Consider the following 50,494-nt stretch of genomic DNA (forward strand, 5'->3'; position numbering starts at 1 on the left):
CTGTGAAGCCCGCCGAGTACGGCGTCACCTACAGCTATGACAACAGCGTTCCTGGTGAGGTCATGGCCACCCTGCCCACCAACAGCTACACCTACTCCGTCGGCCAGAAGGTCACGACGGCGGCAAAGCCTGAGGACGTCACGGTTGGCGATTACATCTGGAAGTTCCAGACCTGGCAGCTAAACGGCGTCGATGTTGCCCCCAACACCCAGGTCGGGATGGTCCAGGGCGGCCTGACCTTCACCGGCATCTGGACCCGTGAGGCCATGAAGCCCGCCGAGTACACTGTCACCTTCGACGCCAACGGCGGCTCTGTGTCCCCGGCAAGCGCCATCACCGGCACAGACGGCAGACTGTCCGATCTGCCTACTCCGACCCGCAGCGGCAGCTACTCCTTTGACGGCTGGTACACCGCGGTAAGCGGCGGCGAGAAGGTAACGACCTCCACCGTCTTTACTGAGAACAGCACCATTTACGCTCACTGGACCCGCACTGGCGGCGGTTCTTCCGGCGGCTCCCACAGCGGCGGCTCTACATCCTACGCTATTACTGTGGCCGATGCCGAAAACGGCAGTGCGACCGCAAGCCGCAAGAGCGCCAGCAAGGGAACCACCATCACCGTAACCGCCACCCCCGATAAGGGCTATGAACTGGACACTTTGAAAGTCACCGACAAGAACGGCGACAAGGTGAAGCTCACCGAAAAGAACGGTAAATATACCTTCACCATGCCCGCTTCCGCTGTGACCGTCAAAGCCACCTTCACAAAGACCGCGGAGAATCCCTTCACCGATGTCAACGACGATGCCTACTACAAAGACGCTGTGATTTGGGCGGTGGAGAACGGTATCACGAAGGGCATCTCCGGCACCATGTTCAGCCCCGACGCAGCCTGTACCCGTGCCCAGGCTGTGACCTTCCTGTGGAGAGCCGCAGGCAGCCCCTCCCCCAAGAGCGGCGCCATGCCCTTCGGGGATGTTGCCGCGGACGCCTACTATCACGACGCGGTATTGTGGGCCGTGGAGAACGGCATTACCAAGGGCACCAGCGACACCACCTTTAGTCCCGATAGCAAGTGTACCCGTGCGCAGATCGTCACCTTCCTGTGGCGTGCCCAGAAGTCTCCCGCTGTGGCCTCTGTAAATGTTTTTACCGATGTGGCGGCAGACGCCTACTATGCGGACGCTGTGAACTGGGCCGTGGCAAATGGGATCACCAGCGGGACCAGCGCCGCTACGTTCAGTCCCAATGCGGATTGCACCCGCGCACAGATCGTCACCTTCCTCTATCGGAGTCATAACGGCTGAGAGCAGCGAATCCGAATGGCGCACTTTTCTGCAGGGGCAGGCCCTGTATCGTGCGCTCTGCGAAGCGAACAGCCCGGACTAATGAAGTCCGGGCTGTTTTGCGTCGCGTTGCTCCGCACAAGGGGCTGCACCCCTTGCACCGCTTGCGCATCTATCCCCGAGAACTTTGCAGCGGAAACAATCTGCTTTCAGCAGGCAGCTACCGCCGCAAGGTCGGAAAAATCCCATACCGTCAGCCAGGCCGTCTACTGAGAAGTAGACGGCCCTTTTCCTATCCTATCCATCCATTCTATCTGTCAGGAGGTATGCACCATGTACGAAACGGAAGTCGAGAAGCGAAAAGCCGAGAAGATCTTCGCCCTGCCCGACGTGAAAGGCCTGCTCACGGAGGCCGTCAACGAACACAACTTTAATCCGTCTTGGGTGTACCGTCCTGGTTGAGCACCAGGGAGAAGATGGCCTCGTCCACCACCCGGAAGTGTTCCCGCATCATCCGCACCGCCTCCGGCCCGTTCCGGTCCACCAGTGCGAGCACGATGCCCTGGTGGGCATCCAGCAGTCGTTTGCCCAGATCCTCGTTGGACATAATGCGCCGGTGCATGTCGTCGATAAAGCTGTCGATGGTCTCCGCCAGAGCGCGGAGGATCACCACGATGAGCCGGTTGCCCGATGCCTCTCCGATGATGCCGTGGAGTTCCTTGTCCAGCGCCACGCTCTGCTCCATTCCGGCCCCCCGCATCTCCCAGGCGATCTGCTCCAGCCGGGAAAGCTGCGCCTGGGTGATGCGCTCGGCAGCCAGCAGGATGGCCTGACTCTCCAGGCCCTGCCGCAGCTCGCTGATCTGCCGGTAATCGGTCTCGTTGAGCATCATCATCATCCGGGTGGACTCGGCCAGGTTTTTCTCCAGATTGCAGGATACGAAATTTCCCGCTCCCTGGGTACTGGAGATGAAGCCCATCAGGCTCAGGGTCCGCATGGCCTCCCGCACGGAATTGCGCCCCACGCCCAGCAGCTCGGCCAGTTCCCTCTCCGGCGGGAGCTTCTCTCCCCGCTTCAGATCTCCCTTCAGAATCTCCCCCTGGATATAGTCGATCACCTTTTCATAGGCCTTTCCCTGGCCCACACTGTCTCTCATGGCACCGATTCAGCTCTTTCCTTATCATTTCTCTGTGTGTGCCGGGCGGCTGTCACATGGTCTTATGGCGACCGTCCGTTCCCCTGCCTGTGCATTTCGCCTATGTGTCTCATACTCCGGCCTCTATTTTTAATGATTATAGCATACCCCTTTGACATTTGGAAGGGATTTCTCTGCCCAAAATTTTCAAGGAAGCGACAAGACTCCTTTCCCTTCCAGTTCCGTCAGGAAAATCCGAAAGAGCCCCCATCCACATGGAGAATCTGTCCAGTCATAAAAGCGGAATCCGGAGCGGCCAGGAACACATAGGCCTCGGCCAGCTCAAAGGGCTGGCCGGCCCGGCCCATGGGTGTGGCATCGGTGCCGGAGCCAAAGGTCTCCAGCTCCTCCGCCGGTCGGGAGGCTGGCTGGAGCGGCGTCCACACCGGCCCCGGAGCCACGGCGTTCACCCGGATGCCCTCTCCCGCCAAAGCCCTGGCCAGAGAGCGGGTCAGGGAGACCACGGCCCCCTTGGTCGCGCTGTAGTCGATGAGCCGCTCTGCCCCCTGATAGGCGGTAATCGAGGTGGTAGTGATGATGGCGCTCCCCCGCTCCATCCCAGGCAGAGCGGCCTGGATCAGATAGAAATAGGACAGGATATTGGTCTGGAAGGTGTCGGAAAGCTGGTCGGCTCCGATGTCCAGGATGCTCGGCTGAACATACTGGACGGCGTGGTTGCACACCAGGATATCCAGCCGCTCAAACCGGTCCATCACCCGCCCCACCGTCCGGGCGCACTCGCTCTCCATCCGCAGATCCGCCGGCAGCACCAGGCTGCCCCGGCCCTGAGCTTCCACCCGGCGGCGGGTCTCGGCGGCGTCCTTGTGCTCGTTGAGGTAGGAAATGGCCACGTCGGCCCCTTCCCGGGCAAAGGCCAGCGCCACCGCCCGGCCGATGCCGCTGTCTCCGCCGGTAATGAGGGCCGCTTTCCCCGCCAGTCTGCCGCTGCCCCGCACCGCCGGATTCTCCGCAAGGGGCGGCGGGTCCATGAGATATTCCAGGCCGGGCTGGCGCTCCTGATGCTGGGGCGGAAAGGTCAGCCCCACCTGTTCACACTCTCTGCGGTAACCTCTGTAAGGGTACGCTGGATACATAGGCTCGTGTCGCTCCCTCCTGCTGTCATATCCTATCCTATGCGGGAAGGTTCTGGCGGTTCCGGTCGCATTCTGTCGTCCCGGCGCATAAGATATCCTGTGGAACGGGGAATCCGGTCCCCTATCCACCCATCAATGGAGGGATGCATCATGTGCTGTAACAATTCTAACTGGGGCTGCGGATGCGGATGTAGGTGCGGCTGTGGGTGCCGCTGCAGATGCGGGTGTAGATGCTGCTGCGACCGCGACTGCGACCGCGACTGCGACTGCGACTGTGACCGCGACTGCGACCGCGACCGCGACTGTGACCGCGACCGCGACCGCGACCGTGACCGCGACCGCGACCGTGACCGTGACCGTGACCGCGACCGTGACCGTGACCGTGACCGCGACCGCGATCGCGATCGCGACTGTGACTGGAACCGCAACCGGAATCGGAACCGCGACTGCGATACTTCCGATTTCGGCTGGGACCCGGCCTGGCTCTGTGAGGTCTGCCGGAACTCCGCCGCCGTCACGGCTGAGTCCGCCGCAGCCAGCGCCCAACGCACCTGCTGGGGCTGACGCCCCCGCCGCCCTTCCGGGCGGCGTACCTACCCTCCCGATGGAAAACAAGCCCCGGCGTCCTTTTGGGGATGTCGGGGCTCTTTTCCGTTTTGTACGATCCGCTCAGGAAAGCAGGATGCGGTCGTTGTCCAGGCCCTTGCCCACACCCGCCCGGAAGCGCTCCAGCAGGTCCTCCACCGTGAGGCCCGCCCGCTCCCTTCCGCCAATGTCTAAGACGATGCGCCCGCCGTCCATCATCAGGGTGCGGTTGCCCAGCTCCAGGGCGTTTTTCATGTTGTGGGTAATCATCAGGCAGGTGAGGCGCTCCCCCTCCACGATTTCCCGGGTGAGCCTGAGCACCTTCTCCGCCGTTCCCGGGTCCAGGGCGGCGGTGTGCTCGTCCAGCAGCAGCAGCTTGGGCGGCACCATGGTGGCCATCAGCAGGGTCAGCGCCTGCCTCTGGCCGCCGGAGAGCAATCCCACCGGCTGGCGCATCCGGTCCTCCAGCCCCATACCCAGCCGGGCGAGCTGTTCCCGGAACAGGGCCTTGTCGGCCTTGGACACCCGGCTGAAAAAGGAGCTCTGGTGCTTGGCGGTGCGCAGGTAGGCCAGAGCCAGATTCTCCTCGATGGTCATGTGGGGGGCGGTGCCCCGCATGGGGTCCTGGAACAGCCGGCCGATCCGGCGGCTGCGGCGGTAGGCCGGCTGATAGGTGATGTCCGCCCCGTCCAGGGTGATGCTGCCCGCGTCGATGAGGAAATCCCCGGCCACGGCGTTGAACAGGGTGGATTTCCCCGCCCCGTTGGAGCCCACGATGGTGACGAAATCCCCCGGCTCCAGCCGGAGGTCCACCCCCTCCAGGGCGGTTTTCTCGTTGACGGTGCCGGGATTGAAGGTCTTTGAGACCTGCTTCAGCTCCAGCATGTCACGCGCCCCCCTTTCCCGCGGCCGCCCGGCGGCGGCACTGGAAGCCCCACCACTGCTTCAGGGACGGGGCGGCGATGGCCAGCGCCACCACAATGGCGGTAACCAGCTTGAGGCAGTCGATGGGGATGGGGGAGCGCAGCACCAGGGCGTAGACGAAGCGGTAGAGGACGCTGCCCGCGATGACGGCCAGCGCCCCCCGGCGCATAGAGCCCCGGCCCACCACAGTCTCCCCGATGATGAGGCAGGCCAGGCCGATGACCACGATGCCGGTGCCGCCGTTGATGTCGGCGCTCTTCTGGGCCTGGCCCACCACCGCGCCGGACAGGGCGGTGAGGGAGTTGGAGATGCACAGGCCCACGGTGACGGTAAAGGTGGGGTTGATGGAGGAGGCCCGCACCATATCCCGGTTGTCGCCGGTGGCCCGGATGCTGAGGCCCAGCCGGGTCCCCAGAAAGCTCACCAGCAGGGCGCCCATAAGCAGGGTGATCCCTGCGGCCAGGACGGTCTCATACCAGTCCCCGCCCAGGCCGGTGGCCCGGAACAGGGAAAACACCGTCTCCTGCTTGAGCAGGCTGACGTTGGATTTCCACCCCATAGCCATCAGGTTGACGGTATAGAGCCCGGTATTGGTAACGATGCCCGCCAGGATGGGAGGCACCCCCAGCTTGGTCTGGAGAAAAGCGGTGACGAACCCGGCGCAGGCGCCCGCGGCCATGGCGGCGGGGACGGCCAGCATAGGATGGCCCGCGGCGGCCAGCGAGACCGACACGGCGGCCCCCAGGACGAAGGCTCCGTCGGTAGTCAGGTCGGCGATGTCCAGCACCCGGTAGCTGAGGAAGAGGGCCATGGCCACCAGCGCATACAGAAATCCCAGTTCCAGGGCGGTCTGGGCGATATAGAACACGGCAATCTGCCCCTTTCACGCGCCGACGCCCCCGGCTAGAGCCGGGGGGCGGCGTTTCCATGGTTCGGTTTTTATTCGGCGGTGGTGGTGACCTCCACCAGGTCGCCCATGTCGGCAAACACGGAGTAGTCGGCGCCCAGGGCGGCGGCGGTCTCGGTGTTGACGGTGATGATGCCGCCGGAGACCTTGTAGAAGTCCTCCAGGCCGTCCATGCCCGCGCTGAGGGCCTGCTCCACCAGATCGGCGGTCTGCGCTCCCAGGTCGGTGTAGTTGACGCCGCAGGTGGCGAAGGCGCCGTTACGGACGAAGGAGTCGGCCCCGGTGTAGTGGGGGATGCCGGCGGCGGCCAGGTCCTCGTAGATGGCCAGCTCGGCAGCCATGACCACGTTGTCGGTGGGGGTGAAGACGGCGTCCACCCCGTCGGCGATGAGGGAGCTGGCGGCGGCGATGACCTCGTCATTGGTGTTGGCGGTGGCCTCCACATAGGCGATGCCCTTGCCGTCCAGATAGGTCTTGGCCTCGGCGATGGGGGTGGCGGAATTGGTCTCGGACTTGGAGTAGAGCAGGCCCACCTTGGCGGTATCCGGGTTCTGGGCCAGCATCATATCCAGGATAAATTCGGTGTTCAGGGCGTCGCTGGTGCCGGTGAGGTAGTCGATGCCGGTCAGGTCGTTGTAGGCCGGATCGCTGACGGCGGCGAAGATGACGGGGATCTTGCTGTCCTCGGCGGCCACCACCATGACCTGGGCAGCCAGGGTGCCGATGGGGACAATGGCGCTGTACCCGTCCGCCACGATCTGGGACCCAATCTGGGTCAGGGTACTCTGGTCGTTCTGGCCGCTGAACACCTGATAGGTGATCTCCGCGCCCTTCTCGGCGGCGATCTCGTCCAGCCGGCCGGTGATGGCGTTGGCGATCTCATCCATAGAGGCGTGGTCGAGCTGCTTCACCACCGCCACTTTGTAGCCCTCCCCCGCGGCCGGGGCGCTCCCCGCGGGCGCGGAGGCGGAGGGCGAGGGGCTGGAGGCGGTCCCTCCGGAGCAGGCGGCCAGGGACAGGGTCAGGGCAACGGCGGCGGTCAGAGACAGCAACTTCTTCAGATTCAGCTTCTTCATGGTGTTTTTCTCCTTTTTTGAGTATTGGGCGGCAGATGGAGCCAGCAAAAGAAAAACGGCTTTTGTCCCCCTATGGGACAAAAGCCGTTCCAGCTTCTGCGATACCACCCAAATTGACGCCTGCGCGTCCACTCGCTTCACGCACCATCATGCGTGCCCGATGGATAACGGGTGGGGACCCGTCGGCATCTACTGGAGTCCTGCGGACCCGTTCAAGCCGCCCTCCGAAGTCCATTCACCGGTTCCCGCACGCCCCGCTTCCACCGTCCGGAGCTCGCTAAAGATTGGGACTGGCCGGTTACTTCTCTTCGTCACTGGTTTGGATGATTTACTTGTGGGTTATTATACGCAGGACGGGGCGGGTTGTCAACCCTTTTTTTCGAGGGTCTTTTTTCGCAGGAATTCAAACCTGGTCTCCGAGCAGACCACCGCCAGGAAGATCAGCACAAAGCCCAGGACCATGACGGCGTTGAGGTTCTCTTCTCCCACCAGGATGGAGCACAGTACGCCGAAGGGGGCCTCCAGACTGAGGAGCACCGCCGCCGTGGCAGGAGCCGTGTACTTCTGCCCGATGTTCTGGAACAGCAGGGCTCCACAGGAGGAAAAGACCACCAGATAGACCATGGCGAATACCGCGCCGCCGGACAGTCCAGCGGGGAAGGGCTCCCGAAAGACCAGGGCTCCGATCCAGGACCAGGCGGCAAACACCGCGAACTGGAGCACCGTGATGAGGAAGATGTCCCGGCCTTCGGCAAACTTGTTCACCGCCACGATGTGGGCGGCGAAGAAGAATCCGCCCGCCAGGGTAAGCATGTCCCCCAGATTGACGGCCAGCCCGCCGGAGCCCTTGGTGGTCAGCGCCACCATACCGATGCCCGCGATGCAGATAAAGGCGGCCAGAATGTTCCACTTGTCCGGCCGCCGCCCGGCGATGAGCCAGTATAAAAAAGGCACGATGACACAATATACCGCCGTCAGGAACGCGTTTTTGCCCGAGGTGGTACGGTCCAGGCCGAAGGTCTGGAAGGCATAGGCCAAAAACAAAAATGTACCGATGATGAGTCCGCTTTTCAGATAGTTCCGGTCCATCGCCCGCCAGGATTTCCAGCAGGCCAGGCCCAGCAGGACGGCCGCCGCCGTGAATCGGAAGGCCAGCAGGTAGAAGGGGGTGAAGCTGTCCAGCGAATGCTTCATCACCACGAAGGAGCTGCCCCAGATCACGGGAGCCAGGATCAGCATGGGCTTTGCCAGCTTTTTCAGCAGAGTCTCGTTCATCGTTGTATTGTCTCCTTCAACGTGGTAAGATACAAAAGCGGGGAGGTGGAACCGTGGGAAAACTGAGCCGGGACTTTTATGACCGTGACACCGTGCAGACCGCCCGGGCGCTTTTGGGCAAATATCTGGTGCGGCGCTGGCACGGTCTCTGGCTGGCTGGGCGCATCACCGAGACCGAGGCCTACGTGGGGGCGGTGGACAAGGCCTGCCACGCCTACGGCGGGCGGCGGACTCCCCGGACCGAGACCCTCTATGCCCCGCCCGGCACCGCCTATATCTACCTCATCTACGGTATGTACCACTGCCTCAATTTCGTCACCGAGCCCGCCGGCACCCCCAGCGCCGTGCTGCTCCGGGGCCTGGAGGCGGCGGAGGGCGCGGAGTTTTTGGCGCGCAACCGCTTCGGCAAGGCCCTGGCGGAGCTGACCCCCTATCAGAAAAAGAATTTCCTCAACGGCCCCGGCAAAGTATGCCGGGCCCTGGACCTGACCCGGGCCCAGAACGGCCTGGACCTCACCGGGGACGAGCTGTTTTTGTGGGACGCCGGAGAGGCCCCTCCGGCGGACATCCATGTGGGCAAGCGCATCGGCATCGACTATGCCGAGGAGGCCGTGGACTTTCCGTGGCGGTTTTATTTGTAGCAGAAGGACGTGAATCGTTTGCTTTTATTCGATCTGGACGGCACCCTCATCGACTCCAACGGCATCTGGGTGGAGGTGGACCTGGCCTTTCTGGGCCGCCACGGCCTGACCCCCACCGACGAGTACGCCTACACCGTGGGCCACTCCATCTTTCCCGTGGCGGCCCAGTACACCAGGGATTACTACCATATGGACCTCTCCACCCAGGAAATCATGGACGAGTGGCTGTCCATGGCGGCGGACGCCTACGCCAGGGTGCCCCTCAAGCCCGGGGCGGGGGAATTTTTGGCCCGATGCCGGGACCGGGGGGAGCGGATGGCCCTGGTCACCGCCTGCGTGCCGGAGCTGTGCCGCTCGGCGCTGGCTCACCACGGCCTGGCCGACTGGTTCGAGGCCATCGTCTTCGCCCAGGACCTGGGCATGGAGAAGCGGGACCCCAGAGTATTCACGCTGACCGCCCAGCGGCTGGGGGTGGCCCCCGCCGACTGCACCCTCTATGAGGACGCCCCCGCTAACTGCGCCGCCGCCAAGGGCGTGGGCATGACGGTGGTGGGGGTATACGACCCCTTCTATGAGAATTATCAGGACCAGGTGCGGGAAAACAGCCACCGATACCTCCGGAGCTTCACTGAACTGCTGATGTGACGGAGACTGTCGAACCAGTGGCTGCGCCACTGGTTCGACAGTCTCCGTCGGGCGGCCAAAGGCCGCCCGTTTTTCATTCCGCCCTGGACATGTGCTGGGCGGCGGATTTGAGCATCAGCCGCTTGGTGCCACCCTTGTCGAAGGCGATCTCCACCAGGGCGTCGCCCCCCATGGGGGTCACGTTGAGGATCATGCCGGTGCCGAAGGCCCTGTGGACCACCGCGTCCCCCTTCTGGAAGGAGGGCAGGCTTGCGGGTGCTTTTGTCTCCGGCCGTCCCAGGCCGCCCCGCGGGGCGGACGGCGATCTCCGGGGAGAGCCGGCCCCCCCGGGAACCCGCGGCGCGCCGTAGGCGCTCGGCCGGTCCGCAGACGGGCTCCGCGTGCTTGGGGCGGTCCACCGCCCGGCCGCGTCGTCGTCCGGGGCGGACCAATAGCTGCGGCCGCTTGCCTGCACATACTCAGCGGGGATCTCCCCTACGAAGCGGGAGGGCCGGTTGGCGCTGGTGCGGCCGAAGAGCATGCGCTGGCTGGCGCAGGTGAGATGGAGCCGCTCCTTGGCGCGGGTCATGGCCACGTAGCACAGCCGCCGCTCCTCCTCCATCTCCTCGGTCTCGCCGATAGCCCGAATGCCAGGGAAGATCCCCTCCTCCACGCCGACCACAAAGACCACGGGGAATTCCAGCCCCTTGGCGGCGTGCATGGTCATCATCACCACGCAGTCCTCGTTGGGATCGTGGTTGTCCAGATCGGTATACAGGGCAATGGTGTCCAGGAAGCCCGCCAGGGTGGGCTCCCCCTCCGCATCCTCTATGTAGCTGTTAATGGAGGTCAAAAGCTCCCGCACGTTTTCCAGCCGGGTCCGGTCCTCCACCGTGTCCTTGGCCTCCAGCATGACGGCATAGCCGGTCCTGCTCACCACCTCCTCGTAGAAGTCAGGCAGGGGCAGCTCCACCGCCTGGCGGCGCAGACCGCTCATCAGATCGGCAAACTGAGCCAGCCGGGCGGCGGCCTTCTGGAGCTCGGGGTAGGCCCGGGCGTTCCGGATGACCTCCCACACCGGGCGGTGCTCCGCCGCCGCGATGGCCTGGGCCCGCTGGACGGTGGCGGGCCCGATCCCCCGGGGCGGGTTGTTGAGGATGCGCACCAGCCGCAGGTCGTCGGCGGGGTTGTTCACCGCGCACAGGTAGGCCAGCATGTCCTTGACCTCCGCCCGGTCGAAGAACCGGGTGCCGCCGATGATGCGGTAGGGCACGCCGTTGCGCTTGAAGGCCTGCTCAATCTGGTTGGACTGGGCGTTCATCCGGTAGAGCACTGCGTGGTCCTTCCAGCGGCGGCCCTGGGCGAAATCCCCCAGGATCTGGGCCGCCACGTACTGGGCCTCGTCGCTCTCGTTCATGGCGGTGTAGACCTGGACCTTGTCGCCGGCGGCGTGGTCGGTCCACAGCTCCTTGCCCTTGCGGCCCTGGTTGTTGCGGATCACCGCGTTGGAGGCCCCCAGGATGTTCTGGGTGGAGCGGTAGTTCTGCTCCAGCCGGATGACCCGGGCCCCCTGATACTGGTGCTCAAAGGAGAGGATGTTCTCGATGGTGGCCCCCCGGAAGCGGTAGATGGACTGGTCGTCGTCGCCCACCACGCAGATGTTCTCCCATTTCCCCGCCAGCAGGGCGGCCAACTGGTACTGGAGGTTGTTGGTGTCCTGATACTCGTCGATGAGCACATAGCGGAACTTGTTCTGGTAGTAGCCGCGCACGTCCTCAAAGTCCCGCAGCAGACGCACCGTGTCCAGGATCAGGTCGTCGAAATCCAGGGCGTTGGCCTCCCGGAGGCGGCGCTCATACTCCACGTAGACCTTGGCGATCTTGGTCAGGCGGAAATCCCCCGCCTTTTCGCACTGGGCCAGGTACTCCGGTCCGGAGAGCATGGAATCCTTGGCCCGGGAGATGGCGGAGAGCACCGACCGGGCGGGAAAGGCCTTATCGTCGATGCGCTGGTCCTTCAGCACATCCTTGACCACCCGCTCGGAGTCGGCGGAGTCGTAGATGGTGAAGGAGCGGTCGAAGCCCAGCTTCTCGATGTCCCGGCGCAGAATCTTCACGCAGGCGGAGTGGAAGGTGGAGGCCCACACGTCGTTGGCGGTGGGGCCCAGCATCCGCTCCAACCGCTCCTTCAACTCCCCGGCCGCCTTGTTTGTGAAGGTGATGGCGATGATGGACCAGGGCATGGCGGGCTCCAGCTTACACAGCCTTTCCGCCTCCGGTTTGCCGTCGGGGAGAGGGTGGGCGGCATAGGCCTCCAGAAAGGCCAGGTCGTCCTCGGTCACCCAGCCGGGCACCTCGTCCGAGTCCGAGCCCCGGCCGTATTTCATCAGATTGGCGACGCGGTGGATGAGCACGGTGGTCTTGCCGCTGCCCGCTCCGGCCAGCAGCAGCAGGGGGCCTTCCGTGGCCAGGGCGGCTCTGCGCTGCTCCGGGTTCAGGGTGGGAAAGTCCAGCCCGATGACCGCCCGGCGCGCCCTGCAAAACCGCAGCTCCTGTTCTTGATTCAGCATGTTCTCACCAGGTCCTTTTCTCATGTGACAATAGTAGTTATTGTATAATAAAACCGCCGGCTGGTCAAGGACCCCGGGCTACGCCCGCTCCTGCATCAGGATTCCTCCTTTCCTCCCAGTATACCACTTTACAGGGCCGGGGTATCCTGATAAAATGGTCTGGACTCCATCCCAAGGAGGAATGCTCCATGATTCCGATGCGCGCCCGGGACTACGGCCTGACGGTGGGCTCGCTGCCCACTGGCCCCCGGAACAAAATCACCGACGTGCCCGGCGTACTGGTGGGTCACTGCACGGTGGACACCTCCGACCACAAGACCGGGGTGACGGTGGTGCTCCCCGGGTCCCAGAACCCCTTTACTCACAAGCTGCCCGCCGCCGTGTGCCAGTACAACGGCTTCGGCAAGACCACCGGCCTGATGCAACTGTCCGAGCTGGGGACGCTGGAGACCCCCATTGCTCTGACCAACACCCTCAACGTGGGGCTGGTCCACGACGCCATCGTGGAATATATGCTCCAGCGGTGCCAGGCGGAGGGGGTGGAGCTGCACTCAGTGAACCCCGTGGTGGGGGAGTGCAACGACGCCACCCTCAACCGCATTGCGGAGCGCTGCGTGGGTCGGGAGCAGGTCTTCGCCGCCCTGGCTGCCGCCGCCCCGGATTTTGACGAGGGGGATGTAGGCGCGGGCAAGGGCACCATCTGCCATGGTCTCAAGGGAGGCATCGGCTCCGCCTCCCGGGTGCTGGAATACGACGGGCGGATCTATACGATGGGCCTTCTGGTCCAGTCCAATCACGGTGTGCTGTCCGACCTGACGGTCTGTGGGCGCCGTATCGGCCCCGCGCTGGCCCAAAGGCTGGAGACCCGCAAGGCCGACCAGGGCTCCATCCTGGCGGTGTTGGCTACCGACCTGCCCCTGGACGCCCGGCAACTGGGCCGGGTGGCCCAGCGCATCAGCGTGGGCCTGGCCCGGATGGGCTCCTACGTCGGCCACGGCAGCGGCGAGGTCTTTCTCGCCTTCTCTACCGCCAACCCCTTCCAGGTTCAGGCGGAGAACGCCGTGCGTCCGGTCTCCGCCTTCCACGAGGAAAAGCTGGACGGGCCCTTCCGGGCGGCGGCGGAGTGCGCTGAGGAGGCCGTACTCAACTCCCTGCTCACCGCCCGGACGGTGGTGGGCTGGCAGGGCCACAGGGCCGTGGCCCTCACCGATCTCTGGAGGCCGTAGGGCTCCTAAAAAGAAGTATTTGGAGGCAGACATGAGGCAAGGACAAAGGTATTCTAACAGCAAGTTCAACAGCTCCATCGGCGTCATCCTGGCGGCGGTGGGTTCCGCCGTGGGCATGGGCAACATCTGGCTCTTCCCCTATCGGGTGGGTCAATACGGCGGCGGGGCCTTTCTGGTTCCCTATTTTCTCTTTGTGGCCCTGTTTTCCTATGTAGGTCTCTCCGGCGAGTTTGCCCTGGGGCGACTCACCGGCTGCGGTACCCGCGGCGCCTTTGACTACGCCCTCCAGACCCGGGGCAGACGGGGCGGGAGCCTGATCGGCATCCTCCCCGTCCTGGGCGTGCTGGGCATCGCCATCGGCTACTCCGTGGTGGTGGGCTGGGTGCTCAACTACACCGTGGGCTCCCTCACCGGGGCAGTGCTGACCACCGATGCGGCGGACTACTTCGGAACGCTGGCCGTCTCCTTCGGCTCCGTCCCCTGGCACCTCATCGCCGTGACCGCCACGGCGGTCATCCTCATCCTGGGGGTATCCGCCGGCATCGAGAAGATCAGCAAATTCATGATGCCGGTCTTTTTCCTGCTCTTTCTGATCATCGCCGTGCGGGTGGCCTTTCTTCCCGGCGCCGCGGCAGGCTACCGCTACCTGCTGGCCCCCGACTGGAGCTTCCTCCGGAAGCCCGAGACCTGGGTCATGGCCATGGGACAGGCCTTCTTCTCCCTGTCCATCAACGGGGCTGGGATGCTCATCTACGGCAGCTACATGAAAAAGTCCGAGGACATTGTCCACCACTCGGTGATGACCGCCCTGCTGGACACGCTGGCCGCCCTGCTGGCGGGCTTCGCCATCCTTCCGGCGGTCTTTTCCTTCGGCATCGCCCCCAACTCGGGGCCCGCCCTTATGTTCATCACCCTCCCCCGGGTCTTTCAGCAGATGCCCGGCGGCCGGGTGCTGGCGGTGCTCTTCTTCCTCTCGGTCCTCTTCGCCGGCATCACCTCCCTCATCAACATGCTGGAGGCGGTGAGCGACTGTCTGGGCCAGGGGCTGGGGCTGCCCCGCACTCTGTCCACCCTTCTGGTGGGAGCGGTGGTCTTTGGGGTGGGCCTCTTCCTGGAGGCTCTGCCCGACATGGGGGCCTGGATGGACCTGATCACCATCTATATCGCCCCCTTCGGGGCCGTGCTGGGTGCGGTGTTCATCTACTGGGTGCTGGGGCTGGGCCCCCTGCGGCAGGAGCTCATGCTGGGCCGGGAACGGCCTTTGTGGAGGGGATTCGGCCTTCTGGCCCACCTCTACGTGGTGCTCACCGCCGCCGTATGGGTGCTGGGCATCGTATACGGCGGGATCGGATAAAACAGCAGCGCGGACCGCTCCTGCGGTCCGCGCTGTTGTTACCACCGGCCGGTCCACTCCTTGAACTCGTCCCACAGCTCCATGGCCTTGAACTTGACCACATAGCCCTCGGTTTCGCCGGTAATGAGGGCGACCTCCGACCGGGTGAACCCGCCGGTGCAGGCAGTCTCCTCCACCGTCTCGGTCACCGAGCCCAGGCACAGGGGCGGGAACACCACGCACCACCAGTTGCGGCCCTCCCCCTCCCCGATGACGATGCGCAGGGCGGTGTAGCTCCCGGCGGGCAGGGAAAAATCGGTGTACGTCTTGGTGGGGAACCAGACGTTGGGCTCCAGGGAGGCGGACACCGGATAGTCGTACCCGGCCTCCCGGACCACCTGGGCTCCGGCCTCGGCCAGCGCGGGCAGATACTCCGTCAGCTCCGCCGCCGCCTCCTCCACCGTCTGCCCCGCCTGAAAATACCCGGCGGCCTCCTCCAGGATGCGGTCCCGGACCCGGAGCTTCAGGGCCTGGTCGGCCTCCGTGTCCGAGTTGGCGATCACATGCAGCCGGATCACCTTGTCCGACAGGGCGGCCTGCTCCCGATCCAGCCACACCCCCGCCAGGAGGGCCGCGGCCACTACCACCAGAAGGGCCAGCTCCCACCGGCGCAGGCGGCCCCGTTCTCTCAGCATTGCGGTATCCATAAAAAATCACCTTCCACTATGTAATTGCCTACATTGTGGACGGTGATGTTTTATTTTATACCGTTTCCGTCAAAAAAGTGTCCCGATAGGTCTCCCCGAGCTCCCGCCGGGCCCGCTCAGCTCCGGCAGCGCAGTCGAAGAGTCCGAATACCGTGGGGCCGGTGCCGCTCATACCCGCCCCCAGGGCACCATGGCCCACCAGAAGCTGCCGGATGGCGGCCACCTCAGCCCGCAGCCGGGGGGGGAGCACGTCCTCAAAGACGTTGTAGACCCGCCGGGCCACCCCGCCCAGGTCTCCGGCCTCCAGGGCGGCGAGCATCCCGTCGGTGTCCGGGTGGTGGCGCAGGCGCACGCTGTCGATCTGCCGGAAGAGCTCCGGGGTGGAGATGGAAAAGTTCGGCTTACACACTACCACCGTACAGCGGGGCAGCGGGGCCAGCGGCGTGAGGACCTCCCCCCGTCCCTCCGCCAGGGCGGTGCCGCCCAACACGCAGTAGGGCACGTCGGAGCCCACCGCCTCCCCCACCCGGGCCAGCTCCGGAAGAGACAGGCCCGCCCCGGTGCAGTCGTTGAGGGCCCGGAGGACGGCGGCGGCGTCGGAGCTGCCGCCTCCCATCCCGGCGCAGACCGGGATGTGCTTTTCCAGGGAAATATGCGCGCCGCCCAGGTCCCGGCCGGTGGCCTCCTGGAACCGCAGCAGAGCGGAGGCCGCCAGGTTCTTCTCGCCCGTGGGGAGAAAGCCCAGATTGGCGGAGGCTCGCACCCCGTCCCCCGTCCCCGTCTCCAGGGTAATGACGTCGGCCAGGGCCACCGAGGTCATCACCATGCGCAGGTCGTGGTAGCCGTCGCTCCGCCGCCCCAGCACGTCCAGGGTCAGATTCAGTTTGGCATGGGCCAGGGCAGTCAGGATGGGCATGGCGCGTTTCCCCCTCGTTTTATGCTATGTAGCGGGATTCAGCGGATCTTCCGCCCCTCCAGATAGAACCGCTTGTCCTGGGCCTCGCCCATGGAGAAGGTCTTGCGGGGGAGCACCCCGTCGTGGATGACGGTGGGGAAGAGCTCCTCCTTGGCCATGGCGGGCAGCAGGAAGCCCAGATTGCCCGGCCGGGCGGCCAGCTCCCGCACCACGTCGGCCCCGTGGATGTAGTCGAGGCGGCCGGGGTGGCTCTCCAGCCAGCCGTCCAGGAAGGCCTGGAGGGTGCCCACCGGGAGCTGGTGGGCCGGCTGGGGCACGGTGACTGCCCCGGAGCCCCCCTCCCACACATAGCGCAGGACGTGGCCCTCCCCCGTGCCGGCGTAAGCGCCGGGGAAGGCGGCGGTCAGGTCGGCCAGCAGGGCCCCGGGGTCCACGCCGAAGAGCACCCGGTGGATGGGCTCAAACTCCAGGGAGTCGTCGTGGAGGTTGACCAGCTCTACCAGGGCATACCGGGCGGGCAGGGCGGCCCGCCGGTCCTCCGGGACCAGGGTCTTCTGCCGCTCATAGCAGGCCTTGGCGGTGGCCAGAGAGTGATTGCCGTCCCCCATGGCGTAGAGCATGACGGGCTTATCCTTCGTGCCGTAGCGGGCGTGGAAGGCGGCGGGGTCGGACAGGGCCCGCAGGGCGGCGGCCACCGCCCCCTGCTCCGCCTCCCCCAGCAGCCAGCCCCGCAGGTGGCCGGAATGCTCCATCAGCTCGAAGTCGTAGACCGGCTCCAGCCGGTCCCGGAGGGCGGTCAGAGGCTCGATGACGGTCCGGCCCGGATCGTCGGCGAGGACCATGGCGTGGGGCAGCTCGATGGGGGCGTTCTTCCGTACCGCCACCCGGGGTGGGATGCGGCTGAGCACCGTACCCTCGGTGGCCCGGATCAGGGTGTCGGCCCCCGGCTCGTAGTCGTACTGCTCTAAGTCCACCATGCCCACCACGCCCCGGCGGACCCGGCCGCTCTCCAGCGTACGCTCCACATAGATCATGGCGTGCTCCAGGGTGCGGAAGCGCCCCTCCCGAAGATAGCGGCTCATGGTGTTGTTGATGTCCAGAATGTCGGTCTCCACGCTGGGGCCCTCCAGGGAGCTCTCCGGCAGGATCAGATGAAGGGCGGAGGGAGCGTTGCCCACGAAAAATTCCACCCGCTGCCAATACTCCGGCTGAGAGGTGTATTGGTCACAGGCCACCACCGCCCACTTGGTCAGGTCGCAGTCCCGGGGCAAAAGGATGTCGGCCGGGTAAAAGCCCAGGCCCTGGAATCGCTCGTCCATATGGTTTTCCCCCTCTCGCGTCTCTTCTCAGTCCAGAACGGCCTTGATGGCGGCCAGCAGGTCGCTGAATTCCTCATAGGCGGGCAGCTCCGGGTGGTCGGCCCTGATCTTGTCCGTGCTCTTGAACAGGAAGCCCGCCTTGCTGGCCTGGATCATACCCAGGTCGTTGTAGCTGTCCCCGCTGGCGATGGTCTCGTAGCCGATGGACTGCAGCGCCTTCACCGTGGTCAGCTTGGACTGCGCGCAGCGCATCCGAAAGCCGGTGATCTCCCCGCCGGGGGCCACCTCCAGGGTGTTGCAGAAGAGGGTGGGCCAGCCCAGCTTTTCCATCAGGGGCTTGGCAAACTGCTCGAAGGTGTCGCTGAGGATGATGACCTGGGTGAGGGTGCGAAGCTCGTCCAGGAACGCCTTGGCCCCGGGCAGGGGGTCGATTTTGGCGATGGTGGCCTGAATCTCTTTCAGGCCCAGGCCGTGCTCCTTCAGGATGGCCAGCCGGTACTGCATCAGCTTGTTGTAGTCCGGCTCGTCCCGGGTGGTGCGCTTCAGCTCCGGGATGCCGCTGGCCTCGGCAAAGGCGATCCAGATCTCCGGCACCAGCACGCCTTCCATATCCAGACATACGAGATTCATGGTGGTTGCTCCTCTCCTACTTCTTTTTCAGGTTGGCCAGGAAATGCTCCATCCGGGTCAGCGCCTCGGACAGATCCTTCATGGAGGTGGCGTAGCAGCAGCGCACAAAGCCCTCGCCGCTGGGTCCGAAGGCGTTTCCGGCGATGACCGCCACCTTCTCTTCCATCAGGAACCGCTCGCAGAACTCCTCCGAGCTCAGGCCGGTGGGGCGGATGTCCGGGAAGACGTAAAAGGCTCCCCTGGGCTCAAAGCAGGGCAGGCCGATGCGGCGCAGGCCCTCCACTAAGTACCGGCGGCGGCCGTCGTACTCGTCGCGCATCTTCTCAATGTCGTGGTCGCCGTTGCGCATGGCCTCAATGGCGGCGTACTGGCTGGTGGTGGGAGCCGACATGATGCCAAACTGGTGGAGCTTGAGCATCTGCTTGACGATGGGGGCGGGGCCGCAGACGTAGCCCATGCGCCAGCCGGTCATGGCGTGGCTCTTGGAAAAGCCGTTGACCACAAGGGTACGCTCGTACATATCGGGGAGATTGGCCAGGGAGACATGGTGCTGGCCATAGGTCAGCTCGGCGTAGATCTCGTCGGAGACGACCATGATGTCGGTGCCCCGCAGGACCTGGGCAATGGCCTCCAGGTCCTCCCGGTCCATGATGCCGCCGGTGGGGTTGCAGGGGAAGGGCAGCACCAGGGCCTTGGTCCGGGGCGTAATGGCGGACCGGAGCTGGTCGGGGGTCAGCCGGAACTCATCCTCCGCCTTGGTCTCCACAAAGACCGGGGTGCCGCCCGCCATGCTGGTCAGCGGGCCGTAGCACACGAAGGAGGGCACGGGGATGATGACCTCGTCCCCGGGGTTGATGAGGCAGCGCAGAGCCAGATCAATGGCCTCGCTGCCGCCCACGGTGACAATGATCTGGCTGGCAAAGTCATAGTGCAGGCGGAAGCGCCGCTCCTGATAGGCGGCGATCTCCCGGCGCAGCTCGGCCATGCCGGCGTTGGAGGTGTACTTGGTGAACCCTTTTTCCAGGGAGTAGATGCCCGCGTCCCGGATGTGCCAGGGGGTGACGAAATCGGGCTCGCCCACCCCCAGGGAGATGGCGTCCTTCATCTCCTCCAAGATGTCGAAAAATTTCCGGATGCCGGAGGGCTGGACCTGCTGGATTCGGCTGGACATGATCCCGTCGTAATTCATACGAAGATCCACTCCCTCTCCTGCTCCTGCCGCTTCTCAAAGATGAGATGCTTTTCCTTATATTTCTTCAGGATAAAGTGGGTGGCGGTGGCGGTGACGCCCTCCAGGGGGGCCAGACGCTGGCCCACAAACTGGGCCACCTCCTTCAGGGTGCGGCCGGAGATGATGACCGTCAGGTCAAACGCGCCGGACATCAGATAGACGCTCTCCACCTCGTCATACTGGTAGATGCGCTCGGCCACCCGGTCGAAGCCCTCGTTGCGCTGGGGGGTCACCTTCACCTCGATGAGGGCCGTGACCGACTCCTCCTGGGTGCGGTCCCAGTCTACAATGGCCTTGTAGCCCAGGACGATCTTTTCCTCTTCGTACCGCTTGATTGCCGCCTTTACGTCCTCCAGAGGCATATCGGCCATGGATGCCAACTGCTCCTGGGTGTAGGTGCAGTCCTCCTCCAAGAGCTTGAGCAATTTGTTGTTGTCGGTCATACAGCTTTCCTCCCGTCTCGGGACGCCTTCCGTCCCAGGGACGGGGGCCCTTTCCCGCAAAATGTGGTTAGTCAGATATTATACACGCTTTGGGGCCAATCGGCAAGTGGTCAAATGAAGATCCAGCCTTCCATTTGCAAGCTGTGGGGAATCGCCCGTCAAAACCGCCCCTTGACTTTTATTTTATTTAATGCTATATTAATTTTATTAAAATCAAAATCAAACAAGGAGGTATAAAATGTCAATCTCCGTCATACCGGAGTGGATGGCCGAGCTGGACGAGGAAGACGTGTCCTTCATCCGGAATTTCCTGCTGTGCTCCGGGTCCCTCAAGGAGGTGGCAGGCCGGTACAGGGTGAGCTATCCCACCGTCCGCCTGCGGCTGGACCGGCTGATCCAGAAGATCAAACTGGGGGAGGATCAGGCCGCCGATCCCTATGTGGCTCTCATCAAGCGGCTGGCCGTCAACGACAAGGTGGATTTCGAGGCCGCCAAGCTCCTGATCCAGGAATACAAACGACAAAAGGAGGACCCATAAATGCGATTTGCCACGGTTCTAATCCCGGTCATGCTTCTGCTCTGCCTCATTCTCCCCACCGGCCTGCTGGCCGTTCTGGAGTATTTCCTGGCCAAGCTGGAGAGCCCCTGGCCCGGTCGGGCGTTGCCCATCCTCTCGTTCCTCAGCTCCCTGTGCGTCTCCGCCGTGCTGCTGTTCAACACGGCCGACCTCACAGCGCTGCCGGTCATTCTGGTCCCCCTGCTGGCGCTGGCCGTCCTCAATCTCCCCACTCTGGTCTTCTGCGCCGTTTACCGCAGCACCCGGCGCAAATACGTGGAACAGAGGGGCGTGGACCGGATGAATATTCAGGATCTCTGAGGATGCATATGCAAAAAAGCGGACCGCCTGAGGCGGTCCGCTGAGCCTGTCGCAAAAGTGGCGAGCCACGTTTGCGACACTCTCTTCCCCGGTTTTACCGGAATTTGACGGCGGTGCCGTAGGCGATGACCTCGGCCGCCCCCTGCATCACGGCGGCGGAGGCGTAGCGCATACAGACCACCGCGTCGGCCCCCATGGCCTCCGCCTCCTCCACCATCCGCTTGGTGGCCAGGGCCCGGGCCTCGTTCATCATCTCGGTATAGGCCTTCAGCTCTCCGCCCACCAGGGTCTTGAAGCCCTGCGTGATGTCCTTGCCGATGTTTTTGGACTGGATGGTGCTTCCCCGGACCAGGCCCAGGGTCTCCAGCTCCCGGCCGGAGATCTGTTCAGTAGTTGTCAAGATCATCCTCTTCACCGCTCCTTATTTCTTTGATGCGCTCACACAGCACGTATATGGTGACTCCCAGCAGCGCCAGGGGGATTACGGCGCCCAACAGCTTGATCCACAGCGGGATGGCAGGCACCAGGAAAATCAGCACCGCATAGCCCAGCAGCCAAAGACCCACCAGCACGGAGATCACGATGGGCGCCGCCAGCTTTCCCTTCTTCATGGTACGGCCTCCATTCCATGCCTCATTATTTAGATTTTTGTCTAAATGAATTATACCCGGTTCCGCGCCCCTTGTCAAGCCAAATTGGGGGAAAACCGCCTGAAAAAGCGGGGGATTTTCCCTTGACAACCGTGCTCAAGGCTGATATACTATCTCAGTAAAATAAAGAAGGAACGGGTACCACCGTCCTCACCCCCAGCGTATGGCGAAGGGGTCAACATGGGCATACTGAGATCCGCCGGCTAACGGCGTGGTTTTGGCGTGTTTTTGCAGCGGGTACCCTTCCGGGTGTCCGCGTTTTTCATTTTATATCGCGAACCACGAATGGGAGGTGCTTTCGTATCAGCAACATGAGTCATCAGATCAACGACGAGATTCGGGACCGCGAGGTCCGTCTGATTTCCGCCACCGGCGAGCAGTTGGGCATCCTGTCCACCCGCGAGGCCCTGGAACGGGCCGCTGAAGCGGACCTGGACCTGGTGAAAATCTCGCCCACGGCCAATCCCCCGGTCTGCAAGCTGATGGACTACGGCAAGTACAAGTTCGAGCAGCAGAAGCGGGAGAAGGAAGCCAGAAAAAATCAGCGCGTCGTAGAGATCAAAGAGGTGCGCATGTCCCCGGGCATCGACGTGAACGATTTCAACGTCAAGCTCCGGAACGCTCAAAAATTCCTGTCCGAGGGCGACCGGGTCAAGGTCACCGTCCGTTTCCGCGGCCGCGAGATGGCCCACACCGACATCGGCAGAAAGCTCCTGCTCAAGTTTGCGGAGGACTGCGCCGAGATGGCCACCATGGACAAGGAGCCCAAGCAGGAAGGCCGCCACATGAACATGTTCCTGTCTCCGAAGGTCTCCAAGGACGTCAAAAAGTAACTGAAAGGGAGTCAAACCGATATGGCTAAGATCAAGCTCAAAACCCACAGCGGGGCGAAAAAGAGATTCAACCTGACCAAGAGCGGCAAGGTGAAGCGCGCCCACGCCTTCAAGTCCCACCTCCTCAACGGTCACGGCAAGGATACCAAGCGCAAGCGCGGTCTCCGCGCCGGCGCTTACGCGGATAAGACCAACGAGTCCGCCATCAAGCGCATGATCCCCTATAAATAAGAATCATTTACCATAACATAGGAGGCTAATCGACAATGGCTAGAGTCAAAGGCGCGATGATGACGCGCAAGAGAAGAAATAAGATCCTGAAGCTGGCGAAGGGCTATTGGGGCGCCAAGAGCAAGCACTTCAAGATGGCCAACGAGCAGGTCATGAAGTCCCTGAAGTACGCCTACACCGGCCGCCGCCTGAAGAAGCGTGACTTCCGTTCCCTGTGGATCACCCGTATCTCCGCCGCCTGCAAGATGAACGGCATGAACTACTCTACCTTTATGAACGGACTGAAGAAGGCCGGTGTGGAGATCAACCGTAAAATGCTGGCTGAGCTGGCCGTCAACGACAAGGCCGCTTTCACCGCCCTGACCGAGATGGCCAAGGCCAAGCTGGCATAAATCCCTTCGATCAAAAGCGCCCCGCTCTGTGAGCGGGGCGCTTTTTGAATGGAAAAAGGGCGTGATCCCCGCATGCTGCCGCATATTTGTTTTTCATGGAACATTATAGCAAATTGCCCCGGTGGATGAAACTGTTTTCAGACGCTCCCGGGATACGGCTCCATCCGCCCCACATGGGTGTCGTAAAGCCGGGCCAGGATCTTCAGGTGGTGCTCTTCATCCGCGATGATGCGCCGCAGATTCTCCTGGATGTTGGGGTCGGCGATCCAGCGGAGCTGGGCCTTGTACTTTCGGATGGCCGCCTTCTCCACCTTCACCGCCCCGCGGATCAATGGACCCAGCCGCTGGACATACTGGCTGTACCCCGGCGACCACCAGCTCTTGCGTCCCCCCTGTCCGCTGCCCCATAGCCGGGGGTCCTCCCCCATCTGACGGGCCAGCGTACCGAAAATCTCCAGATGGCGCATCTCCACCGCGCCAATTCCGCGAAAGGCATCCGCCACCTCGGGCAGCTCCGCCGTCACCAAGTGGTCGTATACATACACAGCCACTGCCGACATCTCTGAGTTGCTACCCCCCACATTATCCAGCATAGCTTCGGCATACCGCCGGTTCTTGCCTACCGCCTGTACTGGCGGATAGGGCTCCGGCACACAGTACTCGTCCGCGCTGTATCCATATCCCTCCATGACCATCCTCCTTTTATTTGGTCTCCTCCCTCCATTCCTATGAATTCTCCGGCACGTCCCATACGTGTTCTTCCCTCTGCGCCGTCTTAAATCTAATATTAAAAATTATATTTCATTGTTTTTTATATTGATATTTGGCAAGAGATGGTGGTATACTAAGTCCATCAAGCTTGGATGCAGGTGATTCTTATGGACGAACGCATGGAATATCAGCGCTGCCGCTTTGACCTCCCCCGCCCCAAGGCCCGGCGGCTGCGCGAGGAGAAGGGAAGGGACCCCTATGACGGGCTGCGCCCCTGGTCGGCCGTCACCCACGGCGCCGGCGTGGGCCTGGGCATTCTGGGAGCTGTCCTCCTGCTGCTGCGGACAGTGCAGACCGGTGCGGCCTGGCGGCTGGTCCCCTTTGCCGTCTATGCCGCCAGTATGATCGGCCTCTACACCGCCAGCACCCTTTACCACTGCCTGAATACCGACGTGAAAGGCCGTATTGCCCTGCGGAAGTACGACCACATCTCCATCTACTTTCTCATTGCGGGCAGCTATACCCCCATCTGCCTCATCGCCCTGCCCCCCGCCTGGGGCCGGACCATGACCGCCATTGTCTGGGCGCTGGCCGCAGCCGGCACCGTCATGGCGCTGCTGTGGATCAACGCCCCCCGGTGGGTCACCTCCGGCATTTACATCTTCATGGGCTGGATGGCGGTGTTCATGCTGCCCGCCCTGCTGAAGTATCTGCCCTCCGCCGGCTTTTTCTGGCTGTTTCTGGGCGGCGGCCTCTACACCGTCGGCGGCGTGCTCTACGCCGTCAAGTGGCCCGGACGGAACAACCCCCGCTTCGGCTGTCACGAGATCTTCCACGTCTTTATCCTGCTGGGCAGCATCGCCCACTTCTTCCTCATGTACCGTGTGATCGTTTACCTTTAACACATCAGGAGGATTGTCTTATGGATTCCTATCAACTGACCTGCTGCTCCACTGCAGACCTGAGCGCGGACTACTTTCAGGAGAAATGCATTCCCTACGTCCCCTTCCATGTGCAGATGGACGGGAAGGAGTACCCCGACGACCTGGGGCAGAGCCTTCCCTTTCCCACCTTTTACGCCCGCATCGCCGCAGGGGCCACCCCCACCACCTCCCAGGTGAATGTGGAGGAGTTCAAGGCCTTTTTCACACCTTTTCTGGAGGCCGGGCAGGACATCCTGCATCTGTCGCTATCCAGTGGGCTGTCCGGGGCCTGGCAGTCCGCCTGCATTGCCCGGGATGAACTGGAGGCCCGCTTCCCGGAGCGGCGCATCCGCGTGGTGGACAGCCTGGGGGCCTCCTCGGGCTACGGGCTGCTGCTGGACGCCGCCTGGGAGCGCCGGAAGGCCGGGGCCGGCCTGGATCAGCTGGCCGACTGGCTGGAGGCCCACAAGCTGGAGGTACATCACTGGTTCTTCTCCACCGACCTGACCAGCTATAAGCGGGGCGGCCGCATCTCTCCCACAGCGGCGGCGGTGGGGACTCTGCTGGGCATCTGCCCTCTGCTGAACATGGACCATCTGGGCCGCCTGCTCCCCCGGGAAAAGGTCCGCAGCAAGAGCCGGGTCATCCAGCGCATGGTCCAGAAGATGGCTGAGCACGCCCAAGGCGGCGCAGCCTACTGCGGCAAGTGCTTCCTGTGCCACTCGGCCTGTCCGGAGGACGCTCGGGCGGTAGCCGACCTGGTGGAGGCCCGCTTCCCCAGTCTGGACGGGCGGGTGGTCATCAACAGCGTAGGCACGGTGATCGGCGCCCATACCGGCCCAGGCACCGTGGCTCTCTTCTTCTGGGGTGATAAGCGGACGGATTGACGCGGCAAGCCCCCGGGAGCAATTATGTGCTCCCGGGGGCTTGTTTCATAAGTACCTGCGGGCCGCCGGGCCGCAGGGCAGGATAGGACTTCTCCTTCCGGCACAAGCGGCGGCAGTCCGCGCTCACTCCTCCGGCTCTGCGGCGGACTCTTCCGGGGGCAGCTCTCCCTTTGTACCCACGCAGCGGTTGATGGGGGTTCCCAAGTTGTGGAACTTCTCCTCATAGTCGGTCATCACCCCACAGATACCGTTTTCGTGCAGGTCCCGGGTGACCTCGCCCAGGGCATAGCCCGCCCGTGGGAACTGGAACAGCGACCATTCGAACAGCCCGCTGTTGTCCGTCTTGAAGTGGATCTGCCCCCCGTCGGAGAGCACCTGGCGGTAGAGCCGCAGGAAATTTTCGTGGGTCAGCCGCCGCTTGGCATGGCGGTTGGTGGGCCAGGGGTCGCAGAAATTGAGGTAGATGCGCTCCACCTCGCCGGGGGCAAAAAACTCCGTCAGCCGGGCCACGTCGGCGTCGATGAAAAAGACATTGTTCAATCCGGCGGCCTTGGCCCGCTCCATGGCGATGACCATGGCGTCCGGCACCCGCTCCACCGCCACGAAAAGGACATCCGGCTCCGCCGCCGCCGTCTCGCAGGTGAAGCGGCCCTTGCCGCAGCCCAGCTCCAGGCGCAGTTCACAGCCGGGCGTCCCCTTCTCCCGCCAGCGGCCCCGCCACTGCTGGGGATCGGTCACCAGATAGTCCGCACAGCGCTCCATCCGGGGAATCAGATTGGGCTTTTTCCGCATACGCATCGCGTGGTCTCCTCTCTCTGCTCGTCGTATATCCGGCAGTCAGTGTACCACATTTTTTCTCAGAAGTCGAATCTTTTTCTTGTGCTTTTCCCCCGGCCGTACTACGATAGAGTGGTCCCGATACTTCGAAGTCAGGAGGATTTACCATGAAATACGAAATCATCGGTGAGCCCATGCCCGTGGTGGTCTGCGAGCTGGCCCCCGGCGAGACCATGATCACAGAGAAGGGCTCCATGTGCTGGATGAGCCCCAACCTGGAGATGAGGACCAACGCCGGCGGCGGCCTCGGCAGGGCCTTTGGCCGGATGTTCTCCGGCGAGTCCATGTTCCAGAACACCTACACTGCCCAGGGCGGCCCCTGCCGGATTGCCTTCGCCTCCAGCTTTCCCGGCTCCATCCGGGCGGTGGAGATCGACCCCGCCCGCCCCATCGTGGTCCAGAAGTCCGGCTTCCTGGCCTCCGAGGCCGGGGTAGAGCTGTCCGTCTTTTTTCAAAAGAAGGCGGGCGCGGGCTTCTTCGGCGGCGAGGGCTTCATCCTGCAAAAGCTCTCGGGTCGGGGCACGGCCTTCCTGGAGGTGGACGGCTACGCCGTGGAATACAACCTGGCTCCCGGCGAGCAGATGGTGGTGGATACCGGCAATCTGGCCATGTGCGACGCCACCTGCTCCATTGATATCCAGGCCGTCAGGGGCGTGAAAAACGTCCTGTTCGGCGGAGAGGGGCTGTTCCATACCATCGTCACCGGGCCGGGCCGGATCGTGCTCCAGACCATGCCGGTCAGTGGCTTTGCCGCGGCGCTGGCCCCCTTCTTCCCCACCGGCAGCAACTGAGCCTGCACGCAATGCGCCCCGCCGGAGCCGGCGGGGCGCTCTTCTCATTCCGCTTCCGTGCGGCGGAACTTCCGGGGCTCCTGTCCCCGGGCCACCCGGGTCAGGCCGTGGATGTGCCGGGAGAGCATCATCAGCGTCAGCGTCAGCACCAGCATTCCGGCCTCGGCACCGCCCAGCCAGAAGGCAGGCAGCACCGCCGCCGCCGGGATGACCAGGGCCCCCACAGGCAGATACCCGGTACTGAGCACCACTGCCAGCCCCAGAATGCAGCTCACGGTCCCCCACAGCGGGAAGGCCAGTACCAGGGCGGCGCAGGTCACTGTCACCCCTTTGCCGCCGTGGAAGCCGCTCCAGAAGGGGAAATTATGGCCCAGGGCCGCGCCCAGTCCGGCGTATAGGACGGCCAGGCGGCCCAGATCAGGAGCCAGCAGCAGACGGCACAGGGCGCAGGCCAGGGCGGTCTTGAGTAGGTCGCCCGCCAGCACCAGGGCCCCCGCCCCCTTTCCCAGCGCACCGGCAATGTTAGCCATGCCTGGATTCCCGCTCCCCAGCGTCCGGGCGCCCCGACCGGTCTTCCATCGGGCCACCACCTCGGCGGTGAGCAGACAGCCGCAGACATACCCTGCGGCCAGGCAGATCAGACGTTCCATCTTCCAGAAGCTCCCTTCTCCCATTCTGAGGGTAGTATATCCCATCTCCCCGGAAAATCCACCTCTTTTTGTAAAATCCGTTGCCTCTCCCCCTGCAAAATGCTATAGTAATGTCTACGGAATAAACCGCCAAGCGGTTTATTCGTGCGGCCACTGCCGAAACCCAAATCAAAAAGAGGTCATCTGCCATGCACAATGAACTGACGCAAAAGGATATCCGCCTCATGCGGGAGGAGCTGGACTACCGCCGCATCCAGCTCCGGCCCAAGCTGCTGGAGGCCGTCAAGGAGGCCCGCGGCTTCGGCGATCTGAGCGAGAACTTTGAGTACAAGGCCGCCAAGCAGGAGAAGAACCGCAACGAAAGCCGGATCCGCTTTCTGGAGAACATGATCCGCACCGCGGTGGTCATCTCCGACCGGGCGGATGCCGACACGGTGGGGCTCTACGACCGGGTGACGGTCTATCTGGAGGACGAGGGCGACGAGGAGACCTATCAGGTCGTCACCACCATGCGGCAGGACGCACTCCACGGCCTGATCAGCAAGGAGTCCCCTCTGGGCAAGGCCCTGCTGGGCAGGCGGGTGGGCGAGCGCTTCCACATTCAGGTCAATGACCGCTACGGTTACGACGCAGTGGTCCGGGCCATCCAAAAGGGGCAGGACGACGGGTCCGTGCCCCTCAGCAGCTTCTGACCATCCGTCCCACGCCAAAACAAAAAAGGGATGCCGCTTGATCAAGCGGCATCCCTTTTTGCGTGCCGTCGTCCGGCGCTGGTCACAGTCCCAGCATCTGGCGGGCTCTTTTTGCTATTTTCGCCCTGAGTGGCTTACATATTCCATCCTCAAAATAACGAAAAAGACACGCAAAATGTCATGGATAAATGAGGCTTCGGTAGTTTGTATGGGTAGCATATTGAGAAATTGAATCTCTGATTCAGAGAGGTGCATAACACCTCTTGATTACCTCAATGCATTGGGGTACAAGGCTGTCAAGGGCGGCGGAGATGGGGCACAGCCGGTGCCTTTATGGCCTTGCGTCCCAATGCTACAAGCGTCATCCAGGAAATCCGTTTCAGAACAGCAAATAAGAACAGGAAAGCCTTGATATTGTTAGCCTTTCAGCAGTTTTCTTGCCCACACAAACTATCGAAAAGCCTTTAATCGCGGGTAAAATTACGTCTTTCAAGGTTCTTTAATTACGTTTTGTGTGTCTCGTTACAGCCGGATAGCCGTACCGCCATCTCAGTTTCAGCATATCCACAAAGTTCATACCGTTCCACCCCGCCACCAGGGACAATGGCAGAAAAATGGTGGTAACGATGGCGAGGGTCTTCATAATTCGGTTCTGTCGGATGTCGATCTCAGCCTGGAACAGCTCCCGTACCTGCAGAACGTATTCCCGCAGCGTCCGGGCGGCCTCATCCCTCAGACGGCCGCTCTGCTTTTCCACCATCCGAAACATTCGTAGCTCATTTTCGCAAAAATACCCGTTCTCATCCTCCAGCAGCGCGCAGACCATATCGTCCAATTGGATATCATACTGGACCCACTCGGTCAATTCCTGCGCAGTGCCGTCATTCCGGGATCGAACACCAGGACCGGCCCTCCAGCGACGTCAGAGTCCGGCCAATCCGGTATTGATACATAATGCTCCTCCCTTTGATTCAGACCCCCGAACCCGGGCACCGCAGCGGTCGTTGCTTCGTTTCAGATTATGTGCGAACTTTTATGCCTTCAGCAGATCCCCCAGAAGCTCCTTTTCCGCGAACAAAGCCGCAGCGCCTCCGGTGTGGAGGAATACTGCCGTGCTGCCCTTTGGAATTTTTCCGGTGTGCAGATAGTCCAGCATTCCGGCAAGTCCCTTTCCGGTGTAAACAGGGTCCACCACCAGCCCCTCTTTTCTGGCCAGGATACGGATCGCCTCGTTGGATGCTTCGTTGGGCTGCTCATATCCCGGCAGATAGTAGCCAGGGTCGATGTGCAGGTCCTCCCGCTGTACCCGAAGCCCATCCGGCGCACCGAGCAGAGATAAGGTGCCATTGGCCAGGCGAACAATGTCATCCGGATAATCGGGACCCTTTTTATTGACGTTTATGGAGATGATCTCCGTATCAGAACCCAAAAGCGCGCGGGCAGCCTGAAGTCCGGCCAGCGTGCCGCCGGAACCGGTGGCGTGGAACAGGTAATCGGCGTGCAGCCCCAGGGCTGTCATCTGGCTCTCCAGTTCTATGAATCCTTCCACAAAGCCCACTGAGCCAAGCTCCGTCGCACCGCCCACAGGAATATCCCAGCAGATATGCCCCTGTTGGATGAGCTGCTGCCGATAGGCTTCTCCTGTGGCAGCGTTTCGTTTTTTCAGTTCCTCTACGGACTCGCCCTCCCGGCGGCTGGTAATATGGATCTCGGCGCCGTAAAGCCGGTCCAGCAGCATGTTGCCCCGCAGGTCCTCTTCACTGGGATCGATCAGCGCGTAAAGGAAGAGCACCGGCTTCACGCCGCAGCGGCAGCAGGCGCCGGCGGTCTCCATGGCGTGATTGGATTGAGTTGCGCCGTAGGTGAATGCGTATTCTGCCCCGGCCGCTTTCGCAGCGCCCAGAATATACTCCAGCTTCCGGATCTTGTTGCCGCCAAACAGGCTGACGCCGCTGAAATCCTCCCGCTTGATGTACAGGTTTACGCCGGTCTCCTGGGAAAGCGTCTCCAGCTTGTGCAGCGGTGTGGGGTAAAATCCCAGGGAAACCTTAGGAAATTTAGAGAAAAGCTCATGCACCTTTGTATTATCCAAACGAATACCTCCCCAACCTCAGGTATCCATAACGGCTCCATCGCTGGACAGCCGGGTGACCACCTTTCTGCGTTCGAAGGGGAACCGGGCCTCAGCGTCGTCGATCAACTCAATACCCAAACCGGGCTTATCCGGGACCAGCAGGAAGCCCTGCTCGCATACCGGCATTTCCTTCACGATATCGCAGGCGCGGAATACGGATGCGTTGGTCTTATCATAGACAAACCGGGCGTGTGCCGCCTGATCGTTGGGGTCCGGGTACTCCTGAATGGTGAAACAGGGGGTCGCGGCGTCCATCTGAATGCAGGCGGCAGTGGCCACAGGGCTCAGCGGGTTATGGGGAATGATCCCCAGCTGGTTAGCCTCTGCAATGGCAGAAATTTTCTTTGCACCGGTAAAGCCACCGCAGAGTCCGATGCTGACCCGCAGATAGTCCACACCGCAGCGCCGCACCAGCATCTCATATTCCTGAGGCGTATGGATTCGCTCGCCGGTGGCCAGAGGGATCCGGATCTTGGAGGCTACCAGCGCCATCGCGTCAAAGTTGTCAGGGATAAGCGGATCCTCATAGAACATGGGCAGGAAGGGCTCCAGCTGCTGAGCCAGGGCAATGGCCTGTGCGGGGTTCATGCGCCGGTGGTTTTCGATGCACAGGTCCACATCGTTGCCCAGCGCTTCCCGGATCTTTCCGATCCGCTCCGCACCGCCGCTGATCATAGAGGCATAGGTTTCAAAGTACGGCTCGGAGCGGGGCTCGTCCAGGAAGGGAGACAGGTGGCCGACAGCGGTAAATCCCTTTTCCTTTTCTGCCAGACAGTTGTCCAGTAGCTCCCCGAAGCTCTTTCCAGAGACATGGGAGTAGACCCGGATCTTGTCCCGGCACTTTCCGCCCAGCAACTGGTAGACAGGGACTCCCAGTGCCTTACCTTTTATATCGTAGAGTGCGATATCAATGGCACTCAGCGCTCCCATTACTGCAGCACCCCGGAAATGGAAGCAGCGGTACATATACTCCCAGTGGTGCTCGATATCCATGGGGTTCTTTCCAATCAGATATTCCCGAAAGGACTCAATCACCTCTCCCGAGGACAGAAGAAAGCCCCAGTCGCCAGACTCGCCCAGACCCGTGATCCCTTCATCGGTAAAGACCTTGACAAACAGAAACTTATTGACCGGGATAACTTTTACATCAGTGATTTTCATCTTGCTCTCCTTCTCATTGTGTCTGTTCCATGGCAGCCTTGATAAAAGCGGGAGCTTTCCGGCATTTTTCTGTGGTAACCGTGCAGGGGGAGAACCGCAGCCCCTGGGCCTGGGGCACCACATAGATATGCTGATCCATCAGGATTCGGGCGGTCTCCACAGGGTTTTTGCAGGGAATGGCCACAAAATAGCCGTACTGATAGGGGCAGATTTCCAGGCTGGCCTCCTTCGCCGCAGCGCAGAAGGTCCGTCCCCGGTTGGTAATGGTGTTTCGGAACACGGCCCGCTCCTGACTGACCCGCTCACGAATCTCCGGGTTCAGGTTGATGTCCACCAGGATCTTTTGTGCCATGTGAATCGCATTGGACCAAGTGGAACGGGAGGAATAGGACATCGCCTGCTTGAAAACAGCAGCGGATTCCGCAGTCGAGCCCAGGCATACCAGTGCGCCGCAGCGCATGCCGCACATGGTGTAGCTTTTGGACATGCTGAAAATCAACAGTGTCATGGTGTTGGCAGGCATGTCAAAAATGGCGTCAAAGATCTCCCGGCTTTCTTCAAAGCTGCCGGCAAAGTCGATGTAGGACACATCCAGGCAGAAGGTCAGGTTTTTATCCGGATTGGCTGCGGCATGCTTTTTCAGAATGGCAACAGTCTGTTCCATTTCCTGCTTTGTCATGGAGTAGCCCGTGGGATTGTTGGCTGGGGTGTTCAGAATCATCAAAAGCTGCTCCTGCACGGCCAGAATCTCTCCGATAGCCCGATCCATACCTTCCAGATTAAAGGTGTTTTCCCGGTTAAACATATCAAAGGTAACCATTCTGCGGCCATGCTCTTCGCAGATGTTTTTGTAGGGTCCCCAGATCCAGTTGGTGGTCAGCAAGGCGTCTCCAAAGTTCAGGAAGTTCCAGATCGCGTGGCGCAAAGCGCCGCATCCACCGGGGGTGGCCACAGACTCCACATAAAACCGGTCCAGACACTTACCGAACAGAGATATCTGCACGGCCTCGTTAAATCCCTTGATGCCTGCAATGGGGGCATAGCTGCATATGTCCTCGACCGGCATCTGGCGGATCATCCGCTCCACAGTAGGAAGTACCATAAGCTTCCCGTCGTCATCCAAGCACTCACCCAAGGTGGCGTTGATGACAGCGTCCTCGCCCAGAGCGGCAGCATCCGCTTTGGCCCTCTGGGACGCGGTAAAAATCTGATCCGGCGCATACTGACGGATGGCATGGGATGCAAGAGTTACATAATCCACAAGGTTCCTCCTTTCACATTTCCGGGTCCAGTCTCGGGGGTACGGGACGGTCGGTATAAGCCATCATTTCGTCTATGTCTCCGGGGAAGGGTTGGAAAGAAAATTGCGGATTCTCTTCTAGGTATTTCATTGCATAGGCCGCATAGGCGGCCACGCCGTAGGGCAGCGCGTCCGTATCCAAGTCAAACTGTGGATTGTGGAGCCCCTGGGTCGTCCCCTTCTCCGGGCAGCCGGTACCCAGCAGCCCCATCATGCCGGGGTAGTAGCTGCAGAGCACGCCGAAACTCTCCGAGCTCATTTCCGGCTCCTTTTCCGCGATCTGCGTGATCTCGGGAAACACTTCCCGAAAAGCGCTCCGCGCCAAAGCCGCAGCCTCCCGGTGGTTGAGCTGTGCCATGCTGGGACCGGTGAAAACCCCAAACTCCGCCTGACAGCCGTACAGGTCGGCGTTGGCTGTAATGATCTGGCGCAGTTTTTTCTTAAATCGGCTTCCGGATTTCGAATTGTAAAACCGGCAGGTGCCCTTGAATTCCAGCCGCTGCGGAACGATGTTTCTCTTTGCGCCGCAGTGGACACTTCCAATATTTACAGTAAGAATATCCTGCGGAGGAATGCACTTCATTCGGAAGGTATTCAGATCGTTTGCAATGGCCACGAAGCAGTCCAGAGGGTTATTGGCCAGATCCGGCCGGGAGCCGTGGCCGCCCGTCCCGGTAAGGGCAATTTCAAAGTTTACGTTTCCTGCATGTCCGGGACCTTCCTCCAGCCAGATAGAACCGGTAGGCAGGTCGGGAGCCACATGGAGACCGACGCAACTGTCGATTCGGATCTTCTTACTTTGGATGTACTTCAAAATATAATAGTAGTTGCAGCCGCCCTCTTCGCCGCGCTCAAACAGCAGATAAACTCTGCCTCGAAGGGTGGCGTCACCCTGGCGCAGTTGCTTCAAAACGCCGGCCGCACCGAGCAGCATGGCCATGTGGGCATCGTGGCCGCACATATGGGACACACCGGGCACGGCGCTTTGATAGGCCCTCGAAAATGTTCCATTGGTTTCAGACTCCTGTATGGGCAGCGCGTCGCAGTCCGCCCGTAACAAAACATGGGGGGCGTCCGGTGCGTTGGCGTCAGCCCAGTCCAGATGTGCCAAAATACCTCCATCGGGGATCACCGTAAAAGGGATGTCGCTCTTTTGCAATTGAGCCGCGATGGCGGCCATTGTGGACTGTTCTCTGGCGGAAAGCTCGGGTGCGCAGTGAAAATATTTCCGCAGCGCCAGAACCTCTGTCTGGCAGGCCAGACTCAGTTCTCGAATTTTTTCAGCTTCCATAATACCTCCCTCGCCCGTTTCCGGGGCGGAACCTCCCGCGGAATGGGCGGGTTTTCATCGACAGAAAAAGAAAACGGAGTGTTCAATGGATTCTGAACACTCCGAATGTCTTACGATGTGATCGGTATGATATTCTGATTGTTGCAGACCTGTTAAGCTTTTGCAACGCCTTTTTTCTTGTCCTTGGCGGATTTGATCATGGGAATAACGATGAACGCCAGGGAGATGACCAGCAGCGCACAGCTCAAGGGTCTGGTCACGAAAACAGCCAAATTGTTGTGAGAGAACACCATGCTCTGAATCCAGTTGCTTTCCATCATCTTGCCGAGAATGGAGGCAAGGATGAGGGGAGACTGCGGAATGTGGAACTTGTTAAAGAAGTAGCCAATCAGGCCAAAGGCGATAATCACATAAATATTGAAGATGTTGTTCTTAACAGCAAAGGCGCCGGTGACACACAGAACGATCACAATACCGCTGAGGATCTCCCGCTTCATACGCAGAACAGCGGTGGCGAATAGACTGGTGTAGCCAATAGCCAGAGGCAGCATGATAATGTTGGACAGCAGGAAGCCCAGCACGATCATGTAGGCCACATCAGGAGTGTTGTTGAACAGTGCGGGGCCGGTACGCAGACCCTGAATGGTCAGCGCGCTGAGGAACAGTGCTGAGGAAGAGTTGCCGGGAATACCCAGGGACAGCAGCGGCACCATGGAGGAGCCTACAACGGAGTTGTTGGCGCATTCGGGAGCGGCGATACCCTGAGGCACACCGGTACCAAATTTCTTGTTGGGATTACTGGTGACCGCTTGGTTATAGGCCATAAAGATGGCCATAATCATGCCGGCGCCGGGGACGATGCCAATAATGTTGCCGATGACGGTGGACTGTGCCCAGGTAGGAAGCAGTTCCCTGCATTCCTTCCAGTTGGGCAACTCCACCTTGGTTATCTTATTCTTTTGTTCCTTTAGGGCGGCGATAATCTCGTTGCCGTGGAAGCTCTCAAACAACTCCATAATGGAGGTGATACCAAACAGACCGATCAGCATGGGCACCAGAGAGATCCCGTCCTGCAGGTACATGTTGCCAAAGGTAAAGCGGGCGGAGCCGGTCTGGGGGTCCATGCCGATACAGCCGATCAGCAGGCCAAAGGCAATGGCAATGATGCTCTTGCCAACGTTCTCACCGGCCATACCCACGACGGAGGCAAAGCCCAGAACCGTCAGCATGAAGTATTCGGGAGGGCCGAAGCGCAGGGACTGCTGTGCCAGGAAGGGGCACAGGGTCAGAAGCACAATGGCCGACACCATGCCGCCAACCCAACTGGACATGGTGGCAATACCCAGAGCCTTGCCCGCACGGCCCTGCTGCGCCATGGGGTAGCCATCAAAGGCGGTAACGGAAGCGGAAGCCGTTCCGGGGATCTTTAGAAGGATAGCAGGGATAGAGCCGCCGCAGGCGGAGGCACAGTAGATACCGATCAGCAGGCCCATAGCCAGCTCCGTATCCATACCAAAAGTCATGGGCATCAGGACCGCCATGGTGATGGAGTCATTCAGACCGGGCAGAGAGCCGACCATCAGGCCAATAATGGTACCTAACAGGATACCGATCAAAGCGGGGGCAGAGCACAGGGCGCCCAGACCCGCAACAATGTTATTCAGCATACTAAAATCCCCCCGTTAAAAATCAAGGAAGAGCATCGGAAGGGGAACCTTCAGAATGATCTTGAAGAGCACGAAAATAACCGCGACCGCGATGCAGGCGCACAGGCCGATCACCGGCAGTTTCCGATAGTTCAGCAGCAGCATGATGCAGGCGCACAGCAGCAGCGTGGGAATGATGTAACCGATTCTGGGCAGCAGGATGGTGTACAACAGAATCATCAGCAGCAGAAGCAGCGCCTTCTCTACGCGCAGACCTTCAAAGTGAGTCGTCTTTTTCTTGGTGACCAGGATTTGAAGAATTGTAACAGCCACACCGATCAGCATAAGAACGGCACAGATTCGGGGAAATGTAGCGGCAGATTTCGGCTTAATGGACTCGGCCTTTATCAGCACAAAGATTCCAAGCGCGGCCATTACTACAGGCAGGGATAGTTCAAGAAGAATATCCTTCTTTTTCATATGCAATCCTCCAGGGATAAACTCGTGCGGAATCGGGCGTCGCCGCCCCCAACCGGAAGCTAAAAAGCTTCCTGTTGGGGGCCTTGCCAATCAATCACTGATTCATGAAAGCGACAACGTCGGCTAGGGCCGCGCTGGCATCCCGAGCGTACTGCTGGAACTCTTCAGCACCCATGTACAGATAGGGGATTCCAGCCTGCTCCATGGAGTCGATGAAGGCCTGAGACTGAGCGACCTCTTCAAAGACGTTCTTCAGCGTTTCGAACTCAGCGTTGGGAACGCCGGCGGGGCAGGCGAAGCCACGGAAGGCGCCGTCAACCAGGGGAACGCCGCACTCGGTATAAGTGGGTACATCGGGGACCTTGTCAGAACGCTCGGACAGAGCAATGGCCAGAGCCTTGACGGTACCGTCGTTAATGGCGTCAATGATCTCGCCTAGGGGGAAGATAGCGGCGTCGGTATGGCCGCCGATCAGCTCCTGCTTCTGGGTGGGAGCGCTGTCGCAGTGGATGTAGGCAAAGTCGGCGCCGGTAGCCATCTGGATCTTAACACCATCGAGGTGATGGGCGGTCATAGCCCCGGAGGTAGAAACGTTGATGGTCTTCTCCTTGGCGGCGGCGATCAGCTCTTCAAAGGTGTTGTAGGGGGAGTTGGCGGGAACCAGAATCACTTCGGGATCGAAGCAGACGCAGGCAAGAGGCTTGAAATCCTCCAAGACGAAGTCCACTTCCTTCAGCTGGGGGTTGTTTACGACGGAGCTGGTGTAGGCCAGCAGAGTGTAGCCATCGGGAGCAGAGTTCTTAACGGTGGTCTGACCAACAGCGCCGCCGCCGCCGCTGACGTTCTGCACGATTACGGAGTGACCATTGAAGCTCTTGCCGATGGCATCGGTCATCAGGCGGGTGGTCAGGTCAACGCCGCCGCCGGCGTCGTAGGGAACGACCATAGTGATGTCCTTGGTGGGAAACTCAACGGGAGCAGTGCTCTCAGCGAGAGCGCCGCTCGGAGCAGGAGCAGGAGTGCTTGCAGGGGGCTTGGCGCCGCATCCGGAAAGGACAGAGATAGCCAGAACAGCAGTGCAAGTCAGTGCTAGAATTCTTTTCTTCATAGTCTTTCTCCCTTTTTATTTTTTTACAAAGCCTTAACGGCATTTGTAAGTCGATGGAGCGCTTCCTCGACCGTGGAACGAGGAGCGGCGATGTTCATACGCGCATAGCCCTCGCCCTCGGGGCCGAAGGACATACCGCTGTTAAAGCCTAGCTTGGCAATTTCAACCAGCCACTTATCCAAGGCTTTCTGACTTTCAAATCCCAGACCGCGGCAATCCAGCCACAGGAGATAGGTGCCTTCGGCGTGGGTGACTTCAATTCCGGGAACATCCTTCAGGGTCTGCTCCACCAGATCCCGGTTCTTTTCCAGATAGGCCACGAGCTGATCCGCGTAGTAATCGCACTGCTCATAGGCAGTATAGAAAGCAATGGTACCGCAGATGTTCTCGCCGATGGCCTTATTGTTCACCAGCATCTCGTGAACGGCGCTCTTCAGAACAGGGTTGGAGGCAATAAACGCAGCCGTCCGGAAGCCGGGCACGTTAAAGGTCTTGCTGGGGTTCATAAAGGACACGGTGATCTCCGCGAATTCAGGACAGATGCTGGCGAAGGGGATATGCTTATGGCCGCTGTAGACGACATCCTGATGAATCTCATCCGCAATGACCGTCACATGATGCTTGATGCACAGCTTGCCCATACGGGTCAGTTCTTCTCTGGTGAACACTCGCCCGGTGGGGTTCTGGGGGTTACAGAGAATAAATAGCTTGGTCCGATCATCGCTGAGCATCCGCTCCAGTTCTTCCCAGTTGACCTCAAACCGGCCGTTCACATTCACCAGAGCGTTGCGCAGCAGATGCCGGCCATTGTGATCGGACAGATCCTTGAAGGGCGGATAGCAGGGAGTCTGGATCACGATGTTGTCACCGGGCTGGCTCAGTGCCCTGACAGCACAAATCACACCGCCGATTACACCGGGAGAGTACTCAACCCAGGACGGATCTACATCCCACCCAAAACGAACCTTCTGCCATCTGGCACCGGCCTTCTTCAGCCGCTCGCTGTTGAAGGTATAGCCGTAGACGCCCTCCTGCATACGGGCCACCACAGCGTCAACGACAGGCTGGGGACACTTGAAATCCGTGTCCGCAATCCACATAGGGATTACATCCGGTCCGTACTGGCTGTACTTCTTGGCGTCGGTTCCTCTGCGTTCGACATATTCATCGAAATCATGTACCATTTCCACAGTTACCACCTCTGTAATTTCCGCTGTTCAGCATATAGTCCGCAAGGCAGCTTGTATACTAAATTTACTTTCTACCGAAGCCTCGTATTTTAATGCCCAGGGAATGTTATCCTCAAATTTGCTGCCATGCAGTTTACAGGCTTTGGCGGTGACGGTGGTTTCATATTCAAGCTTGTCATTCAGGATGTCCTTCCTTGTTTTTTTCCAAATTTTTCTCTTGGCCCGCTTTTTGGTATACCATCGTTGCAACTATACCACCTCAAAGCTATGGTTGTAAAGGTGTTTCTGTTTATTTCTACATTTTACCCAATTTTTTCAATGCATTTTTTGAGGAAACCACAAAATTCGTGTTCTATCTTCCATTTCATTTTTCGGTATGCTATAATTCTAATGGTATACCAATAAAGTGGTTTTCCCATCTGCAGCGCGGTGGCGACGAGCAGCAGGGCCCTCTCCCATTGCCGCACCCCATTCTTTGCTTTTTGGCCCAAATTGGAATGCCACGCGCCGTTTCCCCGCCTCCGTTCCCGGCGGCATCATATCCTGAACATGTTAGAAAGAGGTCAATATGCTTACACAACAGCTTTCTGATTTCCTTCACGGCCTGCGCTATCAGGACCTCCCTGAGCAGGCCGTGGACAGCGCCAAAATGTGTGTGGAGGACCTGATCGGCGTGGCTTTTGCCGGCTCGGTCCTGCCCCAGGGCAAAATCTGGAGGCGTTACATTTCCCAGCAGCCCCAGCGCCCGGAGGCTACCGTCTGGGACGGCCGCCTGAGCCGTTTCTCCTGCGAGAACGCCGCCGCGCTGAACGCCGCTTATTCCCATGTCATCGACATGGATGACGTCCATAATTCCTCCATCACCCACCTGGGCGTCGTCACCATCCCCACCGCCCTCGCCGTCGGTCAGAAGCACCACAGCTCAGGCCGCGAAATCCTGGCCGCCATCGCCGCCGGCTATGAGGCCGGCGCCCGCATCGGCGAGGCGATCAACCCCGGCGCCTATCACTACTGGCATACCACGGGAGTGGTGGGGAGCTTCTCCTCCGCGGTGGCCGCCGGCAAGCTGTTGGGTCTGACCCCCGAGCAGTTCCTGAGCGCTATGGGCTCCGCCGGCACCCAGTCCGCGGGCCTCTGGCAGTTCATCCAGGACGGCGCCATGAGCAAGACGCTCCATACCGCCAACGCCACCCTGTGCGGCATCCGTTCGGCGGAGCTGGCCGCCCTGGGCTTTACGGCCGCGCGTGACATCCTGGGCGGCGAGAGGGGCTTCCTGGGCGCCATGACCGCCGACCATCACCCCGAGGCCCTGACCCGCGGCCTCGGAAGCCAGCCCTATCAGATCCAGACCAATTCCTTCAAGCCCTACGCCTGCTGCCGTCACACCCACTCTGCCGATTATTGTGTAGAGCTGCTGAAAAAGAAATACGCCCTGGACCCGGCGCGCATCGTCCGGATCACCGACTACACCTATCAGGTGGCCAAGGACAACGTGGATGCGCCCGCCCCCGCCACACCCTACGGTTTCAAATTCAGCGTCCAGTACTGCATCGCCGCTGCCTTCCTCTACGGCAGCCTGACCGACGAGGTGTTCTCCGCCGACAAGACCAACGCCCCCGCCGCCCGCGCCCTGATGGACAAGGTCACCGTGGTGGTGGACCCCGCCCTGGAGGGTCTGTATCAAGCCGACCACAACCAGTGGCCGCACCGGCTGGAAGTGGAGCTGGACGACGGCACCCGGCTGATCCAGCAGATGGAATACCCCTTTGGGGACTTCAACAACCCCTTTACCTGGGACGACGCCCACACTAAGTTTTTTGCCGTGACCAAAGGCATCCTTCCGAGGGTCGAGGCAGAGGAACTCACCCGCCGCATCGCCGCTCTGGAGGAACTGAACGATATCAACGACCTTTTCTCTCTCCCCTGTGCCGCCGTCGTCTGACGGCCCGCCGGCTGATCGGTCCGCGTGGGTATACCATCACTATCCTCACAGAATGACCGTATCCGATCGGAACATCGGAGAAAAGGAGTGTAGTTTATATGAATCCCAATGAGGAACTGATCCGCGCATCCGTCCACGACGCCGTTATCCGTGCCGTCACGGAGATCTCGGCGGACGCCAAGGGCCTGCTGGAAGACGCGCTGGCCCGTGAGACCAACGAGACGGCCAAAAGCATGCTCTCTTCCATGGTGGAGAATCTGTCCATCGCCAAGCAGGCCGACAAGGCGGTATGCCAGTCTCCCGGTTACCCCACCGCCTGGCTGACCTACGGGGACGAAAATATGCCTCACTGCGTCAAGGATGCCATTGCCGGGGCCGTGGCCGAGGCCACCAAGAAAGGCTATCTGCGCCCGAGCATGGTGGACCCGTTGACCCGCGTCAACTCCGGCAACAACACCGGCAAGGGCGTGCCCAACATCGAGTATGAATATGTCCCCGGCCAGAAGTATGTGGATTTCATCATCAGCTTCAAGGGCTGCGGGGCGGAGCTGGGCAACGCCATGCAGATCATGACCACCGCCAAGCTGGGCAAGAACCTGTCCGGCCTGAAGCGCTTCATTCTGGAGACCGCCATCAACGCCGGCGGCAAGCCCTGCCCCCCCTACGGCATCGGCATCGGCATCGGCGGTCAGATGGACGTGGCCGCCAAGCTGAGCCGCAAGGCCATCTCCACCCGCCGCTGGGACGATGTGAATCCCGATCCCGAGCTGGCCACCCTGGAGACCGAGCTCAAGGACGCCATCAACTCCCTGGGTCTGGGCGCCGCCGGCACCGGCGGCGACACCGTCTGCCTGGCCCTGAAGATGGAGCGCGCCCACACCCACACCGCCATCGCCCCGGTCTGTATCAACTTCCACTGCTGGGTCGCCCGCCGGGCCGGCATCCGAATTCATGATGACGGACACGTGGAAAAGCTGTTATAATTGGGAGCGAAAGGAGATTGCATCATGGCTACCTATCATCTGTCCACCCCTCTGCAGGAGGAGGATATGCGCAAGCTGGTCATCGGCGACGTGGTCTATCTGACCGGCCACATTTTTACCGCCCGTGACATGGCCCACCTGAAAATCCGCGGCCTTCTGGAGGAGGGCCGGCCTCTGCCCAAGGACTTCACCGGCGCCGCCGTGTTCCACGCCGGACCCGTAGCTCTGAAGAACGAGGACGGCTCCTGGCGTCTGAACGTCATCGGCCCCACCACCTCCATCCGCATGGAGCCCTACGCCGATGTGGTGGGCAAAATGGGCATCCGGGCCGTCATTGGCAAGGGCGGCATGGCCGAGGACACCGTCCGGGCCTGCAACGCGTATGGATATGTCTACCTGCAGGCGGCGCCCGGCTGCGCTGCCAAGCTGGCCCAGGGCGTGGAGAAGATCAACGACGTGACTTGGTTCGAGCTGGGCATGCCGGAGGCCATCTGGGACCTCCAGGCCAAGGAGTTCGGCCCCCTGGTGGTAGGCATGGACACCCACGGCGGCAGCATCTACGCCAGCCTGAAGCAAGCGGCCTTCGAAAAAATTGACGCCCTTTATCCGGCGTAATGTAAGGAGAGATCACACAATGGAATACCGCATCGAGCGCGACAGCATGGGTGAGATGCAGGTCCCGGCGGACCGCTACTGGGCGGCCCAGACCCAGCGGAGTTACCAGAACTTCAAGATCGGCACCGAAAAGATGCCTGTGGAGATCGTCCACGCCTTCGGCATTTTGAAGAAGGCCGCCGCCATGGCCAACCACGGCCTTGGCAAGCTGGACGACGCCAAATTTCAGGCGATCTGCGCCGCCTGCGACGACGTGATCGCCCACAAGCTGGACGACCACTTCCCCCTGGTGGTGTGGCAGACGGGCTCCGGTACCCAGAGCAACATGAACGTCAACGAGGTGGTGGCCAACCGCGGCAACGAGATTGCGGGCGGGAAGCTGCTCCACCCCAATGACCATGTGAACATGTCCCAGAGCTCCAACGACACCTTCCCCACCGCCATGCACATCGCGGCTGCGGTGGAACTGGAGGACAAGCTCTTCCCCGCGCTGGATGCCCTGGCGGCCACCTTCCGCCGACTGGAGGCGGAAAACGCCGACGTGGTGAAGTCGGGCCGCACCCATCTTCAGGACGCGGTGCCCATCACCCTGGGCCAGGAGATCAGCGGCTGGCGGAATATGCTGGAGAAGGACCGGGCCATGCTGGAGCTGGCCCTTCCCGGCCTGCACGAGCTGGCCCTGGGCGGCACCGCCGTGGGCACCGGCCTCAACGCCCCCGCGGGCTTTGCCGAGGACGTGGCCAAGGCGGTCAGCGAGCTGACCGGCAAGCACTTCGTTACCGCCCCCAATAAGTTCCACGCCCTCACCAGCAAGGACGAGCTGGTCTTTGCCCACGGCGCTCTGAAGGCGCTGGCCGCCGACCTGATGAAGATCGCCAACGATGTGCGTTGGCTGGCCTCCGGCCCCCGCTGCGGCCTGGGCGAGATCCGCATCCCGGAAAACGAGCCCGGCTCGTCCATCATGCCTGGCAAGGTCAACCCCACCCAGTGCGAGGCGGTGACCATGGTGGCCGTTCAGGTCATGGCCAACGATGTGGCCGTGGGCCTGTCTGCCAGCCAGGGCAACTTCGAGCTCAACGTGTTCATGCCGGTGTGCATCTACAACTTCCTCCAGTCCGTCCGCCTGCTCACCGACTGCATGACCTCCTTTAACCAGAACTGTGCCCAGGGCATCACCGCCGACCGGGAGAAGTGCCGTCACAACCTCTACAACTCCCTGATGCTGGTCACCGCCCTGAACCCCTACATCGGCTATGACAACGCCGCCAAGACCGCCAAGCTGGCCCACAGGGAGAACATCTCCCTGAAGGAGGCCTGTGTGAAGCTGGGCTTCCTGACGGCGGAGCGGTTCGACGAGGTATTCCACCCCGAAGAGATGGTGTAAGGCCCCGCCGCCAAACTCCACCCACATTGAGAAAGGAAGCATCGACTCATGGATGAAATCAGTCAGAAGTCTCTGGACCTCCACTATGCCCTGCACGGCAAGATCGAGGTCATCGCCCGGAAGCATGTGGAGACCCGGGAGGACCTGTCCCTCCTGTATACCCCCGGCGTGGCCCAGCCCTGCCGGGAGATCCAGGCCGACTATGACAAGTCTTTCGACCTGACCCGCCGGAGCAATCTGGTGGCCGTCATCACCGACGGCTCCGCCGTGCTGGGTCTGGGCGATATCGGTCCCGCGGCCGGCATGCCCGTCATGGAGGGCAAGTGCGCCCTCTTCAAGGAGTTTGGCGACGTGGATGCCATTCCCCTGTGTGTGGACACCAAGGACGTGGACAAGCTGGTGGAGACCATTGCGCTCCTCTCCAAGAGCTTCGGCGGCATCAATCTGGAGGACATCGCCGCGCCCCGGTGCTTCGAGGTAGAGCGCCGCCTGAAGGAGACCTGCGACATCCCCGTGTTCCACGACGACCAGCACGGCACCGCCATCGTGGTGGCCGCCGCCATGCTCAACGCCATCAAGGTCACCAAGAAGCAGATGGGGCAGGTGAAGATCGTCATCAACGGCGCCGGCGCTGCCGGCATCGCCATCGGCAAGCTGCTCATCCAGATGGGCTTCGGCAACGTGGTGATGTGCGACATCCACGGCATCATCTGTGAGGGCGACGCAGGACTCAATCCCGGCCAGGAGGAGATCTCCCATATCTCCAACCGAAACCATGAGCACGGCACCCTGGCCGACGCGCTGAAGGGGGCCGACGCCTTTGTGGGCGTGTCCCGGCCCGGCCTGGTCACCGCCGAGATGGTGGGCACCATGAACCAGGGCATCGTCTTCCCCATGGCCAACCCCGTGCCTGAGATCATGCCCGACGAGGCCAAGCGGGGCGGCGCGGCGGTGGTGGGCACCGGCCGCAGCGACTTTCCCAACCAGATCAACAACGTGCTGGTCTTCCCCGGCGTATTCAAGGGAGCTCTGATGGTCCGGGCCACCGACATCACTGAGGGCATGAAGATCCGGGCCGCCCACGCGCTGGCCGACCTGATCCCTGCCGATCAGCTCTCTCCCGAATATATCATTCCCTCCGTTCTGGACAAGTCGGTGGCCGAGGTCGTGGCCAAGGCCGTGGCCGACGAGGCCAAGGAGCAGGGCATCGCCCGTATCCGCTGAAGCATCGAATAAGGAGGATCTCACCATCCACATCGCCCCAATGAAGTTTTCTGATGGTCTGCCTCCCAAGAAGCATTTCTCTATGCGAGGGCAATTTCATCCATGCTGCGCCTTTACGGTATCCTATCAGCCGGCCTTCCGCCCTTCCCCGGTCCCATGCCAAAACATATCCGTAAGTTTTCCGTCGGTTTTTACGGCCTTCTCCCTTTCTTTTCAAGAAAAAGTATGGTATACTTTTAAAGATTGATTTTGTTTGAAAAAATATGTTGAGGATGTGATCCGGTATGGGAACGCCCGCGAAAGCCAATGGAGGTGGCGGTCGTTATTATGAGCACGTCATTGACAGTATCAAGGGCATGATTGCCCGAGGCGAACTAAAGTGCGGAGAAAAGATCCCTTCGGAACGGGATCTGGCCGAGCGGTTCAACGTCAGCCGGGTTCCAATCCGGGAGGCGCTGAAGATCCTGGAATACATGGGGATTCTGGACAGCAGCCGAGGAGACGGCACCTATGTGCGCAACATCACCGTCGAGGATCTGATCGGCAAGATGGACTTTGCGGTCACGGCCACGGCGGACACTCTGATGGATCTGCTGGAGCTCCGAATCAGTCTGGAGACCTTTGCCGCTTATTATGCCGCCCTGCGGCGCACCGACGAGGATATCGACGCCCTGCGGCAGACCATTGTGGACATGCGGGAGGCTAAAAAGCTCCCTCATATGGACGATGCCGGCATTCAGCACCTGCGGCAGCTCTCTCATCAGTTCCACCGCTGTCTGGTGCATGCGGCGCACAATTCGGTGCTCTCCAGCGTCTATGAGAACCTTTACGAGCTGTTGGATATCTCCCGCCAGTTTACCACCAACAGCAGCGGCTTCTCCTACAACTCTATTCTGGCCCACGAAGCGGTCTTCAACAAAATCATCCAAAAGGATGCCGAAGGGGCCAGAGAGTCCATGCAGGAGCATCTGGCCGACGTGCGTATCAATCTCTCCACCAAGTTGGCCGAGGCCGAGGCGGAAGAGCTGCTCCACGCGACCCCGGCGGGCTGACCGCCTGTCCCGGCATTCAATTGGTTCCGTCCTGTACCAAAAAGGGCGTTGTTTTCGACAGAAAACAACGCCCTTTTCTGTTTTGGACCGTGCCGAAACGGCTTTGCTATCAAAACGACGCAGAGTGGAAAGTAGAGCGGGAGGCCGAACAACAGAAACAGGCATGACAAAGGTGGGAACATCTGAAATGATGTTCCCACCTGTTTTACTTATTCAGTAATCGTTATCTTTACGACAATCCCTCAAGAAATAAATGCACACACCAACTGAGTAATGTGTTCTCATGACACAGTTCAATCGAACATAACCGCCTCAGCTAAGTCTTGATTGGTATTTAATATTTCTGGGTCTACAATAGACACCGGAGCATTACTCTTCACTCTTTCTGCTCCTGTGATATCCCATCCGCCGCCAGCAACAGCTTCGTTTGTATTCACCATTACTTCCATACCACTATACATGAATCTTAACCAACCTTCTGCAGTTGGCGTGTCTTCTCCAAAGTACTCATAATCGTCGACACCGATCAGGGAGAAGAAATCTTGAAAGGACATGTCATCTTCCATGTCTGTAAAAAGTATGTTTGTTGTTGTTATAAAACCAGCGCATTTTATCTGGTCTTCACATTCGTTCATGGCCTTTTCAAAATCACCGCTCTGTCCTCCAAAAAAGAAGTAAACATATTCCGCCCCCTGTTCCCCAAAACATGCAGCAGCACTATCTGGGAATCCATCTAAACTTACAATAAATTCGCCTTCAGGATGCTCATTTTTTAATTCACTAAGTGTTTTTCCAATGTCATTAAAAAATTCAGGTGTGCTTGTATCACTGTCGATAGGGGCTACAGGTGCGCAAGCAGAAACTGTGAATGATACAAGCAAAAATATGATTGCAATGACTACGTTTCGTTTCATATTAACCTCCATACTGCGATATCATACTGCTAATGTAACATTTGTGAGGAATTTCTTGAAGTAAATCTATAGACAGAATGATGTATTATTGAATGAATTATAACAAGAATCACGACAAAAAACAACGACGCAGAGTGGAAAGTAGAGCGGGAGGCCGAACAACAGAAACAGGTATGATAAAGGCGGGAACATCTATAACGATGCTCCCGCCTTGTGCTGTCTTACCTAAAAGGAGGGGGTGTCTTATGCCCATAATACGAAAAAACGGGCCGCCAAATCAGCGTTTGAAAAGCCAAGCGATAAAAGACCAGCCGCAGACAAGAAGGATTAGTATAAGGCCCAAAATGCCGAGCATTCGAGAGATAAAACTATCTTTTGGCAGGTCAATAAAAAGGAATGCGAAAATCATGGATAAATTGCAAAAAGGATGCCAGTACATCTTATATGCAAAGCGATAGGAGTGTAATCTATCAGGCGCAGGTAATTTTAGGTTATAACCGATTGTGATTAAGAAGAAAAGGAGCGGTACTCCCAATAACAGTACACTTACTGGAAATACAATAAAAGATGCTTGCCGAAGCACCACCCAAAGCAACAGCGTGAGAAAAGTAATAAAGTCGAGGTATTTGGATACTTTCCAATATTTTAACTGTTTGCTCATTGCACCTCTCCTTCAAAGTCACTTTACTAAATGCGCCATCTCCGCTTATGACACACAAAGTAAATTCTAATTTGTACACCTAATGCGTACCATCCTCTGTTTTTGAGTAAATTATAGCATTATTCCAAAAAGCAAGCAAGGGCGGAAACTCATATTCCCGCCCTTGCTTGTCATAGCACATTTTCAATAGAAATGATAAATCCGAACACATTACCCACTTGGATAATGTAGTTCGGATTATCATTGTTTGGTCGGAGTGTAATTATAGGATCTGGAAAAACCCAGTCATATCAATGGTTTGTAAGTTGTCAGCAAGAGGTTTTTATCTATGTTACTTTTTTAGGTAAATCTGCGGAAAGTTTTTGTCTTTAATTTTGAGGTCTTGCCTAATTGCTTTTACTATATTAGTGAGGAACTCATCGTGAAAATCAGTTTCTTTCCCGACTGCCTCATTTTCATACTGCAATATACTTTTTACTACCTCTTCACTTCCTACAATAAGCAGTTTGTCACGATGATAAGTATATTTTGAAATGGCATCTCTGCTACTATTGTTCGCTGCAAGATTATGTAAAGATTCGATATATGAAATATAGTGTTCTTCTTTCAGTTTTCTTAACTGAAGCATATTGCTGTTTTTATTCGAGAGAATTGCTCCGATAACAGCTACTATAACAGCAGATATTGCACCAAGAACAGATATTATTATTTCCATCAGATACCACCTCAAGATAAGAATACCATATTCTTGTAGGCTTAGCCAGCAAATTTTTTTAAGAAAACAAAAAGGTGAGTCCTATAAGAACTCACCTTTGGTCGGAGTGTAATTATAGGATTTCAGAAAACGCAGATATATCAATGGTTTGCTGGCAGTCGGCAAGAGGTATTTATTCTAAAAGATTAAAATTTAGAGGCATTCCGCTCAAGAGTGAATTTGAGCGGAGTTTTCCGCAGGTTTGAGGGGGAATTTACCACCTCACCAAAACTTGCAGTCAGAATGCTTGCATCCTCCTCTAAACCAGAGCGAATGAGCGCCTCAAGTAGCAAAACAATGTTAAATCATTAAGTAACAATATATATTTTTTGAAGATGTTCACGCAATTCGTTGTTTAATGCTTCCACGTTCTTTTCAATCGTTTCAAACGACTGCTTGTCAGAGTCAGTAACTCTCTCAGCTAAAGGTATTTTTCCATCAAGATAGTCCTTAAAACGCTGCTGATAATTCCAAAATTGTGTCGTTGTCAGTTCAATTATCTCTTTATATTTTTCGTAGATGTTTTGTGGGATAAAAGCAGCGTTTTCATATAATAGCTCTTGCAGAGTGGCAGCTTTGTCAACCATTTTTGTGTATGTTCTGATTTCTTCTGCAACTTTCTCCCGATGGTTTTCCCCTTCTTTTTTAGGGTAATGCTTTTCTTCAATCGTTGTATATAGAGTGCTGATAAACTCAAACATTCCTTTTGATAGTTTGCGATATACCTCAAATTCAATATCGAACTGAACCTTCGTTACATATGAACGCTGGGTTAAACCTGCTTTATAGGCTTCAAGCTCTTTATCAATGCGTAATTTGTATTTTTGCTCAAGACGTGTTGCAATTTTATTAGCAAGAAAACTTGAAACAGACATGATAATTGCGCCAGCACCACCCATACTGAGGATTATTAAACCCACAGTTTCTAACAGATTTTTCAAAAGAATACCCCCTGCCATTTGTTTATTATTAGAACTAATTATATACTATAATGTTATAGAAAGCCACTTGCTCTGCAAAAAAATCACCGCCCAACAGGACAATGGGCGGCGTTTTCATATATAACACCATGAAGGGAGGTCACTTCCACCCAGCCAGTCTGCGGACTGGCTTTTTCATGCCACGAAAAGGAGGTTTGCAAATGGCAGATGATAAGAAAAATATTCTGGAGACAGCTCCGCCCGTCGAGGCTCCCGCTCCTGCGGTAGAAAATGCCGTTGTGCCGAATCAGCCCGCTCCCGAGCCTGCGCTGACCGATGCAGAGACGGTCATGCTGGAACACGAGGGGCAGGCGGCACTCTTTGAAATGGGCGAGGCCATGCCTGATCCCGCTGACGCTGTTACTCACGCCGAGGTGGAGGAGCCTGCCGCTCCCGAAGTCTCCAAGGCTGAAAAGGAACAGGAGCAGCCGCCCACTCCCGTCAAGGATGCCCCTACCCCGGCACATTCCGGCAAGGCGGTGGATTTTGCCGCTGCCCGTGACGAGGCGGCCAAGGAGGAGAAAAAGGCGGTCAAGCAGAAGCCGTCTACCGAAAAGGACAAGGCCGCCAAGCCCGGCAGAGGCCGTCCGCCCAAGGAGGGCAAGGCTGCTTCCGATAAGGCAAAGCCGCCCAAACCTCGGGACAAAAAGTCCCAAAGTAAGCCCGTCCCGGAGAAGCCTGCCGTGGATAAGGGCGGCGCTCCCGCTGGCGCGGAGATTACGCCGGAGCCGTCTGTGCCCCGTGACGCCACCCGTGCCGAAAAAGAGGAGATCGTCTATCTCAATCTGTCTGACCTGCATCCGTTCAAAAATCATCCCTTTGGTGTCCGGGACGATGTGGAGATGCAGGGGCTTGTGGAGTCGGTTAAGGCGGCGGGCGTCAATCAGCCCGCGCTGGTGCGTCCCCGTGAGGATGGCGGCTACGAGATCATCGCAGGCCACCGCCGCCAGCGGGCAAGCGAACTTGCCGGATTTGCGAATATGCCGTGTATCGTCCGTAACATGACGGACGATGAAGCCATCCTTGCCATGACGGATGACAACCTCCGCCACCGTGAGCGTATTTTGCCCACGGAAAAGGCGCAGTCGCTGAAAATGCAGGTGGAGGCCATCAAGCACCAAGGCTCCCGTCCCGGTGAGGAGGACAAGGACGCAGGAAAACGCTCCACGCAGGTCGTGGGAGATCGTAACGGCATGAACTACAAGCAGGTGCAGCGGTAT

Annotated in this window: 53 protein-coding genes; 22 read left to right on the top strand and 31 right to left on the bottom strand. The window is 59.7% G+C overall.

The features are described from left to right. Together B3H64_RS01620 and B3H64_RS01625 are read left to right on the top strand one after the other, a co-directional pair. On the top strand, window positions 1–1,307 hold a 1,307-nt coding region (locus tag B3H64_RS01620), incomplete at its 5' end, for an S-layer homology domain-containing protein (RefSeq protein WP_286732407.1). 312 nt (window positions 1,308–1,619) lie between these two features. Then, window positions 1,620–1,748 carry a hypothetical protein gene (locus B3H64_RS01625; RefSeq protein WP_286732411.1) on the top strand — a complete coding sequence of 43 codons (129 nt, stop codon included), beginning with the start codon at window positions 1,620–1,622 and terminating at the stop codon, window positions 1,746–1,748. Here B3H64_RS01625 and B3H64_RS01630 read toward each other — a convergent pair. From B3H64_RS01630 to B3H64_RS01655, 6 genes are all read right to left on the bottom strand, one after another. After that, window positions 1,717–2,442, bottom strand: coding sequence for a FadR/GntR family transcriptional regulator (locus B3H64_RS01630; RefSeq protein ID WP_286732412.1), 726 nt, complete (start codon window positions 2,440–2,442; stop codon window positions 1,717–1,719). The two genes, B3H64_RS01625 and B3H64_RS01630, sit on opposite strands and share 32 nt — an antisense overlap. 224 nt (window positions 2,443–2,666) lie before the next feature. Then, window positions 2,667–3,575, bottom strand: coding sequence for an SDR family oxidoreductase (locus tag B3H64_RS01635; RefSeq protein ID WP_286732413.1), 909 nt, complete (start codon window positions 3,573–3,575; stop codon window positions 2,667–2,669). 669 nt (window positions 3,576–4,244) lie between these two features. Further along, on the bottom strand, window positions 4,245–5,045 hold the full coding sequence (locus tag B3H64_RS01640) for an ABC transporter ATP-binding protein (protein WP_050617732.1): 801 nt from the start codon (window positions 5,043–5,045) through the stop codon (window positions 4,245–4,247). Between the two features lies 1 nt (window position 5,046). Continuing rightward, window positions 5,047–5,952 carry an ABC transporter permease gene (locus B3H64_RS01645; RefSeq protein WP_050617731.1) on the bottom strand — a complete coding sequence of 302 codons (906 nt, stop codon included), beginning with the start codon at window positions 5,950–5,952 and terminating at the stop codon, window positions 5,047–5,049. 71 nt (window positions 5,953–6,023) lie between these two features. Beyond that, the gene (locus B3H64_RS01650) at window positions 6,024–7,067 is read right to left on the bottom strand and encodes an ABC transporter substrate-binding protein (RefSeq protein WP_050617730.1); all 1,044 of its coding nucleotides are present in this window, start codon (window positions 7,065–7,067) and stop codon (window positions 6,024–6,026) included. Between the two features lie 366 nt (window positions 7,068–7,433). Further along, window positions 7,434–8,342: a DMT family transporter gene (locus B3H64_RS01655; RefSeq protein WP_050617729.1), complete on the bottom strand. Its 909-nt coding sequence runs from the start codon at window positions 8,340–8,342 to the stop codon at window positions 7,434–7,436. A 53-nt stretch (window positions 8,343–8,395) separates the two neighbouring features. Here B3H64_RS01655 and B3H64_RS01660 point away from each other — a divergent pair, with 53 nt between their 5' ends. Beyond that, window positions 8,396–8,983, top strand: a complete 588-nt coding sequence (locus tag B3H64_RS01660; protein ID WP_050617728.1) for a DNA-3-methyladenine glycosylase — start codon at window positions 8,396–8,398, stop codon at window positions 8,981–8,983. 9 nt (window positions 8,984–8,992) lie between these two features. Continuing rightward, window positions 8,993–9,628 carry an HAD family hydrolase gene (locus tag B3H64_RS01665; RefSeq protein ID WP_414653429.1) on the top strand — a complete coding sequence of 212 codons (636 nt, stop codon included), beginning with the start codon at window positions 8,993–8,995 and terminating at the stop codon, window positions 9,626–9,628. A gap of 73 nt (window positions 9,629–9,701) precedes the next feature. Here the strand turns inward: B3H64_RS01665 and B3H64_RS01670 are convergent, their stop codons facing one another. After that, a complete protein-coding gene (locus tag B3H64_RS01670; protein ID WP_286732419.1) occupies window positions 9,702–12,176 on the bottom strand; it encodes an ATP-dependent helicase in 2,475 nt (824 codons plus the stop codon). Window positions 12,177–12,364: 188 nt separating this feature from the next. On the opposite strand from B3H64_RS01670, the gene B3H64_RS01675 reads away from it, so the two are divergent. Continuing rightward, window positions 12,365–13,402, top strand: coding sequence for a P1 family peptidase (locus tag B3H64_RS01675; protein WP_278893742.1), 1,038 nt, complete (start codon window positions 12,365–12,367; stop codon window positions 13,400–13,402). A gap of 31 nt (window positions 13,403–13,433) precedes the next feature. Continuing rightward, window positions 13,434–14,756, top strand: coding sequence for a sodium-dependent transporter (locus B3H64_RS01680; RefSeq protein WP_286732426.1), 1,323 nt, complete (start codon window positions 13,434–13,436; stop codon window positions 14,754–14,756). Between the two features lie 38 nt (window positions 14,757–14,794). On the opposite strand, the gene spoIIR is transcribed toward B3H64_RS01680, so the two are convergent. The 6 genes from spoIIR to B3H64_RS01710 are packed head-to-tail and all read right to left on the bottom strand — an operon-like array spanning window position 14,795 to window position 19,981. Next, window positions 14,795–15,442 carry a stage II sporulation protein R gene (gene spoIIR / locus B3H64_RS01685; protein ID WP_286732432.1) on the bottom strand — a complete coding sequence of 216 codons (648 nt, stop codon included), beginning with the start codon at window positions 15,440–15,442 and terminating at the stop codon, window positions 14,795–14,797. 55 nt (window positions 15,443–15,497) lie between these two features. Then, the gene (gene ispE, locus B3H64_RS01690; protein WP_050617726.1) at window positions 15,498–16,358 is read right to left on the bottom strand and encodes a 4-(cytidine 5'-diphospho)-2-C-methyl-D-erythritol kinase; all 861 of its coding nucleotides are present in this window, start codon (window positions 16,356–16,358) and stop codon (window positions 15,498–15,500) included. 38 nt (window positions 16,359–16,396) lie between these two features. After that, the gene (locus B3H64_RS01695; protein ID WP_050617725.1) at window positions 16,397–17,677 is read right to left on the bottom strand and encodes a DUF1015 domain-containing protein; all 1,281 of its coding nucleotides are present in this window, start codon (window positions 17,675–17,677) and stop codon (window positions 16,397–16,399) included. Between the two features lie 27 nt (window positions 17,678–17,704). Next, the gene (gene thrH / locus B3H64_RS01700; RefSeq protein WP_050617724.1) at window positions 17,705–18,307 is read right to left on the bottom strand and encodes a bifunctional phosphoserine phosphatase/homoserine phosphotransferase ThrH; all 603 of its coding nucleotides are present in this window, start codon (window positions 18,305–18,307) and stop codon (window positions 17,705–17,707) included. 16 nt (window positions 18,308–18,323) lie between these two features. Then, entirely contained in the window at window positions 18,324–19,496 is a 1,173-nt protein-coding gene (locus B3H64_RS01705) for an aminotransferase class I/II-fold pyridoxal phosphate-dependent enzyme (RefSeq protein ID WP_050617723.1), read from the bottom strand. After that, window positions 19,493–19,981, bottom strand: a complete 489-nt coding sequence (locus B3H64_RS01710) for an Lrp/AsnC family transcriptional regulator (RefSeq protein ID WP_050617722.1) — start codon at window positions 19,979–19,981, stop codon at window positions 19,493–19,495. Before B3H64_RS01710 ends, B3H64_RS01705 begins: the two co-directional genes overlap by 4 nt. A gap of 238 nt (window positions 19,982–20,219) precedes the next feature. Here B3H64_RS01710 and B3H64_RS01715 point away from each other — a divergent pair, with 238 nt between their 5' ends. Further along, window positions 20,220–20,519, top strand: coding sequence for a DUF2089 family protein (locus B3H64_RS01715; protein WP_238074218.1), 300 nt, complete (start codon window positions 20,220–20,222; stop codon window positions 20,517–20,519). Further along, the gene (locus B3H64_RS01720) at window positions 20,520–20,858 is read left to right on the top strand and encodes a hypothetical protein (RefSeq protein ID WP_238074219.1); all 339 of its coding nucleotides are present in this window, start codon (window positions 20,520–20,522) and stop codon (window positions 20,856–20,858) included. Between the two features lie 94 nt (window positions 20,859–20,952). On the opposite strand, the gene B3H64_RS01725 is transcribed toward B3H64_RS01720, so the two are convergent. Together B3H64_RS01725 and B3H64_RS01730 are read right to left on the bottom strand one after the other, a co-directional pair. Beyond that, complete coding sequence (locus tag B3H64_RS01725; RefSeq protein ID WP_050617719.1) at window positions 20,953–21,264, bottom strand: YbjQ family protein; 312 nt, start codon at window positions 21,262–21,264, stop codon at window positions 20,953–20,955. Beyond that, window positions 21,245–21,469, bottom strand: coding sequence for a hypothetical protein (locus B3H64_RS01730; protein WP_050617718.1), 225 nt, complete (start codon window positions 21,467–21,469; stop codon window positions 21,245–21,247). Before B3H64_RS01730 ends, B3H64_RS01725 begins: the two co-directional genes overlap by 20 nt. A gap of 350 nt (window positions 21,470–21,819) precedes the next feature. Between B3H64_RS01730 and infC the strand changes: the two genes are divergently transcribed. The 3 genes from infC to rplT are packed head-to-tail and all read left to right on the top strand — an operon-like array spanning window position 21,820 to window position 22,964. Continuing rightward, window positions 21,820–22,341: a translation initiation factor IF-3 gene (gene infC, locus B3H64_RS01735; protein WP_050617717.1), complete on the top strand. Its 522-nt coding sequence runs from the start codon at window positions 21,820–21,822 to the stop codon at window positions 22,339–22,341. Window positions 22,342–22,362: 21 nt separating this feature from the next. Further along, window positions 22,363–22,572 carry a 50S ribosomal protein L35 gene (gene rpmI / locus B3H64_RS01740; RefSeq protein ID WP_050617716.1) on the top strand — a complete coding sequence of 70 codons (210 nt, stop codon included), beginning with the start codon at window positions 22,363–22,365 and terminating at the stop codon, window positions 22,570–22,572. 35 nt (window positions 22,573–22,607) lie between these two features. Then, a complete protein-coding gene (rplT, locus tag B3H64_RS01745; RefSeq protein ID WP_050617715.1) occupies window positions 22,608–22,964 on the top strand; it encodes a 50S ribosomal protein L20 in 357 nt (118 codons plus the stop codon). Between the two features lie 137 nt (window positions 22,965–23,101). On the opposite strand, the gene B3H64_RS01750 is transcribed toward rplT, so the two are convergent. Continuing rightward, entirely contained in the window at window positions 23,102–23,653 is a 552-nt protein-coding gene (locus tag B3H64_RS01750) for a ferritin-like domain-containing protein (RefSeq protein WP_094762363.1), read from the bottom strand. A gap of 189 nt (window positions 23,654–23,842) precedes the next feature. On the opposite strand from B3H64_RS01750, the gene trhA reads away from it, so the two are divergent. After that, window positions 23,843–24,577: a PAQR family membrane homeostasis protein TrhA gene (gene trhA / locus B3H64_RS01755; RefSeq protein ID WP_195892369.1), complete on the top strand. Its 735-nt coding sequence runs from the start codon at window positions 23,843–23,845 to the stop codon at window positions 24,575–24,577. A 20-nt stretch (window positions 24,578–24,597) separates the two neighbouring features. Beyond that, window positions 24,598–25,485, top strand: coding sequence for a DegV family protein (locus B3H64_RS01760; RefSeq protein WP_050617712.1), 888 nt, complete (start codon window positions 24,598–24,600; stop codon window positions 25,483–25,485). A gap of 123 nt (window positions 25,486–25,608) precedes the next feature. Here the strand turns inward: B3H64_RS01760 and trmB are convergent, their stop codons facing one another. After that, window positions 25,609–26,283, bottom strand: a complete 675-nt coding sequence (gene trmB, locus B3H64_RS01765) for a tRNA (guanosine(46)-N7)-methyltransferase TrmB (protein ID WP_094762362.1) — start codon at window positions 26,281–26,283, stop codon at window positions 25,609–25,611. A 146-nt stretch (window positions 26,284–26,429) separates the two neighbouring features. Here trmB and B3H64_RS01770 point away from each other — a divergent pair, with 146 nt between their 5' ends. Further along, window positions 26,430–27,113, top strand: a complete 684-nt coding sequence (locus B3H64_RS01770) for a TIGR00266 family protein (protein WP_050617711.1) — start codon at window positions 26,430–26,432, stop codon at window positions 27,111–27,113. A 44-nt stretch (window positions 27,114–27,157) separates the two neighbouring features. Here the strand turns inward: B3H64_RS01770 and B3H64_RS01775 are convergent, their stop codons facing one another. Further along, window positions 27,158–27,763, bottom strand: coding sequence for a glycerol-3-phosphate acyltransferase (locus B3H64_RS01775; protein ID WP_050617710.1), 606 nt, complete (start codon window positions 27,761–27,763; stop codon window positions 27,158–27,160). Window positions 27,764–27,951: 188 nt separating this feature from the next. Here B3H64_RS01775 and B3H64_RS01780 point away from each other — a divergent pair, with 188 nt between their 5' ends. Beyond that, window positions 27,952–28,455, top strand: coding sequence for a GreA/GreB family elongation factor (locus B3H64_RS01780; RefSeq protein WP_050617709.1), 504 nt, complete (start codon window positions 27,952–27,954; stop codon window positions 28,453–28,455). 499 nt (window positions 28,456–28,954) lie between these two features. Here B3H64_RS01780 and B3H64_RS01785 read toward each other — a convergent pair whose 3' ends face one another. The 9 genes from B3H64_RS01785 to B3H64_RS01825 all read right to left on the bottom strand — a co-directional run bounded on the left by B3H64_RS01785 (window position 28,955) and on the right by B3H64_RS01825 (window position 38,759). Next, entirely contained in the window at window positions 28,955–29,281 is a 327-nt protein-coding gene (locus B3H64_RS01785) for a CorA family divalent cation transporter (protein WP_207641548.1), read from the bottom strand. Between the two features lie 207 nt (window positions 29,282–29,488). Then, entirely contained in the window at window positions 29,489–30,547 is a 1,059-nt protein-coding gene (locus B3H64_RS01790) for a 1-aminocyclopropane-1-carboxylate deaminase/D-cysteine desulfhydrase (RefSeq protein ID WP_286732450.1), read from the bottom strand. Window positions 30,548–30,565: 18 nt separating this feature from the next. After that, window positions 30,566–31,750: a mandelate racemase/muconate lactonizing enzyme family protein gene (locus B3H64_RS01795; RefSeq protein WP_286732452.1), complete on the bottom strand. Its 1,185-nt coding sequence runs from the start codon at window positions 31,748–31,750 to the stop codon at window positions 30,566–30,568. Window positions 31,751–31,763: 13 nt separating this feature from the next. After that, window positions 31,764–33,011: a pyridoxal phosphate-dependent aminotransferase gene (locus B3H64_RS01800; protein WP_050617706.1), complete on the bottom strand. Its 1,248-nt coding sequence runs from the start codon at window positions 33,009–33,011 to the stop codon at window positions 31,764–31,766. Window positions 33,012–33,024: 13 nt separating this feature from the next. Further along, window positions 33,025–34,341, bottom strand: coding sequence for a M20 metallopeptidase family protein (locus tag B3H64_RS01805; protein WP_050617705.1), 1,317 nt, complete (start codon window positions 34,339–34,341; stop codon window positions 33,025–33,027). A 152-nt stretch (window positions 34,342–34,493) separates the two neighbouring features. After that, a complete protein-coding gene (locus tag B3H64_RS01810) occupies window positions 34,494–36,008 on the bottom strand; it encodes a tripartite tricarboxylate transporter permease (RefSeq protein ID WP_286732455.1) in 1,515 nt (504 codons plus the stop codon). 15 nt (window positions 36,009–36,023) lie between these two features. Continuing rightward, window positions 36,024–36,467: a tripartite tricarboxylate transporter TctB family protein gene (locus tag B3H64_RS01815; RefSeq protein ID WP_050617704.1), complete on the bottom strand. Its 444-nt coding sequence runs from the start codon at window positions 36,465–36,467 to the stop codon at window positions 36,024–36,026. Between the two features lie 94 nt (window positions 36,468–36,561). Continuing rightward, window positions 36,562–37,413: a tripartite tricarboxylate transporter substrate binding protein gene (locus tag B3H64_RS01820; protein ID WP_050617703.1), complete on the bottom strand. Its 852-nt coding sequence runs from the start codon at window positions 37,411–37,413 to the stop codon at window positions 36,562–36,564. Between the two features lie 185 nt (window positions 37,414–37,598). Beyond that, the gene (locus B3H64_RS01825) at window positions 37,599–38,759 is read right to left on the bottom strand and encodes a MalY/PatB family protein (protein WP_286732461.1); all 1,161 of its coding nucleotides are present in this window, start codon (window positions 38,757–38,759) and stop codon (window positions 37,599–37,601) included. A gap of 574 nt (window positions 38,760–39,333) precedes the next feature. Here B3H64_RS01825 and B3H64_RS01830 point away from each other — a divergent pair. From B3H64_RS01830 to B3H64_RS01855, 6 genes are all read left to right on the top strand, one after another. Beyond that, the gene (locus B3H64_RS01830) at window positions 39,334–40,707 is read left to right on the top strand and encodes an MmgE/PrpD family protein (RefSeq protein ID WP_050617700.1); all 1,374 of its coding nucleotides are present in this window, start codon (window positions 39,334–39,336) and stop codon (window positions 40,705–40,707) included. 98 nt (window positions 40,708–40,805) lie between these two features. Continuing rightward, on the top strand, window positions 40,806–41,690 hold the full coding sequence (locus tag B3H64_RS01835) for a fumarate hydratase (RefSeq protein WP_286732464.1): 885 nt from the start codon (window positions 40,806–40,808) through the stop codon (window positions 41,688–41,690). Between the two features lie 24 nt (window positions 41,691–41,714). Further along, window positions 41,715–42,305, top strand: coding sequence for a FumA C-terminus/TtdB family hydratase beta subunit (locus B3H64_RS01840; RefSeq protein WP_050617698.1), 591 nt, complete (start codon window positions 41,715–41,717; stop codon window positions 42,303–42,305). Between the two features lie 19 nt (window positions 42,306–42,324). Beyond that, a complete protein-coding gene (fumC, locus tag B3H64_RS01845) occupies window positions 42,325–43,689 on the top strand; it encodes a class II fumarate hydratase (RefSeq protein ID WP_050617697.1) in 1,365 nt (454 codons plus the stop codon). A gap of 48 nt (window positions 43,690–43,737) precedes the next feature. Then, a complete protein-coding gene (locus B3H64_RS01850; RefSeq protein WP_286732467.1) occupies window positions 43,738–44,913 on the top strand; it encodes an NAD(P)-dependent malic enzyme in 1,176 nt (391 codons plus the stop codon). A 284-nt stretch (window positions 44,914–45,197) separates the two neighbouring features. Beyond that, entirely contained in the window at window positions 45,198–45,965 is a 768-nt protein-coding gene (locus tag B3H64_RS01855; RefSeq protein ID WP_286732468.1) for a FadR/GntR family transcriptional regulator, read from the top strand. Window positions 45,966–46,258: 293 nt separating this feature from the next. Here the strand turns inward: B3H64_RS01855 and B3H64_RS01860 are convergent, their stop codons facing one another. From B3H64_RS01860 to B3H64_RS01875, 4 genes are all read right to left on the bottom strand, one after another. Beyond that, on the bottom strand, window positions 46,259–46,879 hold the full coding sequence (locus tag B3H64_RS01860; RefSeq protein ID WP_286732470.1) for a hypothetical protein: 621 nt from the start codon (window positions 46,877–46,879) through the stop codon (window positions 46,259–46,261). Between the two features lie 277 nt (window positions 46,880–47,156). Continuing rightward, window positions 47,157–47,540, bottom strand: coding sequence for a hypothetical protein (locus tag B3H64_RS01865; protein ID WP_050617693.1), 384 nt, complete (start codon window positions 47,538–47,540; stop codon window positions 47,157–47,159). Between the two features lie 331 nt (window positions 47,541–47,871). Continuing rightward, a complete protein-coding gene (locus B3H64_RS01870; protein ID WP_050617692.1) occupies window positions 47,872–48,255 on the bottom strand; it encodes a hypothetical protein in 384 nt (127 codons plus the stop codon). 347 nt (window positions 48,256–48,602) lie between these two features. Further along, complete coding sequence (locus B3H64_RS01875) at window positions 48,603–49,235, bottom strand: hypothetical protein (protein ID WP_286732473.1); 633 nt, start codon at window positions 49,233–49,235, stop codon at window positions 48,603–48,605. Between the two features lie 200 nt (window positions 49,236–49,435). Between B3H64_RS01875 and B3H64_RS01880 the strand changes: the two genes are divergently transcribed. Next, on the top strand, window positions 49,436–50,494 hold a 1,059-nt coding region (locus B3H64_RS01880; RefSeq protein WP_286732476.1), incomplete at its 3' end, for a ParB/RepB/Spo0J family partition protein.

Source organism: Intestinimonas sp. UBA1698 (assembly GCF_002320075.1).
Classification (GTDB): domain Bacteria; phylum Bacillota; class Clostridia; order Oscillospirales; family Oscillospiraceae; genus Intestinimonas; species Intestinimonas massiliensis.

Excerpts from the sequence above, each read along its gene's own strand:
- B3H64_RS01625 (WP_286732411.1), top strand. The coding sequence starts at position 1,620 with ATGTACGAAACGGAAGTCGAGAAGCGAAAAGCCGAGAAGATCTTCGCC.
- B3H64_RS01630 (WP_286732412.1), bottom strand. The coding sequence starts at position 2,442 with ATGAGAGACAGTGTGGGCCAGGGAAAGGCCTATGAAAAGGTGATCGAC.
- B3H64_RS01635 (WP_286732413.1), bottom strand. The coding sequence starts at position 3,575 with ATGTATCCAGCGTACCCTTACAGAGGTTACCGCAGAGAGTGTGAACAG.
- B3H64_RS01640 (WP_050617732.1), bottom strand. The coding sequence starts at position 5,045 with ATGCTGGAGCTGAAGCAGGTCTCAAAGACCTTCAATCCCGGCACCGTC.
- B3H64_RS01650 (WP_050617730.1), bottom strand. The coding sequence starts at position 7,067 with ATGAAGAAGCTGAATCTGAAGAAGTTGCTGTCTCTGACCGCCGCCGTT.
- B3H64_RS01655 (WP_050617729.1), bottom strand. The coding sequence starts at position 8,342 with ATGAACGAGACTCTGCTGAAAAAGCTGGCAAAGCCCATGCTGATCCTG.
- B3H64_RS01670 (WP_286732419.1), bottom strand. The coding sequence starts at position 12,176 with ATGCTGAATCAAGAACAGGAGCTGCGGTTTTGCAGGGCGCGCCGGGCG.
- B3H64_RS01675 (WP_278893742.1), top strand. The coding sequence starts at position 12,365 with ATGATTCCGATGCGCGCCCGGGACTACGGCCTGACGGTGGGCTCGCTG.
- B3H64_RS01680 (WP_286732426.1), top strand. The coding sequence starts at position 13,434 with ATGAGGCAAGGACAAAGGTATTCTAACAGCAAGTTCAACAGCTCCATC.
- spoIIR (WP_286732432.1), bottom strand. The coding sequence starts at position 15,442 with ATGGATACCGCAATGCTGAGAGAACGGGGCCGCCTGCGCCGGTGGGAG.
- ispE (WP_050617726.1), bottom strand. The coding sequence starts at position 16,358 with ATGCCCATCCTGACTGCCCTGGCCCATGCCAAACTGAATCTGACCCTG.
- B3H64_RS01695 (WP_050617725.1), bottom strand. The coding sequence starts at position 17,677 with ATGGACGAGCGATTCCAGGGCCTGGGCTTTTACCCGGCCGACATCCTT.
- thrH (WP_050617724.1), bottom strand. The coding sequence starts at position 18,307 with ATGAATCTCGTATGTCTGGATATGGAAGGCGTGCTGGTGCCGGAGATC.
- B3H64_RS01705 (WP_050617723.1), bottom strand. The coding sequence starts at position 19,496 with ATGAATTACGACGGGATCATGTCCAGCCGAATCCAGCAGGTCCAGCCC.
- B3H64_RS01710 (WP_050617722.1), bottom strand. The coding sequence starts at position 19,981 with ATGACCGACAACAACAAATTGCTCAAGCTCTTGGAGGAGGACTGCACC.
- B3H64_RS01715 (WP_238074218.1), top strand. The coding sequence starts at position 20,220 with ATGTCAATCTCCGTCATACCGGAGTGGATGGCCGAGCTGGACGAGGAA.
- B3H64_RS01720 (WP_238074219.1), top strand. The coding sequence starts at position 20,520 with ATGCGATTTGCCACGGTTCTAATCCCGGTCATGCTTCTGCTCTGCCTC.
- B3H64_RS01725 (WP_050617719.1), bottom strand. The coding sequence starts at position 21,264 with ATGATCTTGACAACTACTGAACAGATCTCCGGCCGGGAGCTGGAGACC.
- B3H64_RS01730 (WP_050617718.1), bottom strand. The coding sequence starts at position 21,469 with ATGAAGAAGGGAAAGCTGGCGGCGCCCATCGTGATCTCCGTGCTGGTG.
- infC (WP_050617717.1), top strand. The coding sequence starts at position 21,820 with ATGAGTCATCAGATCAACGACGAGATTCGGGACCGCGAGGTCCGTCTG.
- rpmI (WP_050617716.1), top strand. The coding sequence starts at position 22,363 with ATGGCTAAGATCAAGCTCAAAACCCACAGCGGGGCGAAAAAGAGATTC.
- rplT (WP_050617715.1), top strand. The coding sequence starts at position 22,608 with ATGGCTAGAGTCAAAGGCGCGATGATGACGCGCAAGAGAAGAAATAAG.
- B3H64_RS01750 (WP_094762363.1), bottom strand. The coding sequence starts at position 23,653 with ATGGAGGGATATGGATACAGCGCGGACGAGTACTGTGTGCCGGAGCCC.
- trhA (WP_195892369.1), top strand. The coding sequence starts at position 23,843 with ATGGACGAACGCATGGAATATCAGCGCTGCCGCTTTGACCTCCCCCGC.
- B3H64_RS01760 (WP_050617712.1), top strand. The coding sequence starts at position 24,598 with ATGGATTCCTATCAACTGACCTGCTGCTCCACTGCAGACCTGAGCGCG.
- trmB (WP_094762362.1), bottom strand. The coding sequence starts at position 26,283 with ATGCGTATGCGGAAAAAGCCCAATCTGATTCCCCGGATGGAGCGCTGT.
- B3H64_RS01770 (WP_050617711.1), top strand. The coding sequence starts at position 26,430 with ATGAAATACGAAATCATCGGTGAGCCCATGCCCGTGGTGGTCTGCGAG.
- B3H64_RS01775 (WP_050617710.1), bottom strand. The coding sequence starts at position 27,763 with ATGGAACGTCTGATCTGCCTGGCCGCAGGGTATGTCTGCGGCTGTCTG.
- B3H64_RS01780 (WP_050617709.1), top strand. The coding sequence starts at position 27,952 with ATGCACAATGAACTGACGCAAAAGGATATCCGCCTCATGCGGGAGGAG.
- B3H64_RS01785 (WP_207641548.1), bottom strand. The coding sequence starts at position 29,281 with ATGGTCTGCGCGCTGCTGGAGGATGAGAACGGGTATTTTTGCGAAAAT.
- B3H64_RS01795 (WP_286732452.1), bottom strand. The coding sequence starts at position 31,750 with ATGAAAATCACTGATGTAAAAGTTATCCCGGTCAATAAGTTTCTGTTT.
- B3H64_RS01805 (WP_050617705.1), bottom strand. The coding sequence starts at position 34,341 with ATGGAAGCTGAAAAAATTCGAGAACTGAGTCTGGCCTGCCAGACAGAG.
- B3H64_RS01810 (WP_286732455.1), bottom strand. The coding sequence starts at position 36,008 with ATGCTGAATAACATTGTTGCGGGTCTGGGCGCCCTGTGCTCTGCCCCC.
- B3H64_RS01815 (WP_050617704.1), bottom strand. The coding sequence starts at position 36,467 with ATGAAAAAGAAGGATATTCTTCTTGAACTATCCCTGCCTGTAGTAATG.
- B3H64_RS01820 (WP_050617703.1), bottom strand. The coding sequence starts at position 37,413 with ATGGTCGTTCCCTACGACGCCGGCGGCGGCGTTGACCTGACCACCCGC.
- B3H64_RS01825 (WP_286732461.1), bottom strand. The coding sequence starts at position 38,759 with ATGGTACATGATTTCGATGAATATGTCGAACGCAGAGGAACCGACGCC.
- B3H64_RS01830 (WP_050617700.1), top strand. The coding sequence starts at position 39,334 with ATGCTTACACAACAGCTTTCTGATTTCCTTCACGGCCTGCGCTATCAG.
- B3H64_RS01835 (WP_286732464.1), top strand. The coding sequence starts at position 40,806 with ATGAATCCCAATGAGGAACTGATCCGCGCATCCGTCCACGACGCCGTT.
- B3H64_RS01840 (WP_050617698.1), top strand. The coding sequence starts at position 41,715 with ATGGCTACCTATCATCTGTCCACCCCTCTGCAGGAGGAGGATATGCGC.
- fumC (WP_050617697.1), top strand. The coding sequence starts at position 42,325 with ATGGAATACCGCATCGAGCGCGACAGCATGGGTGAGATGCAGGTCCCG.
- B3H64_RS01850 (WP_286732467.1), top strand. The coding sequence starts at position 43,738 with ATGGATGAAATCAGTCAGAAGTCTCTGGACCTCCACTATGCCCTGCAC.
- B3H64_RS01855 (WP_286732468.1), top strand. The coding sequence starts at position 45,198 with ATGGGAACGCCCGCGAAAGCCAATGGAGGTGGCGGTCGTTATTATGAG.
- B3H64_RS01860 (WP_286732470.1), bottom strand. The coding sequence starts at position 46,879 with ATGAAACGAAACGTAGTCATTGCAATCATATTTTTGCTTGTATCATTC.
- B3H64_RS01865 (WP_050617693.1), bottom strand. The coding sequence starts at position 47,540 with ATGAGCAAACAGTTAAAATATTGGAAAGTATCCAAATACCTCGACTTT.
- B3H64_RS01870 (WP_050617692.1), bottom strand. The coding sequence starts at position 48,255 with ATGGAAATAATAATATCTGTTCTTGGTGCAATATCTGCTGTTATAGTA.